The organism is Pseudoroseicyclus aestuarii, assembly GCF_003217255.1.
In the GTDB taxonomy this organism is placed as follows: domain Bacteria; phylum Pseudomonadota; class Alphaproteobacteria; order Rhodobacterales; family Rhodobacteraceae; genus Pseudoroseicyclus; species Pseudoroseicyclus aestuarii.
Map to the genome: position 1 here is coordinate 56,607 of NZ_QJTE01000006.1, position 47,742 is coordinate 104,348.

Consider the following 47,742-nt stretch of genomic DNA (forward strand, 5'->3'; position numbering starts at 1 on the left):
TGGGCGCGCTGCGTGCGCAATCCGTCGCGGCGCCGGTGCTGGGCTGGCGCTACTACGGCCCCGTCGAGGGACGTGTGGTAAAGGTCGACCGCTCCGCCAGCGACGCCGTGCGGCTGACGCTCGACCGCGTGCGGCTGGAGGACGTGGTGCCGGCGCGAACCCCCGCCCGCATTCGCCTGTCGCTGCACGGCCCGCCCGGCGGGCCGCATCCCGAGCCGGGGCTGCGGGTGATGACGACAGGGCACCTCTCGCCCCCCTCGGGCCCGGTGGAGCCGGGCGGCTTCGATTTCCGCCGCTACGCCTGGTTCCAGAGGCTCGGCGCGGTGGGCTATACCCGGGCGCCGGTGCTGCTGGCGGCGGATGAGGCGGCCCGGGAGGGGCTTGGCCTGCACCGGCTGCGAGCGCACCTGTCGGCGGCGGTGCGGTCCCGGATCGGCGGCGATGCAGGCGGTTTTGCCGCCGCGGTGACGACCGGCGACCGCAGCGGCCTGTCGCGCGGCGCGACGGAGGCGCTGCGCGACGCCAACCTCTTCCACCTCGTCTCGATTTCGGGGATGCACATGGGCATGCTCGCCGGTTTCGTCTTCGCCGCCCTGCGCGGCGGGCTGGCGCTGATCCCGCCGCTGGCGCTGCGCCTGCCGGCCAAGAAGATCGCCGCCGGGTTGGCACTGGCGGCGGCGGGTTTCTACCTCGCCCTCGCCGGGCGGGCGGTGGCGACGGAGCGCGCGTTTGTCATGGTCGCGGTGATGCTGGGCGCGGTGCTGCTGGACCGGCGCGCGATCAGCCTGCGCGCGCTGGCGACGGCGGCGCTGATCGTCCTCGCGCTGCGGCCCGAGACATTGCTTTCGGCCGGATTCCAGATGTCCTTCGCCGCGGTCGTGGCGCTGATCGCGGTCTTCTCGGTCCTGCCGTATCGGCTGATCCAAGGCCGCTGGGCCTTTCTCGCGCCGGTGCTGGGCCTGGCACTGTCCTCGGTCGTGGCGGGGATGGCGACGGCGCCCTTTGCGGCGGCGCATTTCAACCGCGTCGCGCATTACGGTCTGCTCGCCAACCTCCTCGCCGTGCCGGCCATGGCCTCTCTCGTCATGCCGGGGGCGGTCTTGGCTGCCCTCCTGTCGCCGCTGGGGCTGGCTGCGCCGGCCTTGGGCCTGATGGCGCTGGGATCGGGCTGGATCCTCTGGGTGGCACAGGCGATCGCGGGGCTGGGGGGCGCGACGTCGGCGGTGGCCACGCCGCCGCCGCCCGTGCTGCCGCTGATCGTCGCGAGCGGGCTCTTCCTCGCGCTCTGGCGCGGGCACCTGCGCGCCAGCGGCCTTCTGCCCCTGGCCCTGGCCGCCGGCCTTTGGCTGCGGGCAGAGCGGCCGGCCCTGCTGATCGCCGAAAGCGGCGCGCTGATCGGGTTGATGACGCCAGAGGGGCGGGCCCTGTCGAAGCCCGGCGGGGACGGCTATGCCGCCGGTGCCTGGCTGCTGCACGACGGCTCGACCCTCGCGCAGGAGGAGGCGCATCGCGCCCTCGCATTGCCGCGCGACGGGAAGATCGCCCGCGCACAGCTGGGCGAGGCGCTGGTGATGCAGGTCTCGGGCAAGACGGCGCTGGCCGGGATCGACGGCTGCGGCGGCGCCGACCTGCTCGTGCTCGATCAACGGGACGACGCGCCGCGCCCCTGCCGCGTTCTCGACGCAGGCAGGCTCAGACGGACGGGCGCGGTTGCCGTCAGCGCCCGAGACGGCATGATGGTCATCGAGACCTCGGCCGAGCGGGCGGGGCAGAGGCCCTGGACGACAGGGTGAGGCGCCCGCTGCGGGCCGCGGGTCCTGTCGTCCAGGGCAGCGCACCGCGATGCGACGCGGTGCACGAGCAGGAAATGGCCCGAAGCAGTCCGTCTGGCGCGTCAGTAGCTGCGGATCAGCCCGACGAGACGGCCCTGAACCTTGACCTTGTCCTGCGGGTAGCTGCGCGTCTCGTAGGCCGGGTTCGCCGCCTCGAGCGCGATCATCCCGCCCTGGCGGCGGAACCGCTTGAGCGTGGCTTCCTGATCCTCGATCAGCGCGACGACGATATCGCCGGCATCGGCGGTCTCGGTCTCGCGGACGACGACGACGTCGCCGTCGTTGATGCCCGCCTCGATCATCGAGTCCCCCCGCACCTCGAGCGCGAAGTAGCTGCCGCTGCCCAGCATGCTTTGCGGTACCGCGATCTCGTGGCTGACCTCGGCGATGGCCGAGATCGGGACACCGGCGGCGATCCGCCCCATGACCGGCAGCATCGAGGCGGCGATGACGGCCGGCGGCAGCGCCGGCTCGTCGGCCTTGGGGGCTGCGACGGCGGCCTTGCGCCCGGCCATGCTGTCGGGAAGCTTCACGATCTCGAGCGCGCGGGCGCGATGGGCCAGCCGGCGGATGAACCCACGCTCTTCGAGCGCCGTGATAAGCCGGTGGATACCGGACTTGGAGCGCAGGTCGAGCGCGTCCTTCATCTCGTCGAAGCTGGGGGGCACACCATCGCGCTGCACGCGCGCATGGATGAATTCCAGCAGATCGAGCTGCTTCTTGGTGAGCATCGGGACCCTTTCATCCTCCGGCGCAACGGCGCGCCGCTGAAGATGTTCTAGTCACGTTCTCGTTTTGTGTCAACCTGTTCAGGACCGGAGCGCGATGACCTGAGCCATCTCGCCGGGCGCACTGGCGCCGGCGCCCGGGGGCTGGACGATCAGCGCGTCCGACTGCGCCAGAACCGACAGAAGGGCGCTGTCCTGGCGCGGCAGTGGCTGCACTTGGCCGCCCTCGATGCGCGCGCGCAGGTAGTGCTCGCGCGGGCCGTTGGCAGGGAGCGCCTCTGCCAGCGGCATGGTCTGGCGCGGCGCGGGGGCGGCGGGCAGGCCGAGCATGGCGCGCAGCACCGGCACGAGGAAGACATGGCCGCAGACCATGGCCGAGACCGGGTTGCCGGGCAGGCCGATCATCGCCGCGCCCTGCATGCGGCCGGCCATCAGCGGCTTGCCGGGGCGCATCGCGACCTTGTGGAAGGCCAGGTCCACGCCTGCCGCGCCGGCGGCCTGCGCGACGAGGTCGTGATCCCCGACCGAGGCGCCGCCGATGGTGACGATCAGGTCGGCGCCCTGCGCCAGCGCAAAGCTCTGCGCCAGCCCCTCAAGGCTGTCGTCGGCGATGGGCAGCAGCCGCGGGTGGCCCCCGGCCTGCGCGATCAGCGCATGCAGGCCATAGCTGTTGGAGGCGGTGATCTGCCCCGGCGCCAGCGGGCGGCCCGGCGGCACCAGCTCGTCCCCCGTGGCGAGGATCGCCACATCGGGGCGCCGGATGACGGGCAGCACCGCATGCCCCATGGCAGCGGCCAGCGCGATATCGGCGGGGGCGAGGATGCGCGGCGCCTCGAGCGCATCGCCCAGTGAAAAATCGTTGCCGGCGGGGCGGATGTGGCGCCCCTGCGGGATCGCGCCGGTCAGCGTGACGCTGTCACCGTGGGCCTCGACATCCTCCTGCAGCAGCACGCGGTCCGCGCCCTGCGGGACCGGCGCGCCGGTAAAGATGCGCACCGCTTCGCCCGCGCCGAGGCTGCCGGCGAAGGGATGCCCGGCGGCGGACTGGCCGATGACCCGAAGCTGCGCGCCCTGTTGGGCATCCGCGTCCCTCAGCGCGTAGCCGTCCATGGCCGAGGCATCGAAGGGCGGCTGCGCATGGCGCGCGGCGAGGGGGCGGGCCAGCACGCGGCCAAGCGCCTTGGTCAGCGGCACCTCCTCGACCGGGAGGGGCGAGACGAGCGAAAAGAGCTGGTCCAGGGCCTGCGAGACGGGGATCACGGGGCCGGCGCCTCGTAGCGACCGGATTTGCCGCCTTCTTTCAGCGCGAGGCGGATGCCGCCGATCTCCATCCCCTTTTCCGCTGCCTTGAGCATGTCGTAGATCGTCAGCGCGGCGGTCGAGACGGCGGTCAGCGCCTCCATCTCGACCCCGGTGCGGCCCGTGGTCTTGACGGTGGCGCGCAGGCGCAGGCCGGGCAGGGACGCGTCCGGCGTGATGTCGAGGGCGACCTTGGCGATGGGCAGCGGGTGGCACAGCGGGATGAGGTCGGCGGTGCGCTTGGCGCCCATGATCCCGGCGAGGCGCGCGGTGCCGATGACATCGCCCTTGTCCGCGCGACCTTCCGTCGCAAGATCAAGGGTTTGCGCCGTCATCTTCACCCAGCCCTCGGCCACGGCGAGGCGCGCCGTCTCGGTCTTCTCCGAGACATCGACCATATGCGCATGGCCCGCCGCGTCGAAGTGGCTGAGGCTCACGAGGCTGCCGCCGGCGCCGGGGCGAGGATGGCACGCGTGGCGGCCGTGACATCCTCCTGCCGCATCAGGCTTTCGCCGATCAGGAAGGCGCGGGCGCCGTATTCGGCAAGATCGGCGAGATCGGCGGGCGTGAAGAGCCCGCTTTCGGCCACCACGACGCGATCCGCGGGCACCTGCGGCGCCAGCCGCCGGGTCGTGCCGAGGTCGGTCTCGAAGCTGCGCAGGTCGCGGTTGTTGATGCCGATCATCGGGCAGGGCAGTTCGAGCGCGCGCTCAAGCTCCGCGTCGTCGTGCACCTCGATCAGCGCGTCCATGCCCCACTGCGCGGCGGCATCGGCGATCTCGGCGGCCTGCGCGTCCGAAAGGGTCGCCATGATGATCAGGATGCAATCGGCGCCAAGCGCGCGGCTTTCGACGACCTGCCAGGGGTCGTAGAGAAAATCCTTGCGCAGCACCGGCAGGTCCACCGCCCCGCGGGCGGCGACGAGGAAATCCTCGTGCCCCTGAAAGCTCGGCCCGTCGGTCAGCACCGAAAGGCAGGCAGCGCCGCCTGCGGCATAGGCGCGGGCGAGGGCGGGCGGATCGAAATCGGGACGGATCAGCCCCTTGGAGGGGCTCGCCTTCTTCACCTCGGCGATCAGCCCGTAGCCGGGCTGGGCGGCGAGGGCGCGGGCGAAGCCGCGCGGGGCATCCGCCGCGCGGGCGCGGTCTTCCATCTCGGAGAGGGGCGCCTGCGCCTTGCGGGCGGCGATCTCCTCCAGCTTATAGGCCTTGATGCGGTCGAGAATATGCATGGCGAGGTATCTAGTCCGCTGCGTCAGGGTTGGAAAGCGTCCCGGTCCAATCGATGCGCCCTTCGCCCTGTGTCGTAAGCCAGTCGTTGACCCGGCTGAAGGGGCGCGAGCCGAAGAAGCCGCGATAGGCCGAGAGGGGCGAGGGATGCGCGCTCTCGATCACGAGGCTGCCGGGGCAGGTAATCTGGCCGCGGAATGTCTGCGCCGGTCCGCCCCAGAGGATATAGGCCCGCGGCCGATCCGAAAGCCGCGCCAGCACGTCGCGCACCAGCGCGTCCCAGCCCAGCCGGGCATGGCCCTTGGCCGCGCCTTCCGGCACCGTCAGCGCGGTGTTCAGCAGCAGGACGCCCTGCGCAGCAAGGTCGGGCAGGTCGGTGCGGCTGCGGGGCGTGCCAAGATCGGCCTCCATCTCCTTGAAAATATTACCAAGACTGTCGAGGCGCCCGGGAAAGTCCCGCGGGATCGAGAAGGCGAGGCCGTCTGCCTTGCCCGGCGTGTGATAGGGGTCCTGGCCCAGGATCACCACGCGCACCGCCTCGGGCGGGGCGGCGGCGAGGGCGGCGAAGACGCGCGGCGCCGGCGGATGGATCACGCGGGTCTCGGCAGCCAGCGCCGCGCGCAGGGCGGGCCAGCGAGTGTCCCAGAAAGGCAGCCCGTCCCAGCCGGGCGGCGCCGGGCGCGCGGGCAGGTCCATGCGCGTCAGCTCGCCGGGCTGATCCGGGCCAGCGTCTCGGCCGCGCGGGCGGCGGCGCCGCTGTCGATGGCCTGCGCCGCGATCTCGGCCCCTTCGGGCAGGCTGGTGGCCTTGCCGGCGACCAGCAGCGCGGCGGCGGCGTTCAGCAGCACCGCGTCGCGGTAGCCCGAAGGCTCGCCCGCCAGCAACGCGCGCATCGCCGCCCCGTTCTCTTCGGGGCCGCCGCCGATGATCGCCTCGAAGGGATGGGCCTTGAGGCCCGCGTCATGGGGCGAGACCTTGAACTCGCTGATCAGCCCGTCCTTCAGCTGGACGACATGGCTGGGGGCGGAAATACTCAGCTCGTCGCTGCCGTCGCCGCCATGCACCAGCCATGCGGCTTCGGTCCCCAGCGCCTGCAGCGTCTCGGCCATTGGCCGGCAGAGCGCGGCCGAGAAGGAGCCGGTCAGCTGCCGCTTCACCCCGGCGGGGTTGGTCAGGGGCCCGAGGATGTTGAAGATCGTGCGGGTGCCCAGCTCGGCCCGGATCGGGCCGACGTGGCGCATCGCGGGATGATGCATCGCCGCCATCATGAAGCCGATGCCGGCCTCGGCGAGGCAGCGCTCCACCACGTCGGGGCCGACCATGGTCTCGATCCCCAGAACGCCCAGCACATCGGCGGCGCCCGAGGCGGAAGAGAGCTTGCGGTTGCCGTGCTTGGCCACCGGCACCCCGGCGCCCGCCACCACGAGGGCCGCGGCGGTCGAGATGTTCAGCGTCTGCATGCCGTCGCCGCCGGTCCCGACGATGTCGATCGCGCCCTCGGGGGCGGTCACGCGCAGGCAGCGCTCGCGCATGGTGGCGGCGGCACCGGCGATCTCGTCGATGCTCTCGCCGCGCATCCGCAGTGTCATCAGGAAACCGCCGACCTGCCCCGGACTGGCCGTGCCATCAAAGAGGATGCCAAAGGCCTCAGCGGCCTCGCTGCGGGTCAGGGTGCCCTCGGCGGCGCGGCCGATCAGCGGGCGAAGGCGATTGTCGCTCATGCCGGGGTCTCCTGCAGGACGCGGTTCAGGAAATTCTGCAGCAGGCGGTGCCCGTGGTCCGAGGCGATGCTCTCGGGGTGGAACTGCACGCCCTCGATGGGCCGCGTCCTGTGGCGCAGGCCCATGATCGTGCCATCCGCCAGCCATGCGGTGACCTCGAGCTCGGGCGGCAGGCTTTCGCGATCGACGATCAGCGAGTGGTAGCGGGTGGCGGTGAAGGGGCTGGGCAGCCCCTCGAAGACGCCCTGGCCGTCGTGAAAGATCTCGGCCGTCTTGCCGTGCACGATCTCGCTGGCGCGCATCACGGTGCCGCCGAAGACCTGCCCGATGGCCTGATGCCCGAGGCAGACGCCGAAGAGCGGCGTCTCGGTCTCGGCGGCGGCCTCGGTCAGGGCCATGCAGATGCCGGCCTCGTTCGGGGTGCAGGGCCCGGGCGAGAGCACGATGCCCGCCGGGTTCAACGCCATCGCCTGCTGCACATTCAGCGCATCGTTGCGGCGCACCTCGACCTCGGCCCCGAGTTCCCCGAGGTAATGCACCAGGTTGAAGGTGAAGCTGTCGTAGTTGTCGATCAGAAGCAGCATGCCGGTCCAATTCGGGGGCTGCCGTCCAGCGCGCCCCTTGCTAGTGTCAGCCCCTAGATGGGCCGGGCCGGCGGGGCACGTCAAGCGGCTCCGGGGCACGGCGGAGAGTGGAGCGATCTTATGGCGCGCGGTTTTCTGGCAGGGGCGATCTCTGGGCTGGTCCTCGGGGGAGTGGTGCTGGCCGTCGCGTCCCTTTCGACGGAGCTGCCGGCCGGCGTCGTGCCGCCCGCGCCGCCGCAGCAGCAGGTCCCCGAGGCCGGCGCCGGGGCCGAGGCCGACGCTCCGCCAGAGGCACCGCGGCCCGTCGCGCAGGACCCGGTGAGCACCGGCACGGTGCCGCGCGCCGATGTGCCGGCGGGGCAGGGCGGCACGCCGCAGGCGCAGACCGATCCCGCCGCCGTGCCCAGTGCCGGTGCGGGTCAGCCGGTGGTGCCCGAGCAGGCCGCGCCGCCGCTGCCCGACATGCCGCAGGAGCCGCAGGCCGAGGAGCCCGTGCTGCCGAGCCCGCAGTCGCGGGTGCCGCAGGAGCCTGGGCCCGAGCGCGCCGCCACGGTCACGACCGCCCCCACCCGTCCCGCCGCCGCGCCCGCGGGGTCCGAGGGCGTGGCCGAGGCGGAGGAGGATACCGTCACCGAGATCGAGCCAGAGATCATCGCTCCGCAGGAGGCGCCCAAGAGCGACTTCGAGCCGGAGCAGATCGAGCCTGAGCAGGTCGAGCCTGAGCAGACCGGACAGGGCGATGATGCGCCTCCCCGCGTGATCCGGCCCGATGCCGAGGGCAGCCTGCCGGATGGCGCGCAGGGGGTCCGGGTGCGGCGGCCCGGCAGCCTCGACGCCCCCTTGGCGGAGGATGCCGCCCCCGCTGCGGCGGAGGCGACCGACGAGAACGCGCCCGCGCTGCAGCGCCATGCCGCGCCGGCCCCGCAGGCTGGCGGCGACCTGCCGCTGATGGCCCTCGTACTGATCGACGACGGCAGCCTCGAAAACGCCGTGGAGGCGCTCGTGGCGGTGCCGATGCCCGTCAGCATCGCCATCGACCCGGCCCGTCCGGGCGCGGCGCAGCGGATGCAGGACTGGCGCGCGGCCGGGTTCGAGGTGGCGGTGCTGGCGACCCTGCCGACCGGCGCCCGTCCGGAGGACGTGGAGGTCACCTACGAGGCCGCCTTCACGGCCCTTCCGCAGACCGTCGCCGTCCTCGATGCCGGCGGCGGCGGTCTCAGCGCCGACAGCGCGGTCACGGCGCAGGCGCTTCAGTGGATGGCCGACAGCGGGCGCGGGCTGGTGACCGTGGTGCAGGGGCTGGCGACGCCGCTGCGGCTGGCGCGCGAGGCTGGCGTGCCCGCCGCCGAGGTCTACCGCGACCTCGACGGGCAGGGGCAAAACGCCCAGGCGGTGGAACGCTTCCTCGACCAGGCGGCCTTCCGGGCCGGCCAGCAGGGGCCGCTGACTGTGCTGGGGCGCGTGCGGCCCGAAACCATCACGGCGCTGGAGGCCTGGGCCGCCGGCAGCCGGGCAGGGGAGGTCGCGCTGGTGCCGGTCTCGGCGCTGCTGCAGCGGCAGCAGGACTGAGGGCCGGGGCCGCTGGGTGCGCCACTGCACGATAGCTGCGCTTTGCCTGCGGCGCCGCTCGCGGCCTAGTTGACCGGGAAACAGAATCGAGGATCCATGTCATGACCACTTCGCCTTCCGCCCTGGCCCCCTGGGCGCCGAAGCTCCTGAGCGTTCTGCGCATCGTCGCCGGCCTGATGTTCATGGCCCACGGCACGCAGAAGCTGCTCGGCTTCCCGGCCAGCGAGATGATGCCCGAGGCCTTCTCCTTCATGTGGTGGGGCGGCCTGCTGGAGCTGGTCGGCGGCGCGCTCTTCGCGCTTGGCCTGTTCACCACCCCCGTCGGGATCCTGATCTCGGGCGAGATGGCGGTTGCCTACTGGATGTTCCACGCCCCCTCGCACTGGGTGCCGGCGGCGAACGGCGGCGACGCCTCCATCCTCTACTGCTTCGTCTTCCTCTACATCGCGGCCGCTGGCCCCGGTCCCTGGAGCCTCGACGCCGCCCGCAAGCGGGCCTGACGCTAGAGGTCGCGCCCCATGTAAAGGACGCCCGGAACCGGGTTGTCGTAATAGGGCGCGATGTCCGTGAAACCGAGGCGGCGGTAGGAGGCTACCGCCGCCTCGAGCCTCGGCAGGGTGTCGAGGACCATGCGGCGATAGCCCAGCCCGCGCCCCGCCTCGAGCAGCGCCTGCGTCAGCCGGGCCCCGAGGCCGAGGCCGCGCGCAGTTGGCCTGACCCAGAGCCGCTTCATCTCGCAGGTCCCGCCACCGCGATCCTTGAGCGCGACGCAGCCAAGCGCCTCGCCGGTGTCACCCCGCGCGATCAGCATTGCGCCGCCGGGCGGCGCGTAGAGTGCCGGCAGATCGGCCAGCTCCGTCTCGACGTCCTGAAAGCTGAGATCCAGCGCCAGCCAGTCGATATACTCGAGGATCAGCACCCGCGCCACCGCCCAGTCCGCAGGACCGGCAGCAGGCGCGATGATCTCAGCCATTGCCACCGTCGCGGAACAGCCGCGCGTCCTGCGCCGCGCGCAGCAGCGCGCCGGACTTGTGCACGGTTTCCATGAACTCCCCCTCGGGGTCGCTGTCGTAGACCACGCCGCCGCCGGCCTGCACGTAAAGCGTGCCGTCCTTGACCACGCCGGTGCGCAGCGCGATGCACATGTCCATGTCGCCGCGCGCGCTGAAATAGCCAAGGCCGCCGCCGTAGACGCCGCGCTTCTCCGGCTCAAGCTCGTCGATGATCTCCATCGCGCGGACCTTGGGCGCGCCCGAGACGGTGCCCGCAGGCATCCCGGCGAAGAAGGCCGAAAGGGCGTCCTGATCCTCGGCCAGCTCTCCGACCACGTTCGAGACGATGTGCATGACGTGGGAATAGCGCTCGATCACGAAGCTTTCGGTCGGGCGCACGGTGCCGATCTTTGCCACCCGGCCGACGTCGTTGCGGCCCAGATCGAGAAGCATCAGATGCTCGGCCCGCTCCTTCTCGTCGGCCAGCAGGCTGGCCTCGTTGGCGCGATCCTCCTCGGGCGTGGCGCCGCGCGGGCGGGTGCCGGCGATCGGGCGCACCGTGACCTCGCCGTCCATCACGCGGACGAGGATCTCGGGACTGGCGCCGACGACCTGGTAGCCGCCGAAGTTGAAATAGAACATGAAGGGCGAGGGGTTCGTCCGCCGCAGCGAGCGGTAGAGCGCGAAGGGCGGCTCTGCGAAGGGCACGGCCCAGCGCTGCGAGGGGACGACCTGGAAGATGTCGCCTGCGCGGATGTATTCCTTCGCCGTCTCGACCGCCGCCTTATAGCCCTCGCGGGTGAAGTTCGACACCGGCTCTCCGACCGGCTCGGCCTCGCCGGCGAGGCTACGGGCATCCAGCGGCACGGGCCGGTCGAGGGCGCGGATCGCGTCCGTCACCCGCTCCGCCGCCTGGGCATAGGCCGCGCGCGCCGACAGGCCGCTGTCGGCCCAGGCCGGCGCCACGAGGATCACGTCGCCCTTCACCCCGTCGAGCACCGCCACCACCGAGGGGCGCAGCATCACGGCATCCGGCAGGCCCAGCACGTCCGGCGGGCAGTTCGGCAGCCGTTCGACCAGGCGGATCATGTCGTAGCCCAGGTAGCCGAAGAGGCCCGCCGAGGCGGCGGGAAGCTCCTCCGGCAGGTCGATCTCGCTTTCCGCCAGCAGCGCGCGCAGCACCTCGAGCGGCGGGCCTTCGGCCGGCTCGAAGGCGTCGTCATCCCAGCGGGCGGCGCGGTTGATGCGGCTCGTCTCGCCCCGGCATTCCCAGATCAGGTCCGGGTTCATGCCGACGATGGAATAGCGGCCCCGGATCTCGCCCCCGGTCACCGATTCAAGCATGAAGGCATGCTTTCCAGCGCCCGAGAGCTTGAGCATCAGCGACACCGGCGTGTCGAGGTCGGCGGCGAGGCGGGTCCAGACGATCTGGTTGCGCCCCGCCTCAAAGCCGTCGCGGAAGCCGTCGAAGTCGGGAAGCAGGGCCATGGTGCCTCAGCGGAACTGGGTGTTGACGGATTGCAGCGCGGCTTCGTCCAGCCGCACCTCGGTGCCGGATTGCACGGCGCCCGCGTAGGCGGCGTAGAGGTCCTGCGCCATGCCGGCGGCAAGGCGCTGGCCGACGGTCTGCCGCTCGGCCTCGACGGCCGGGTCGGCGGGATCGGGATCGGCCCGGCCGTCAAGCCGCAGTACCACAGCGCCCGCGCCTTCGACCTGACCGGGATCGAGGGGCAGGGCGCGCACTTCGCCCTCTTCCATCTCGAAGAGGGTCTGCACGAAGGCCTGCGGCACTCCCTCGACGAAGTCGCGGCGCGTCAGGCGCGGCTGCTCCTCGGGCTCGAGGCCGGCCTCGGCAAAGCTCTGGCCGCCGGCGATGCCCTCGGCCCGCGCCTCGGCATCGGCCAGCACCGCCGCCCGCGTCGCGGCGGCCAGCGCATCGGCGATCACCGCGTCGCGCACCTCCTCCAGCGGCTGCAGCGCCGGCGGGTCGATGGCATCGAGGCGCAGGGCGAAGATGCCGCCGTCCTCCAGCTCCATCAGCTCGGGGTAGGCGCCTTCCTGCAGGGCAGCAGCGGCCTCGCGGAAGGGGGCATAGGCGGCGATCGCATCGTCCTCTTCGCCGCCCGTCATCTCGGGCGTCCAGTTGATGGTGCCCAGCTCCATGTCGGTCTGCTCGGCCAGGTCCTCGACGCTGGCGCCGCCGGCGAGCAGATCCTCGATCCGGGTCTGCTGGTCCTCGATGACGCGGCGGGCGCGGGCGGCGGCCAGCTCGTCGCGCAGCTCGGGCTCGGCCTCCTCGAAGGGAACCTCCTGCGCGGCGAGAACGGCGTTCATGCGGAACAGCGCCGGGCCGACATTGGTCTCGAAGGGGCCGACGACGGCGCCGGGCTCGGCAGCAAAGACCGCCTCGCCGGCCGCGCCCAGATCCTCCTCCGAGACATCGCCCATGTCGGTGTCGATCAGGTCGAGGCCGCGGTCCTCGACCGCCGTCTCGAAATCGCTGCTGCCCTCGTCGATGGCGGCCTTGGCTGCCGTCGCGGCCGCCTCGTCCGGATAGACCAGCCGCTCGACCAGGCGCCGCTCGGGCTGCACGTAATCGGCCAGCCGCTGCTCGTAGAGCTCGCGCAGCTGCGCCTCGTCGACGGTGACCTGGCCCTGGATCATCTCGGGCGAGAGCCAGGCATAGGTGATCTCGCGGCTCTCGGCGCTGGTATAGGCCTCGGGATCGGCCTCGTATTGCGCGGCGATGGCGGCCTCGTCCGGGGCCTCGGGCTCGATCCCCAGCGCGGCGGCGTCGAGCCGGGCGTAGGTCACGGCGCGGGTCTCCATCAGGTAGCCGACCAGCATCTCGGCGGCGGCATCGGGTTCGGGCACGCCGCCGACGACGGCGCCCTGCAGCAGGCCGCGCGCCAGCTCGTCGCGCAGGCCGGATTCGAACTCGGCTTCGGTCAGGCCGGCGTTGCGCAGCCGGCTGGCATAGGTCTCGCGGTCGAACTCACCGGACAGATCCTGGAAGGACTGCATGCCGATCAGCTCGTCGCGCACCCGCGCATCACCGGCGGAGATGCCCAGATCGCCCGCCTCGGCGGCCAGCGCCTTCTCGGTCACCAGCTGCCCCAGCACCGCCTGGTCGAGGCCAAGCTGCTGCGCCTGCGGAAAGCTCAGCTGGGTGCCCATCTGTTCGGAGAAGGCGCGGATCTGCTGGTTCAGCGCGGCGGTATATTCGCGCACGGTGATCTGCCGGTCACCGACCGTGCCGACGGTGCGCAGCGTGCCGGTCACGCCGGTGGCGCCGAAGCCGACAAGGCCGACGGCCAGCAGCGCCAGCACGACCCATACGAGGACCTTGTTCATCGTCCGCTTGGCCATCGCTCATCCCCCTGGCGCTGCATCGGCGCTTGCATAGGCGAGGGTCCGCCCGCCCGCAAGCCGCCCGCCCCTTCAGGGCCGCCAGGCGGCGAGGCGCGCGTGAAAGGCGGCGATGCCGGGCACGTCGAGATTGGCGAAGGCGATGCGCAGCTGCCGCGGCGCCTCGGCATCGTCCTCTGGCGCGAACATCGTGCCGGGCAGCGCCAGGATCCCGGCCTCCGTCACCAGTCGCCGGGCCAGCTCGGGGCTGGGCAGGTCGAAGGGATGGCGGAGATAGGCGAAATAGGCGCCGCAGCCCAGAAGTTGCCAGCCCTCGAGCGCCGCGGCCCCCTCGGCCATGGCGGCGCGGCGGGCCAGCACCTCGGCCCGCTCGCCGGCCAGCCATTGCCCAAGGGTCTGCATCCCCCAGAGCGCGGCGTGCTGGCCCAGCTGCGGCGGGCAGATGGCGACGGTGTCGAGAAAACGCTCCGCCTGCGCCAGCCGCGCCGGAGAGGCGGTGATCGCCCCGACCCTGTGCCCGGTCAGCCGGTAGGCCTTGGAAAAGGAATAGAGCTGGATCAGCGTCTCGTCCCAGCGCGGATCGGAGAAAAGATCATGCGCCGGCTCGCTGCGCCCGTCGAAATCGCGGTAGGTCTCGTCGAGGATCAGCGCGATCCCATGCGCCCGCGCCAGTTCGAAGAAGGCGCGGATCACCTGGGCGGGATACTCGGCGCCGGTGGGGTTGTTCGGGCTGACCAGCACGATCGCCCGGGTGCGCGGGGTGATCAGCACCTCCGCCGCCTCCGCCTGCGGCACCATGCCCGGCCCGCAGCGCAGCGGCACAGTACGGATGCCGCTCATGTCGTGCCACATGCGATGGTTGAAGTACCAGGGCACTGGCAGGATCACCTCGTCGCCCTCGCCGCAGAGAGCCGAGAGGGCGGCGCAATAGGCCTGGTTGCAGCCCGCGGTGATCGCTACCTGGTGCGGGCCGACGCTGCCTTGGTAGTCCCGGCTCCATGTGGCGGCGACCTCGGCGCGCAGCGCGGGCAGGCCCAGGACCGGCCCGTAGAGATGCACTTCCGGCATCTCGTTCACCAGCCGCGCCATCTCGGCGCGCAGCGCCTCGGGCGGCGGGTCGACCGGCGCCGCCTGGCTGACGTTGATCAGCGGCCTTTCGCCGAAGTCGACGCCATCGAGCCAGCGCCGCGCCTCCATCACCGGCGGATCGAAGGTGGCTTGGGTGCGGGGCAGGGACATCGGCGGCCTCATCGTCGGACCCGCCAAGCTAACCGCAAGGAAAAGGCGCCTGCAATCGGCGCCCTTTCATGTTTCTGAAAATACTCCGGGGAGCGCGAGGGGCTGGCCCCTCGCCCCGGCCCGCCGCAAGCGCGGCCGCTGACCGGATCAGTCCTTGCCGCGATAGGGCGGCGCATATTGCAGCGCCATGTCCCAGGGGAAGAAGATCCAGGTGTCCTGGCTGACCTCGGTGATGAAGGTGTCGACCTGGGTGTTGCCCTGCGGCTTGGCGTAGACGGTGGCGAAATGCGCCTTGGGGTAGAGGCTGCGCACCAGCTCCAGCGTCTTGCCCGTATCGACGAGGTCGTCGACCACGAGGATGCCGGTGCCGTCGCCCATCACATCGGCGTCGGGCGCCTTGATGACGCGGGCCTCGGACTGGTCCTGGTGGTCGTATGACTTGACGCTGATCGTGTCGACGGTGCGGATGTCCAGCTCGCGCGCGACGATCATCGCCGGCGCCATGCCGCCGCGGGTGATCGCCACGACGGCGCGCCAGCCGCCGTCATCGGGGCCGCGCCCGTCCAGGCGCCAGGCCAGGGCGCGGGCATCGCGGTGCAGCTGGTCCCAGCTGACGTGGAAGCCCTTCTCATGCGGCAGGATGTCGTTCATCGGTCAGCCTTTCGTGATGTCGGGGGCATCGGGGTTCTTCATCCCGATCACGTGGTAGCCGGCATCGACGTGATGCACCTCGCCGGTCACGGCGCTGCCCAGATCGCTCAGCAGGTAGAGCGCGGATTTGCCCACCTCCTCCTGGCTGACGGTGCGGCGCAGGGGCGAGTTGTACTCGTTCCACTTCATGATGTAGCGGAAATCGCCGATGCCGCTGGCGGCCAGCGTCTTGATCGTGCCGGCGCTGATCGCGTTCACGCGGATGCCGTCGCGGCCCAGGTCCTCGGCGAGGTAACGCACGCTGGCTTCGAGCGCGGCCTTGGCGACGCCCATCACGTTGTAATGCGGCATGACCTTCTCGGCGCCGTAGTAGGTCAGCGTCAGGCAGGACCCACCCTCGGTCATCATCGCCGAGGCGCGCTTGACCACCGAGGTGAAGGAGAAGACCGAGATATCCATCGAGGTCAGGAAGTTCTGGCGGCTGGTGTCGACATAGCGCCCGCGCAGCTCGTTCTTGTCGGAAAAGCCGATGGCATGGACGATGAAGTCCAGCTTGCCCCAGCGCTCTTCCAGCGCCGCGAAGAGCGCGTCGACCGAGGCCTCGTCGCCCACGTCGCAGGGCAGCACGAGGTCCGAGCCCAGCTCGGCGGCCAGCGGCCCCACGCGCTTGAGCAGCGCCTCGCCCTGGTAGGAGAAGGCCAGCTCGGCGCCCGCGCCGGCACACGCTTTCGCGATCCCCCAGGCAATGGACTTGTCGTTCGCGAGGCCCATAATCAGACCGCGTTTGCCTGTCATCAGACCGGATGTCATAGCGTCCCCTTACCGCTTGGCAGCTTTACGGTGGCGTACCCTCTAGGCGAAGGCTGCAGGCGCTTCAAGATGGCGTGTCCGGCGGTCCGGGGCTGCCGGCGCGGGAACGAGACAGAGAAGGCCCGGAGGGCAGGCACTATGAACGAGCGAACAGGCATTTTTTCCGGATCGGATCCAATCGAGATCGTGCAACGCTGGTTGTCCGAGGCGCGCGAGACGGAGCCGAACGATCCCGATGCCATGGCCCTTTCGACGGTCGACGAGAGCGGGCTGCCCGATGTCCGCATCGTCCTGCTCAAGCAGATCGACCAGGATGGCTTCGCCTTCTTCACCAATTACGGCAGCGCCAAGGGCCGCCAGATCGAGGCCACGGGCAAGGCTGCCTTCGTGCTGCACTGGAAGTCGCTGCGCCGCCAGGTGCGGGTGCGCGGGATGATCGAGCGCCTGCCCGCCGAGCGCGCGGATGCCTATTTTACTTCGCGCAGCGCCAACAGTCGCCTCGGCGCCTGGGCATCGGAACAGTCGCGCCCGGTCGCCTCTCGCGCGGTGCTCGAGGAGCGTGTCGAAGAGGCAAGGGCCCGGCACGGCGAGGACCCGTCGCGCCCGCCGTTCTGGGGCGGTTACCTGATCCGCCCGCTCGCCATAGAGCTCTGGGCTGATGGCGCCCATAGGTTGCATGACAGGTTCTTGTGGTCGCGCGACGCGATTCGTGACCTATGGGCAGTAGAACGCCTTTATCCTTAAGGTTATGGTGGAACTTAAAATCCGTGCTTGAAGCAGCGATCCTTCTATGGTCGTTCGCCCCAGTTTGTACCCATAGCCTCGCATAAGAAAGGCGCGTTCCGGTTTGTCAGAGCAAGACCTAGTCATCGACGGGCAGGTGAAGTGGTTCGATCCTGTCAAGGGCTTCGGCTTCGTGGTGGCTGACAGCGGCGGTCCCGACATTCTTCTGCACGCAAACGTCCTGCGCAATTTCGGCCAGAGCTCGATCGCCGACGGGGCGCGGGTCCAGCTCGCGGTGCAGGAGACCGCGCGCGGGATGCAGGCCGTCGCCGTGCTCTCGGTTGCGGCCTCCGAGGCGCAGGGCGCGGTCGGTCTGAGCGATCTCGACGACCTCGATCCGGACTACGTCGCATCCCGGCCGATGGAGCCGGCGCGCGTCAAATGGTTCGACAAGGGCAAGGGCTTCGGCTTTGCCAATGTCTTCCTGCTGCCCGAGGATGTCTTCATCCACATGGAGGTCCTGCGCCGCTCCGGCCTCGCCGACCTGCAGCCGGGCGAAGCCGTGGTGCTGCGGGTGATCGAGGGGCACCGGGGGCGGATGGCCGTCGACGTGATGTCCTGGGACAGCGCCGGGCGCAGCGGACGGCCCTGCCGTGTCGAGAGCAGCCCGCCCGTCACGGGCCAGCCCGAGTTCGAGAAGGAATGAGCCGATGATGCCCGCCTTTCGATGTGCCGCCGTTCTGGCGGGCCTGGCCCTGATGCCGGCTGCCTCGGCGACGGCGGCCGGATGCCGGGCCGACCGCGTCACCGTCAGCGGCGACTGGGGGCAGGCGCGCTTCGCGGTCGAGATCGCCGACGACGCCGAGGAGCGGGCCCGCGGGCTGATGTACCGCGAGGAGATGGCCCCCCTCGCCGGGATGCTCTTCGTCTACGAGGCGCCGCAGCCGGCCAGCTTCTGGATGCGCAACACGCTGATCCCGCTCGATATCCTTTTTGCCGATGCGCAGGGCCGGCTGATCACCGTGCACGACCGCGCGGTGCCGCTGGACGAGACGCCGATCCCCGGCGGCGATGCGGTGCAATACGTGCTCGAGATCAACGGCGGCATGGCCGACCGCCTTGGCATTACGCCGGGCGATGTGCTGCAGCATCCCGCCATCGGCCCGGATGCCGCCGCGCCCTGCGACTGAGCTGCCGGCTCGGGCGCTTGCACGGCTGGCGCGGCGCGCGTATGTCGGCCCGGTCGGGGCGTAGCGCAGCCTGGTAGCGCATCTGCTTTGGGAGCAGAGGGCCGGAGGTTCGAATCCTCTCGCCCCGACCAGCGGCCCGGCCCCGAAGGGCCAGCCCGCCCCGGTCAGCCCTTCTCCGTGTTTTCCATCACCTCTCCGCCCGCCGCCTCGAGCAGCGCGCGCATCGACCCTTTCAGCTGCGGGCTGTCGGGCCGCACCAGCTGCGCCGGCCCGCCGTCGCGCTGCGGCACGCGGATCAGGTTCTCGGCCGTCACGACATAGCCGCCCCGGCCCGAGGCCTCGACCGCGCGCAGGTTCGTCACCAGCCGGGGCAGGTCCTCTACCGTGCCGCCGAGATCTAGGATCAGCGCGGCCGCCAGCTCCGGCGGCGGCAGCGACTCGCAGCCCGCGCCCAGCGCGCCCGGCCGCGTGACCTGCGCCTGCGGGCCTGTGCAGCCGGCCCGCACCGCGTCCAGCAGGGTCGAGGGCAGATCGGTGAAATAGGCGCGCACCTGTCCCGGCTGCAGCGGCAGATCCGCCGGCTCGTCCGGTTGCACCGGCAGGCCCGGCGCGCAGCCCAGAAGCAGCGCGAGGCCGAGCGCGGCGAGAGGGAATCGGTATGGCATGATCAGGGCACCTCGCCGCGTCAGAAGGGTGGGCGCAGCATCGCATGCCGCGCGGCGGGGCGACAGGGGCAGGGGCGCAGACCGTCGCGATCCGCCCCGTGGGGACAGGTCTGTGGATAAGCCGGTGGACGGCACCGGCGACTCTGTGGACATCCCCGGTCAATCCGGAATCTGGCCGATGTTGTGGAAATACCCAATTGACCCACCACAAGTGGTGGCACACCTTCCGCCGCGCCGGTCACGATGGCCCCGGGCCGGGGCCTGCCGGCAACTGGCGGTGCCCGTTCGGGTGACCTCAGGGCGAGGCCGCGAAGGGCAGGACGGCGACATGCGGATCGATCGGTATTTCACCACCCCCGGCGGGTTGGCTCATGGCGGCGCCCGCCTGCGCGAGGCCCGCTGGGAGGGGGTGCGCCTTCAGGTGCCGCAGGACTGGAGCGCGCTCGAGGTCGAGATGCTGGCCCGCCACGGCCTCGTGCGCGAAGGGGTGCCGCTGCAGACCCTGCGGGTGCCCGAGGCCGGCGTGCCCGAATGGCTCTGGCGCAGCCGCCCCGCGCCCGGCACGGCGCGCGGCGCCGAGACTTCCCTGCGGCAGGTCGTGGGTCGGATCGCCGGGGCATGGACCTACCACGGCTGGAAGGGCGGCTACTTCACCGAGGAGGCCGATGCCCGGGCCTACCACGACGAGATGCGGCACATGCTGTCGGCGCGGATCGCGGGACCGGAGCGGGAGGATTGGGCGCGGCTCGGCCTCGACTGGGCCTATGGCACGCCCGCCGGGGCCGTGCCGGCGGCCAAGGGCAGGGCGCCTGTCGCCGCGGTGCGGATGCAAGAGTCCATCGACGGCTGGCACACCTGCCCCGCGGCGGGGCCGATCGGCGATGCCGCGTCCGGTGACGGCTTCCTCTTCACCGATGGCACCCCCTGCAGCCCGGCGGCGATCGATGTCGCCGGTTTCTGGCGGCAGGGGCGTTTCGAGGCCGAGGGATACCTGCATGCCGTCCGCCTCTGGACCCTGACGCTGGAGATCGGCGTCGCCACGGCCCAGCACGCCAGCCCGGCGCTGGCGCAGCGGGTGCAGGACCTGCGGCCTCTGGGCCTTGGTCTTGCCAATCTCTCGGGCCTGCTGATGCGCATGGGGCTGGCCTACGACAGCGATGCGGGCCGCGCGCTTTGCGCCGCGCTCACCGCGATCCTGACCGGCACCGCCTATGCCACAAGCGCCGAGATGGCCGCCGAGCGGGGCGCTTTTCCGGCCCATGCGCAGAATACCGAGGCAATGGCCCGTGTCATCGCCAACCACCGCCGCGCCGCCCATGGCGCCATGACCGGCTACGAGGGCCTCGCGGTGGCCCCGCAGCCGCTGGACGCGAAGGCCTGCCCCGACCGCCGCCTGGTCGCCATGGCCTGCGCCGCCTGGGACGAGGCGGCGGAGGCGGGCGCGGCCCATGGCTTTCGCAACGCGCAGGTCAGCCTGATCTCGCCGGGCGGGCCGATCGGCGCCTTCATGGCCTGCGACTGGGGCGGGATCGATCCGGCCCGCGCGCTGGTCGAGGACCGCCCGACCGAAGAGGGCGGCTTTGCCCGCCGTCTCGATCCGGCCGTCCCCGAGGGGCTGCGCAGCCTCGGCTACGCACCGGATGAGGTGGCGCGGATCACGGCCCATGCCGAGGGCCACGGCACCCTGCGCGGCGCGCCGGGCGTCACGCCCGAGGCGCTGGCCGCCCGCGGCTTTGGCCCGCGGCAGATGGCGGCGCTGGAAGAGGCCTTGCCCGGCGCCGCTGACCTGCGCCTCGTCTTCACGCGCTGGGTCCTAGGAGCGGAGTTCTGCGCCCGGACCCTGGGCGTGCCGGAGGAACGGCTGGCCGATCCTGCGCTCGACCTGCTCGCGCATCTTGGCTTCAGTCCGGCGCAGCGCGCGGCGGCCAATGCCCATGTCTTCGGCGCCGGGACGCTCGAGGGGGCGCCGGACCTCGATCCCGCGCATCTGCCCGTCTTCGACGGTCTCGTGCCCTGCGGTGCCGGGCGGCGTTACGTCTCGGGTCAGGGGCAGCTGGCGATGATGGCGGCGGCGCAGGCCTTCGTCTCGGGCGGGATCGCGCGGGCGCTGGTGCTGCCCGAGGGGCTGGGCGCCGCGGAGCTGCGCGCCTGGCAGGAGGCCGCGCGGCGGGCCGGCCTCAAGAGCCTCGCGATCCGCAGCGACCCCCGCCTCCCGCGGGAGGCGGCGCCGGAGCCGCAGCGCCCGGCGGCGCCCCTGCCGGTGTCTCCGGCGCTGCCCGCGATCAGCAGGCCGCGCCCCCGACGTCGCGGCGGCCTTCCTGCTGCGGCATCGCAGGGTCCGGCCCGGCCGCGCCGCGCGCCCGCCCTCGGCGCGGTTGCAGCCCCCGGCCCTTGCGCGCCCGGCGGCGCGGTTCAGCTGCTGCGCGATCTATGCGCGCAGGCCGCGGCGATGCGGATCGAGGACTTGGCGCCGCAGGACCTGCCGGGCGCGGGCTGCGCGCGCTGCGGCGGCCACGGTCCCTGCCACTGCGGCCGGGGCAGGGCGTAATCGCCCGCAGCCGCGCAGCCGATGGCGGTTGCGTGCGGCCCGGTGATGCTGTTCCCTAGGCCCGGACCAAGACGATGACTGACACCTAGGGAGGACGATCCATGACCCGCATGACCAAGACGCTTACCGGCGCCGCTGCCCTGGCCGCAGGCCTTGCCGCCGCCACCGCCGCCACCGCGCAGGAGCCGCAGTTCTTCCGCATCGGCACCGGCGGCACCGCCGGCACCTATTATCCGATCGGCGGTCTCATCGCGAACGCCATCTCCAGCCCGCCGGGCAGCCGCTCCTGCGACGAGGGCGGCAGCTGCGGCGTGCCGGGGCTGATCGCCACGGCGCTTTCGGCCAACGGCTCGGTCGCCAACGTCAACGCCATCGCCGGCGGCAGCCTGGAATCGGGCTTCTCGCAGTCCGATGTGGCCACCTGGGCGCAGACCGGCACCGGCATCTGGGAAGATCGCGAGGCGGTCGAGAGCCTGCGCGCCATCGCCAACCTCTACCCCGAGACCATCCACCTCGTTGCCGATGCCGACAGCGGCATCACGAGCGTCGCGGATCTCGAGGGCAAGACCGTTAGCATGGACGAACCCGGCTCGGGCACGCTGGTCGATGCGCGCATCATCCTCGAGGCCTACGGGCTGAGCGAAGAGGACGTCGAGGCCCAGTACCTCAAGCCCGATCAGGCCGCCGAGCGGATGCGCGACGGCGCGATGGACGCCTTCTTCTTCGTCGGCGGCTTCCCGGCGGGCGCTATCGCCGAGCTGGCCAGCCAGGACGACATCGTGCTGGTGCCGATCGATGGCGAGGAGGCTGCGGCCATCACCGATGAGTACAGCTTCTTCGCCAGCCAGGAGGTGCCGGGCGGCACCTACGAGGGCGTCGAGGAGCCGGTCGAGACCCTGTCGGTGGGTGCGCAGTGGATCACCAGCGCCGACCAGCCCGAGGAGCTGATCTACGAGATCACCGCTGCGCTGTGGAACGACAACACCCGCACGCTGCTGGACGCCGGTCACCAGAAGGGCCGCGAGATCACCGCCGAGACCGCGCTCGACGGGGTCGGCATCCCGCTGCACCCGGGCGCCGCGCGCTTCTACGAAGAGCAGGGCATGGACGTCTCGGGCATGACCGCCGAGTGATCTGTCGCCACTGACGTCAAGGGCGGCTCCTTCGGGGGCCGCCTTTTTTCATGCGCGGGGGACAGGGGCGGCGGCGGCGAAGGCGGCGCGGGCCGCCTTGCCGTCAGGCCGGCCCCTCCGGTAGGCTGGGCGCCAACGGAACGCAGAATCCGGCATCGCAGCGGGGCAGGGCCATGACATCATTCGAAACGCCGCGCCTCTTGGCGCTCCTGGCGGTCTGCGCCCTGCTTGGCGGCTGCGGCATCTTCCGCGGCGCGCCGAGCGAGACGGAGTGCATGACGCGGGCGATGTACTTCGAATCCAACCGCTCCAGCCGCGACGGCATGATTGCCGTCGGACACGTGGTGATGAACCGCGTCGCCTCGCCCGATTTTCCCGGTACCGTCTGCGGGGTCGTATCGCAGAAGAACCAGTTCGCGCCGGGCGTGATGCGCCGCGACATGACCGACCGGGGCCTGCCCCTCGCGCAGGAGGCGGCGGTGGCCGTCATGCGGGGCGAACGCCACCCGCTGGTCGCGAATGCGCAATATTTCCACGCCGCGAGCTACCGCGCGGGCTACAACAACATGCACTACACCGTGACCGCCGGCGGCAATGCTTTCTACGAGCGGCGTCGCCCCGAGCTCGTGACCCAGCCCGTGCCGCTGCCCCAGGTCGAGGGGCTGACCGGCCGTCGCTGGCTGCGCTAGGACAGCAGGGTGGCGGGGCCGGTCTGGAAGCTCTCGGCGCCCAGCTGCGCCGCCGAGACGCCGGCGAGATAGAGGGCGTCGCCCTCCTGCGCTCCTGCGGCGGCAAGATCGAGGCGCAGGGCCCAGCCCTTGTCCTCGGCATGGGCGAGGATGCGCGCGGGATCCGCGGCCAGGGCGGCAAGCTCGATCACGTCCAGCCCCGGCTCGAAGTCGTGGATGTAGTCCCTGCCGTCCCCCGGCGCGAAGACGAAGACGTCGCGCGCGCCGTCTGCGCCGTAGCTGCCGCCCCAGATATGGTCCGTTCCGGTACCGCCCTGCAGCCGGTCCTCGCCCGTCCCGCCGACGAGATGGTCGGCCCCCGCGCCGCCCAAAAGGGCGTCCTGCCCCTCCTGGCCGAACAGGCGGTCGACGCCTGACCCGCCCGTGATCCTGTCGCCGCCTCCCTTGCCGAAGATCCTGTCCTCGCCCGCGAGGCCGTTCAGGACGTCGCCCCAGCGCGATCCGTTCAGCACGTCGTCCGCCAGGGTGCCGCCGCCTCGCTCGCCCTGCAGGGGCAGGGCAGTGCCGCAGCCGCCGCTCTCGTCCGGGACGTAAACGCGCACGTAGTCGATGCGCAGCCCGTCGCTGAAATCGGTGCTGTCATCCGGGATCTCGGCCCAGCCGCCGACGGCGAGGTTGAGGATCAGGTACATGTCCTCGTCGATCACGGCCTCGGTCTCGCGCACCAGCTCGCCGTCGAAGTACCACTGCAGGTGGGTTTCGGTCCAATGCAGCCCGTATGTATGGAAGCCCGTGCCGGCGCCCGTCTCCAGCGCGAGCGAGGCGTCGGGATCGCCGCTTTCCCAGACGTTCTGATGCAGAGTGCCGGCCTCGCCGCCCAGCACCTCGGCCAGGTCAACCTCGGCGGACCAGTCACCGTCCGACGGCAGCAGCCAGAAGGCGCTCCAGAGGCCCCGCTCGTCCGGCACGTCGGCCCGCAGCTCGATAAAGCCGTGGCGCATGGAATGGCTCAGCTCGGAAGAGATCATGCCAGAGCCGTAGGGCTGTCCGCCGGACAGGGCCTGCTGCTCTGGCGTCAGGGGGGTGGCCCTGATCATCAGGCTGCCGTCCTGCACCGTGAAGGGGTTCGGCAAATCCTCTGCATCGGGGTCGATGTAGTGCTGAAGCTCGTTGTTGGCGGCGATGCTGCGCGTGTCATCGAGGTGCGGCGAGAAGGAGGTGGTCCAGACCCCGCCCTTGCCGAAGCCAGCCCAGAAGCGGGCCGGGTCGGGCGCGTCGAACTCGTCCCCGAAGGCGAGCGTGTAGGTGCGGCCGTCGACCACCCGCTGGGGCGGTGACGATTCCGGCGCATCGAGCCCCGTCGCCAGCGGCAGACCGTCCAGCGGTGTCTCGGGCCCGGCATAAGGGCGGCGCGGCAGGGGCGGGGCGGCGAGGCTTCGCGAAGGGAGGGTCATGTCGTCTGGTCCTTTCCGGCTGCCGCGCACCGCGGCGCCCAATACACCGAAGTCCGTGCCGGACGAAGCGCGGCGGCATGCCATGGCTAAGGCATCGTTTACGCACCGCGGCAGGTCAGATAATCGGCCCGGGCGCGCGAAGCGGGTTGTGACGGGGCGGCCCCCGCCGCTAAAGTCGCCGTCAGCCCAAATCTTGAGCGAGCGCCCCATGACCCAGGACGACACCCGCGCCGAGGCGCTGACCGAAGCCGAGATGAAGGCCCTCGAGGAGCGCTTCGATCCCGAGGTCCGGTTCCGGCCTCTGCTGCCGGTGCTTGGCTGGGCCAGCTCGGCCGCGCTTTTCGTGCTGGCCTGCTACCATTTCTACACCGCCGGCTATGGCATCCCGCCCGCGACCCTGCATCGCGGGACGCATCTGGCCTTCACGCTGGCGCTGATCTTTTTCTCCTTCGTGGCCTGGGGCCAGTCGCCCGAGCCGCGCAACCGGCTGCTGACGCCGCTGGGCCTGCCGCTGATCGATTGGGTGCTGGCGATCGCGGGCGCGGTCTCGGCGATGTACGTCCCCTGGATCTTCGACGACCTGGCCTTCCGTGTCGGGAACCCGCTGCCCATCGACGTGATCATGGGCACGATCCTGATCGTCGTCCTGCTCGAGGCGACGCGGCGGGCCATGGGCTGGCCGCTGCCGGTCATCGCCTCGCTTTTCATCGCCTATGCCTATTTTGGGCAGGCGATGCCGGGCGTGCTGCAGCACCCGGGCGCCAGCTGGTCGAACATCGTCAATCACCTCTACCTCACCAGCCAGGGCATCTACGGCACCGCGCTGGGGGTGATCGCGACCTATGTCTTCCACTTCGTGCTCTTCGGGGTGATGGCGACGCGGATCGGGCTGGGGCAGCTCTTTATCGACCTCGCCTCGGCCGTGGCGGGGCGCTTCGCGGGCGGGCCGGCCAAAGTCTCGGTCCTGTCCTCGGCCATGCTGGGCTCGATCTCGGGCAGCTCGATCGCCAATACGGTCACCACCGGCTCGCTGACGATCCCGGCCATGGTGCGGATCGGCTACCCCAAGCATTTTGCCGCCGCGGTCGAGGCCGCCAGCTCCACCGGCGGGCAGATCACGCCGCCGGTCATGGGGGCGGTCGCCTTTTTGATGATCGAATACCTCGGCGTGCCGCTGACGACGATCCTGACGGCGGCGCTCGTCCCGGCCTTCATGCACTTCTTCGGCGTCCTCGTGCAGGTGCACCTCGAGGCGCGGCGCCGCGGCCTGCGCGGCCTCAGGAAGGACGAGCTTCCCGTCGCCTGGGCGGTCTTCAAGGCCGGCTGGCTGACGACGCTGCCACTCTTCGTGCTGGTGGCGATCCTGCTTTCCGGGCGCACGCCCTACCTCGCGGCCTTCTACGGCATCCTGTCCTGCATCCTCGTGCTGATCGTGCAGAACCTGCTGCGCCACGACATTGCCACCGCCGCGCGGGAATCGGTGCGCGAGCTCTGGGACGGCTTCGTCGTGGGCGCGAAATACTCGCTCTCGGTGACCGCCGCCGCTGCGCTGGTGGGCGTGATCATCGGCGTCGTGACCCTGACCGGCATCGGCTTCAAGATCGCCTATCTCGTGACCTCTGTCGCGGCGGGCTGGGCGGCGGGGGTCTACGACTGGCTGTCGTTCCTGCCCTTCGAGATCATGAGCGTCGAGAGCCTGACGCTCCTGTTCACGCTGATCATGACGGCGGTGGTCTGCGTGTTGATGGGCTGCGGCATCCCCACGACGGCGAACTACCTGATCATGATCGCCGTGGCGGCGCCGATCCTCGGGCTGCTGGGCGTGCAGCCGCTCGTCGCGCATTTCTTCGTTTTCTACTACGGGGTGCTCGCGGACATCACGCCGCCGGTGGCGCTGGCGGCCTATGCCGCGGCGGGGATCGCCAATGCCAATGCCTTCAAGGCGGGGAACACGGCCTTCCGCCTCGGCATGGGCAAGGCGCTGGTGCCCTTCGTCTTCGCCTTCTCGCCCTCGCTGCTGATCGTGGTCGACGGCTTTACCTGGTCGCAGTTCTTCCTGTCGGTGACCGGCGCCATGGCGGGGATCTGGATGCTCTCGGCGGTCTTCTCGGGCTGGCTCTTCGCGCCGCTCAAGGCCTACGAGCGGGCGCTGCTCGCGGCCTCGGCGCTGCTGCTGGTGGCGCCGGCGGTCTGGCCGACGGTGATCGGCGTCGCGCTGGTGCTGCCGGTGGTGCTGCGGCAGCTGCCGATGCTGCGCCGCCCGGTCGCAGAGCGCGGCGTGGTCGAGGAGGGGGCGGAGGGCTAGTCCGCCCCGTCCAGCACCGCCTGCAGCAGGCCCGGGAAACGGGCCTCCAGATCCGCGCGCCGCAGCGTCAGCAGCCGCCCGCGCCCCTGCGGCACGCTGCGCAAGACGCCCGCCTCGCGCAGCACCTTGAACAGGTGCGAGCGGGTGGACTTGGCCCGCGCCGTCTCACCGGGCGTGCAGGCCTTCATTTCGAGCGGCCCGCCGGCAAGCTGGCGCACGATGGCCAGCCGGTCCGGATCGCTCAGCGCAAAAAGCACCTGCGTCAGCGCGATCTCGTCGCGCGCCGGATGGGGAAGCTCGGGGCCTGAGGTCATGGCCCAAGGATAGTTGAAGCCGCCGCCGAAGGCGACTAGGGGAGGGTTCGAAAATCATCGAACAATCCCTTATCCGAAAGAGACCCAAATGAGCCTCAGCGACACCGCGGGCAGCCGCGGCGCACCGGCGGGCTTCGGCCTCGTGCTTTTCGCCCTGCTGGTCATGATGGCCGGCGCCAGCGCCCCTTCGCCCTTCTACCCGGTGCTGCAGCAGGAGTTCGGCTTTTCCCCGGTCGCGATGACCGGCATCTTCGCGGTCTATGCCGTGACGCTGCTGATCACGTTGCTCTGCACCGGCTCTCTCTCGGATCATCTGGGGCGCAGGCCGGTGCTGTCGGGCGCCTTCGCGCTGCTCTCGGTCTCGATCCTGATCTTCTGGCAGGCCGGCGGGACCGGCACGCTGCTGCTGGCGCGGGCGCTGCAGGGCGTGGCGAGTGGGCTGCTGCTTTCCACGCTTTCCGCCGCCGCTGTGGATCTCGAGCCCAAGGGGCGTCCCGGCCTTGCCGCCATCGCGACCTCCGTCGTGCCGCTGGGCGGGCTGGCGCTTGGATCGCTCGCCGCCGGGTTGGTGCTGGATTTCGCCGGCCATCCCGAGGCGGATGTCTTCGGCTGCCTTGTCTTTCTGTACCTCGCGCTGGCGGGGCTGATCTGGTTCGCGGACGAAACCTCGCCCCGGCACGGCGGCGTCCTTGCCTCGCTGCGCCCGCATGTGGCGATCCCGGCACGGGCGCGGGGCGCCTTCTGGCGCAGCGCCCCGGCGGTCTTCGCCGGCTGGGCCACGGGCGGGCTCTACCTCTCGCTCGGGGCGCCGCTGGTCGAGCATGTCTTCGGCGTGGCGGACAAGCTGGTGCAGGCGGTCATCATCTCGATCCTCGCGGCGGCGGGGGCAGGGGCCTGCTTCGCCGCCCGCGGGGCAACGGCCCGGGCCGTCACGCTTTACGGCACCACGGCGCTGGCGCTGGGGACGGCGCTGACGCTGGTCGGCGTGGCGCTCGCCTCGCTGCCCTTCTACGCCGTGGCGGTCGCCATCGCGGGCACCGGCTTCGGCACCTGCTTTTACGGCGTGATGCGCTCGATCATCCCGCTGGCGCAGGAGGACGAGCGCGGGGGCCTTTTCGCCGCGCTCTTCACCCTCAGCTACACCGCCTTCGGCGTGCCGGTGGTTCTGGCCGGCCTTCTGGTGCCGCATGCCGGGCTGGGCGCGACCTTTCTTGGCTACGGCGGGGTGATTGTCCTCTTCGCGGCCGCCGCCGGCCTCTGGCGCCGCTTCGGCACCCGCGAATAGCGCGCTGGCGGTTGCGGCGGCGCGCGCGGTAACGGACGAAGACATTGCCCGGCCTGTTCGCTATGACGCCGGACCGGCGCCCGCCGCGCCGCCGCAACGAAGGGGAAGCGAGAATGCCAGAGGCACAGATGCCCGCGACCGTGCAGGAGCTGCTCGACCGGCTGTCGGATGCCGCGGACGGCGAGCGCACGGGGATGAAGGACATCCTGCGCACGCTCGGCCCCGCTTCCTTCCTGCCGGTGATGATGGTGCCGGCGCTCGCCGTGCTCTCGCCGCTCAGCGGGATCCCCGGCTTTTCCAGCGTCTGCGGCCTGTCGATCGCGCTGATCGCGGTGCAGATGCTGCTTCACCGGGACCACCTCTGGCTGCCGGACTGGATGCTGCGCCAGACCGTCCCCTCGGGGCGGGTGACCAGCGCGGTCGACTGGCTGCGGCGCCCGGCGCGCTGGCTCGACAAAATCTCGCGCGAGCGGCTGACCTTCCTCGTGAAGCGGCCCTTGTCCTGGATCACGCAGGCCGCCTGCCTGCTTTGCGGTCTTGCGATGCCGTTCCTCGAGTTGATCCCCTTCACCTCCTCGATCCTCGGCGGGGCGGTGACGCTGATGGGGCTGTCGCTGCTGGCGCGCGACGGGCTCTTTGCCTTCGTCGGCTTCTTCATCATGGCGATCCCGCCCTTCGCCGTTTTCTGGTTCGTGGGCAGCTAAGGCAGCGCTTGCGCATCGGCCGCGGCGCTGCAACGCTCTGCCGCAAAAGGGAGATCGTCATGCGTCACGCCGCCTTCGCCACCATCGCCGCCGTTCTTGCGGCCCCCGCCGGGGCCGACACCGCCGATGGCGCCGCGCTTCTTGCCCAGGATTGGGAGGCCGTGGTCGATCAGGCGCGCGGCGGCGAGGTGAACTTCTACCTCTGGGGCGGGGCCGAAACCTCGAACGGTTACGTCGACTGGATCGGCGAGAGGCTGGCCGCTGACTATGACATCACGCTCAACCGGGTGCCGCTGACGGACACCACCGAGGCGGTGAACATCGTCCTGGCCGAGCAGCAGGCCGGGCAGGACGAGAGCGGCGCCGTGGACCTCGTCTGGATCAACGGCGAGAATTTCCGCACCCTGCGACAGGGCGATCTGCTCTGGTGCGGCTATACCGAGGCGCTGCCGAACGGGGCTTATGTCGACTGGGAGGCGCCCGCCATCGCCAACGACTTCGGCGTGCCCATCGAGGGCTGCGAGGTGCCCTGGAGCCGGGTGCAGTTCGCCTTCGCCCATGACAGCGCCCGCACGCCTCAGCCGCCGCGCTCCATCCCCGCGCTGATCGACTGGGTCGAGGCCAATCCCGGCCGCTTCACCTATCCCGCGCCGCCCGATTTCACCGGCGAGGCCTTCGTGCGCCACGTCTTCTACCATGCCGCCGGCGGGCCCGAGGCGCTAATGGGGCCCTTCGATCAAGAGGTCTTCGACGAGGTGGCGCCCAAGGCCTGGGAGATCTTGAACGCGATGGAGCCCGACCTCTGGCGCGAGGGGGCGACCTACCCGACCTCGATCACCCAGCTTCAGGGCATGGTCGCCAACAGCGAAGTCGATCTCTACTTCACCTACGACCCGGCCGAGGTCGGGGCGGCGGCGGCCAATGGCACCTTCCCCGAGACGATGCGCAGCTATGGCCTGACCGGGGGCACGCTGGCGAACACGAACTACGTCGCGGTGCCCTACAACTCGCCGCACAAGGCCGCCGCGCTGGTCACGCTGAACATGCTGCTCTCGCCCGAGGCGCAGCTCGAGAAGGCGCAGCCGCAGGTCTGGGGCGCCGCCCCGGCGATCGAGGTGGAGCGGCTGGAGCCGGCCATGCAGGAGGCCTTCGCCGAAACGCCGCGCCCGGCGCAGGTCGTCGCCCCCGAGGATCAGGGCCCGCAGCTGCCAGAGCTTCAGCCGGCCTGGATCGAGGCCATTGCCGAGGGCTGGATCGACAACGTCGGAACCCGGTGAGGGCGCTGCCCCCCGCGCTTTTGCTGGCGCCGGCGCTGGTCGTGCTGGCGGTGCTCTTCGGCGGCGGGCTGGTACTGACACTGGCAGGCTCGCTGGGCGGCTGGGCCCCGGCGCTGGCGCAGGCGCGGCTGCCGGGGGCGGTGCTTTTCAGCCTCTGGATCGCCGGCGCCTCGACGGCGCTGGCGCTGGCGCTCGGCTGCGCGGCGGCGCTGCTGATCCGCGCGGGCGGGCGCGGCACCGGCCTCGCACGGGCGCTGTGCCAGCTGGTGCTGACGGTGCCGCATGCGGTGGGCGCCGTGGGCCTTCTCTACCTCGTCTCGCAATCGGGGCTCTTGGCGCGGGGCGCGGCGGCGCTGGGGCTGATCGGTGGTCCCGCCGATTTCCCGGCGCTGACGCAGGACCCGCTCGGGCTGGGGATCATCCTGCACTACACCTGGAAAGAGGCGCCCTTCGTCGCGCTTTTCGCGCTGGCCGCCCTGCAGGGCCGCGGGCCGGGGCTTGAGGAGGCTGCGCGCAGCCTCGGCGCCTCGCCCCTGCGGTCCTTTTGGCATGTCACCCTGCCGCTCCTGCGTCCGGCGCTGCTGCGGGCCGGGGCGATCGCCTTTGCCTTTGCCTTCGGCGCCTGGGAGGTGCCGCAGCTTCTGGGCGGCAGCCGTCTCTTGGCGCTGCCGCTGCTGGTCTGGCAACGATTTACCGCCGCCGATCTTGCCGCAAGGCCCGAGGCGCTGGCGCTGGCCGCGCTGACGGCGCTGATCTCGGCTGGTGTGGCGGCGCTTCTCCTCAGGGCGGCGCGGTGAGGCCGGTGCTGACAGCCGCGCTGGTGCTCGGGTTGCTGGCGCCGCTGGTGCCTCTGGCGCTCTGGTCCGTCGGGCGCGGCTGGTTCTATCCCGCCCTGCTGCCCGATTTCACCCTGGCGCCCTGGGAGCAGGTCCTCTCGGCGCGCAGCGGCGTGCCCGCCGCCCTTGCCGCCAGCGCCGGGATCGCCGCCGCCGCCGTCGCGCTTGCGCTGGTACTGGGCGTGCCGGCGGGGCGTGCGCTGGGGCTGACCCGTATTCGCGGCCGCGCCCTGATCGAGCTGGCGCTGCTGGCGCCTGCGCTGGTGCCGGGGCTGGCGGTGGCGCTGGGGCTGCACGGGATCTTCCTGCGGCTGGGGCTGACTGGCACCGCCGCCGGCGTCGTGCTGGCGCATCTGGTGCCGGTGCTGCCCTATGTCGTGCTGGTCATGGCCGGCGTCTTCGCCGGCTTCGACCCCCGGCTCGAGGATCAGGCCCGCAGCCTGGGCGCGAGCCCCCTGCAGGTCGCGCTGCACGTCACGCTGCCGGCGATCTGGCCGGGGCTGCTCGCCGCTGCCTTCTTCGGGTTTCTCGTGTCCTGGAGCCAGTACATCCTGACCCTCTCGATCGGCAGCGGGCGCGTCGTGACGCTGCCGCTGCTGCTTTACGCGCAGGCCAGCGCCGGGCGCAGCGATCTGGCCGGGGCGGTGGCGATGATCGGGCTGCTGCCGGGTCTCGCCGCGATGCTGGTGCTGCATCGCGGCCTGACCGGGCGGGCGCCGGGGGCGGCATGAGCGGGCTGCGGTTCGAGGATGTCACCCTGCGCTATCCCGGCGCCGAGGCGCCGGCGCTGGAGGGGCTGACCCTCGACGTGCCCGCAGGCCAGCGTACTGTCCTTCTCGGCCCCTCTGGCTGCGGCAAGACCACCGCGCTGCGCATCGCCGCCGGGCTCGAGCGGCAGGGGGCGGGGCGGGTGCTGCTGGACGGGGCGCCGCTGGATCGGCTGCCGCCGGAGCGGCGCGGCGTGGTGCTGGTGTTCCAGGACCAGATGCTGTTCCCGCACATGGACGTCGCGGCCAACATAGGCTTCGGCCTGCGGATGCGCCGCCGCCCCGCGCGCGAGATCGCGCAGGCGGTGGAGGCGGCGCTGGAACGCGTGCAACTGTCCGGCCTCGGCGCCCGCCCCATCGGCGCGCTTTCGGGCGGGCAGCGGCAGCGTGTCGCCCTGGCGCGCGCGCTGGTGCTGCGGCCCCGCGTGCTGCTGCTAGACGAGCCGCTCGCCAGCCTCGACGCGCATCTGCGGGGCGAGATGCAGGCGCTGATCCTCGATCTGCAGCAGCAGGAGGGGCTGACGCTGCTGGTGGTCACCCATGACCAGCAGGAGGCGGCGCTGCTGGGCCAGCGCGTGGGGCTGATGCTGAAGGGTCGCCTGCGCCAGCTCGGCCCGCCCGAGGCGCTCTGGCAGCGCCCCGTTGATGCCGAGGTTGCCCGCTTCTTCGGCGCGCGGCGGCTGGTCGAGGGGGTGTCCCGCGCGGGCGTCTTCGACTGCGCGCTGGGGCGGCTGGCCCTGCCCGAGGGCGCGCCCGAGGGGAAGGGCCACCTGATGATCCGGCCCGAGGGGGTGCGCCTTCTGCCCGGGGCGGGGGCCGACGGCCATGCGGCCCGCGTCGTGGCCCGGCAGTTCCTGGGCCGGCAAAGCCTTCTGACGCTGGATCTCGGCGGCACCTGCATCGAGGCGCTGGTGGCGCCAGAGGACGCGCCGGATATCGGCGCGGCGCTGCGGGTGGCGCTGCCGCCCGAGGCGCTCTGGCCGCTGCCCGCGCCCACCACGCAGAGGTGAGGCGGCCCCCCGTGACCTTCGGCGCGCGCCGCGCTAAGCGGGGAGGTGAAGGAGACCCGCCATGCTGAGTGCCGACCTGATCCTCGATGCGACGCTGCTGCCGGCCATGGGCGTCGCGCTGATCGCGGGGCTGATCTCGTTCCTCAGCCCCTGCGTGCTGCCGGTGGTGCCGCCCTACCTTGCCTACATGGGTGGCGTGACGGTCACCGACCTGTCGCAGCGCGCGGCGGCGCGGCGGCGGGTGCTGCTGGCGGCGGCCTTCTTCGTGCTGGGCCTCTCGACCGTGTTCCTGCTGCTGGGCGTCGCCGCCTCGGCTCTGGGGCGGGCGCTTCTGGCCTGGCAGGGCTGGCTCAATACGCTGGCCGGGATCACGGTGATGATCTTCGGGGCGCATTTCCTCGGCATCTTCCGGCTGCGCTTCCTCGACCGCGAGGCGCGGATCGAGGGCGGCGATCGCGGCGGCTCGGCCGCCGGGGCCTATGTGCTGGGGCTCGCCTTCGCCTTCGGCTGGACGCCCTGTCTCGGGCCGATCCTCGGCACGATCCTGAGCCTTGCCGCGACCGAGGCGGACCTCGGGCGCGGCACCGCGCTGCTGGCGGTCTATGCGCTGGGGCTGGGCCTGCCGTTCCTGGCCGTCGCGGCCTTCTTTCCGCAGCTGTCGGGGGCGATGGGCTGGATGAAGCGGCACATGGACCGGATCGAGCGCGTCTCGGGCCTGCTGCTCTGGACCGTGGGGCTGATGATGCTGACGGGGCAATTCAGCGCCTTTGCCTTCTGGCTGCTCGAGAGCTTTCCGGCGCTGGCGCGGCTGGGCTGAGGCGAGGGGGCGCTGCCCCCGCCTCGGCTGCGCCGAGCCTCCCCCGGGATATTTTCGAAAGAGAAGAAGAGGCGGATTAACCCTTCGCTAACCATCGCGCGCCGATGCTGCTGTGGATGGAGCAGGGGCGTCAGGATCGGGTGCGGCGGCGGCGGGTGTTCTACATCCCCGGCTTCGATCCGTTCCACCCGCGCCGCTACCGCGAGCTTTATCGGGCAGAGGCGGCGGCGCAGGCGGCAGTCTCGGGCCATGACATCCGGCTGGAGCCTGCGGAGTTTGGCGGTGGCTATGGCTGGCGGGTGACGGCCGTGATCGAGGGGGCCTGCACCACGGCGGAGGTGGAGGTGCTGGTCTGGTCCGACATCGTGCGCGCGCAGATGGGCGGCGGCATCGCGGCGACCTACGGGCAGATGCTGCGCACGGCCTGGGTCTATGCCGCCTCGCGCGCGCTTTGGCAGCTGTTCCGGCTGCGCAAGGGGCCGGTGATCGCGGCGCTCTACCCGGTGGCGATGCTGCTGGCGCAGGCGCTGCTGGCGCTGGGGCTGGCGGTGCTGGCCTGGGCGGTGCTCGCTGCGGCACTCGGCTCTTTGGCGGGGGCGCTTGCGGGTCTCTGCGCGGGCGTGGCCTTGCTGCGCTGGTTCAAGCGGCGGGACGGCAGGGTCTATGCCTATTACCTGATGCATGACTACGCTTTCGCCGCCCGCTGGCGCGGCGCCAACCCGCCGCAGCTCGAGGCGCGGCTTGGCGCTTTCGCGCAGCGCGTGAGGCAGGCGCTGGCCGAGGATCTCGACGAGGTGCTGGTGGTGGGCCATTCCTCTGGCGCGCATCTGGGCGTCTCGGTCCTGGCCGATGTCCTGCGGCAGGGCCCGCCGCCGCGCGCGGGGCCGGCCCTGTCCTTCCTGTCGCTGGGGCAGGTCGTGCCGATGATGAGCTTTCTGCCCGAGGCGCGGCGTCTTCGGCGCGACCTGGCCTTCCTGTCGGTCAGCGAGGGGCTTATCTGGGTCGACGTCACCGCGCCGGGCGACGGCTGCGCCTTCGCGCTTTGCGATCCGGTCGCGGTCAGCGGGGTGGCGCCGCCGGGGCAGCGCTGGCCGCTGGTGCTCTCGGCGGCCTTCCGGCAGACGCTGTCGCCCGCGCGCTGGCGGGCGTTGCGCTGGCGCTTCTTCCGGCTGCATTTCCAGTACCTCTGCGCCTTCGACGCGCTGGAGGGCAGGCCGGGGGAGTACGACTACTTCCGCGTGACCGCCGGGCCGCTGACGCTGGGGGCGCGTTTCGGCGGGCGGGCACCCTCGCCGGGGCGGATCGCGCGGCCGCTGTCGCCGCAGCGCGGGTGGTAGCCCTGCCGCCAAAGCCGGAGGCCCGGCCGGAGGGCCCCTTGCCGGCCTGGCGTTACCTGCGGCTGTTCCGGGCCGATCTCCTCTCGGCGCAGCCGGCACGGCTGTACCGGGCGAAGATGGCCGAGTTGCGCCTGCCGCTGCTGCGCAGTGTGCTGCTGAACGATCCGGACCTGGTCGACCTCGTGCTGCGGCAGCGGCCCGGGGACTTCGGCAAGTCGAGGCGCGTGACCCGGGGGCTGCGGCCGCTTCTGGGTCGCAGCGTCTTCGTCACCGGGGGCGAAGACTGGGCGCGCCAGCGGCGGCTGATCGACCCGGCTTTCGCCGGAGGCCGCCTGCGCGAAACCTTTCCCGCAATGCGCAGCGCGGCCGAGGCGGCCTGCGCCCGGCTGGAGGCGCGCTGTGGCACCCTGACGGAGATCGAGGCCGAGGCGAGCCATGCCGCCGCCGACGTGATCTTTCGCAGCCTCTTTTCCATGCCGATCGAGGCGCAGGCGGCGGGTGAGGTGTTCGAGGCCTTCCGCGCCCATCAGCGCCTGCAGCCGGTGCTGAGCCTCGGCGCGCTGCTGCCGCCATGGCTACCGCGGGTGCATGGGCGGCGAACCCGCGCCACCGCGCGGCAGATCCGCGGCCTGATCGCGGGGCTGGTGGCGCAGCGCTCTGCGGCGCTCGGGCGGGGCGAGGCGCCCGATGATCTGGCCAGCAAGATCATGACCGCGCGCGATGCCGAAGGGGAGGGGTTCAGCCCCGAGGAGATGATCGACCAGGTGGCGATCTTCTTCCTCGCGGGGCACGAGACCAGCGCCGCGGCGCTGGGCTGGGCGCTCTATCTGCTGGCGGCGCATCCCGACTGGCAGGACCGCGTGGCGGCAGAGGCGAGAGGCTGGGACGGCAGCTTTGCCGGGCTGTCGGGGCTGGGCGTCACACGCGACGTGCTGCGCGAGACGCTGCGCCTTTACCCGCCCGTGCCGATGATGGTGCGCGAGGCGGCGCGGCCCGAGCGGTTTCGCGGCCGGGCAGTGCCGCGGGGCGCGCAGATCGTCGTCTCGCCCTGGCACCTGCACCGGCACGAGCGGCTCTGGGAGGCGCCCGATGCCTTCGACCCCGGCCGCTGGAACAGCGCGGCGGGACGGCAGAGCGCGCGGCGCGCCTATCTGCCCTTCTCCGCGGGGCCGCGCGCCTGTCCGGGCGCGGGGTTCGCGATGACCGAGGGGGTCTTGCTGCTGGCGGTTCTCCTGCGCAAGCTGCGGCTGGCGCCGGGGCCTGTCCCGGTGCCCGTCGCGCATCTGACGGTGCGGGCGAAGGACGGGATCTGGCTGCAGCTGGAGCGGCGGGAGAAGGCATGAAGACTGGTATCCCGGCGCTGGAGCCGGTGGAGGACGCGGGCGCGCTGCCGCCGCGCGCCGATGTCGTGGTGATCGGCGGCGGCATCATCGGCTGCGTCGCGGCCTGGGAGCTGGCGCAGCGCGGGCTGAGCGTGGTGCTTTGCGAGAAGGGCCGCATCGGGGCCGAGCAATCGTCGCGCAACTGGGGCTTCGTGCGGCAGATGGGCCGCGACGCCGCCGAAATGCCGCTGGCCATCGAAAGCCTGCGGATCTGGCGCGGGCTGGCGGAGCAGGGGATCGAGACGGGCTTCCGCGAGGCGGGGACCGCCTGGCTCGCCCGGACGGAGGCCGAGGCCGCGGGCTACGACAAGGCCGAGGCGCTGGCCCGGGCGCATGACCTGCCGGTGCGCGTCCTGCGCGGCAGCGAGGTCTCCGAGGTGCTGCCCGGCGCCGCGCCGGGGTTCGCCCGCGGGCTCTGGCTGCCCAGTGACGGGCGGGCGGAGCCGGCCCTGGCCGCGCCGGCCTTCGCGCGGGCGGCACAGCGTCAGGGTGCGGTGATCGTCCAGACCTGCGCGGTGCGGGGGGTGGAGACGGCGGCCGGGCGCCTGTCGGCCGTGGTGACGGAGCGCGGGGTGATCGCCTGCGAGGCCGCGGTGCTGGCGGGCGGCGCCTGGTCGCGCCTCTTCCTGCGCAACGCCGCGATCCGCTTTCCGCAGCTCAAGCTGCTGGCGACGGTCGCGCGGATCGAGACCGCGGCGCAGCTTGGTGCCGCTTCGGTCGCGGCGGGGCCGGTGGCGCTGCGGCCCCGGCTCGACGGCGGCTACTCGCTCGCGCGGCGGGCCTGGAACGTGGTGCCGCTGGTGCCCGACAGCTTTGCCTTCTTCCGCGATTTTGCGCCCATGCTGGGCCGCGAATGGCGCGATCTGAAGCTGCGGGTGAACGGTGCCAGCTGGCAGGAGGCGCGGATGCCGCGCTCATGGGCGCTGGACGCGGCCTCGCCCTTCGAGAGGATGCGGGTGCTCGATCCGGCGCCGCATCAGCCCTACCTGCGTGCCGCGCTGAAGGAACTGGCGCGGGCGGTGCCTGCGGCGGCGGATGCGCGCATCACCCATGGCTGGGCCGGAGTGATAGACGCTACGCCAGACGGCGTGCCGGCGATCGGGCCTCTGGCGGGCCTGCCGGGGATGACGCTGGCCTCTGGCTTTTCGGGGCACGGCTTCGGCATCGGGCCGGGGGCGGGGCGGCTGGCCGCCGATCTTGTGACGGGCGCCGCGCCGTTGGTGGACCCGGCGCCCTTCGCCCCGGCGCGGCTGGGGCTTTAGCCCTCAGCCGGCGGCGTCGAGGGTGGGGCGCAGCCGCTCGAGGTCGTAGCCCGCGGCGCCTGCCTTGCCGATGATCTCGTCGGTGGGCATCTTGCCTGCCTGCGACAGCGCCCAGAGGATCGAGGAGCGGGTGCCGCTGGCGCAATAGGCCAGGACCGGGCCGGGCGCGGCCTCGATGGCCTGGGCCTGCTCGTCGATGCGCCCCTCGCCGAGGGTGTCGTGGGTCACGGGGTTGTCGACGAAATGCACCCCCGCCGCCTCGGCGACCTCGCGCAGGCGGATCGACTTCAGCTCTGGCGGATTTTCGGCGTCGGGGCGGTTGCAGATGATCGTGGTGTAGCCGGCCTCCTTGATGGCGGCGACTTCCTCGGGGCGGATCTGCGGGCTCACGGCATAGCCGGATGTGATCTGTCTGATATCCATGGGCTGAAGATAGGGCGCCGCGGGGCGGGCGTCCAGCGCGCCATGACCTCAGGTCAGGACGACGCCGACCACCACCAGCATCAGGCCCATGAAGGAGGTGAAGAGCGCGCCGATATTGATCGGAAGCACCCGCAGCAGCCTGGCCCGAAACTCGTCGTCGGGCAGGTCGGCGCGGCGCAGGCGCATCACCTTGAGCCCGCTCCAGATGATCGTGCACAGCCCGACCAGCGTCACCGCCGCTCCGATCCAGATCAAGGCCTGCATGTCGTCCCTCCTGCCGTGTCGCGCCGCAGGTAAAGCCGCGCCCGCTCTGGCGCAAGGGCGGTTGCGGCAGGGCGCGGCTGCGGCTATGGCCGGCCCCCAGCAGCACATCGGTACAATGCAGGAGACAGGCGATGAGCGATTCTGGCGTGAATGCCGGCGGCGGTTTCGGCGGCGAGGGAGACGCGGGCGCCGAGCTGCGCCAGTTCATCGAGCGTTTCGAAAGGCTCGATGCGGAAAAGGCCGATATTGCCGACCAGATGAAGGAGGTCATGGCCGAGGCCAAGGGCCGCGGCTACGACACCAAGGTCCTGCGCAAGGTTATCGCCCTGCGCAAGCGCGACGCCGACGATATTGCCGAGGAAGAGGCGATCATGGACATGTACAAGGCCGCCCTGGGCATGTGACCTCGGCCCGCGCCCGGTCCCGCACCGGGCGCGGTCGCCCCTAGGGGTCAGGGCCGGATCAGCGCGACCCCCTCCATCTGCGCGATGCGCGCGAGATCGGCCTCGTAGGCCTGCGTCATCGCGGCGAGGGTGCCGTCGCAGCAGCCGGGCAGGTCGATCTCCTGCTTCACCGCCTTCGGGATCGCGAATTTTCCCAGAAACACGCCGATCACGTGGCGCCGCTGCGCCGCGCTGAGGGCGTGCGCTTCGACATAGGCGGAATAGCGCTCCAGCGCCGGTGCGGGCAGGATCTCGGCAAGCAGGTCGTGGCGGCCCGAGGGCGCGTCCTGCGCGCCGGCGACCGTCTCGAGCACCTCCTGCCAGACCAGCGGCATGTCCTCGCTGCACCAGAGGGTCAGCCGCGCCTCGGGCAGGGCCTTGCGGATGCGGGCGGCCAGCCCCGACCACGCGATTTCCTGCGGTGCGACGCCGTCCATGAAGACATCGAGGTGCCTGGCCCGGGTCCGGGCGAAGGTCGCGGCGACGAAGGCCGCCGGGTGTCGCAGCGTCAGGCACAGGTGCAGCGCGTCTTGCGGAAACAGCGCCCGCAGTGCCGCCAGCCGCCGCTCGAGGGCAGGGTAGAGCGCGCCGCCCCGGAAGATGCCCGGCGGCAGGGCGAGGAAGGCCGGATCGCTGAGCACGAGGCGCTGCGGCTCCTCCCGGGTGTCGAGGATCTGCCGCAGCGCCAGGCCGCGGGCGGTGCCGGGCACTTCCTGCCCCGAGGCGATGGCGCCCAGCGTCTCGCGCAGGAGGCGCCGGTAGCGGGCCGGCTGCGGCACCGCCGTGCCGAGCGCGGCCAGCGCCGCCCTGTCCTTCTGGAGGGAGGTCACCAGCCGCTCGCCGTCGGCGCAATTGGCCCCGATATGAAAACACAGATCCATCGCGCGCAGTCTGCGGCGCGGCGGGTAAGGATCGCGTGTACGAGGGCGGCGGCCCCTGCGGGCCATGGGCCGGACCTTGCCGGGACCGCGCGAGGGGCCTGCCGCGCCCCTGTCCGGGCGATCGGCGCGCCGTTCACCGCCGGTTGCATGAACTGCGTGACCTGCAACTGCTGGTGCCGTCCCGTTTCGCCGCACTGGCTACTTGCCATAGGGGCAGGTTAACGCTTACCAAATCGAAGCCAGGGAAGCTGCGGTGACGGGACTCCATGACGATCGCGAGAATTGGCGTGGGCGCGTTCGGCGACCGGTTCATCCCACGGCAGCCCGGAAGGGCGGGGCAGGCGATCGGTGTGCGGTTGCTCGCCACGCTTACAGCGGCCCGTCGCATCGGCCGCAGCCCGCTTCCGGCCCGCTTCGACTGCAGGCGCCCCCTCGGCGCCACGGCAGAGCGGGGCCCGGACCTCGGCACCTTCAGCTGCACCCTCTGACGACATGCGGAACGCCTTCGTCACCCTTGTCACGAACGACGACTTCGCGCGCGGGGCCGGCGCCCTGCTGCATACCATCGACGCCACCGGCACGGCGGCCGATCGCGTCGTGATGCACACGGATGCCGTGTCGGAGGCCGCGCTATCCCCGCTTGCCTGGGCCGGGGCGCGGCTGGTCCGCGTCGATCTCCTGCCGATGTCGGCGGGCTTCAACGCGGCCCATGCGCGGGACCGGATTCACGGCGCCGCGCCCTTCCGCAAGGGCGACAAGCCGGTCTTCCACACGCCGCTCGACAATTTCGTCAAGCTGCGGCTCTGGCAGCTCGACTACGACCGGGTGGTGTTCCTCGATGCCGACACGCTGGTCCTTCGCAACATCGACCGCCTGTTCGACTACCCCGAATTCAGCGCCGCGCCCAATGTCTACGAGAGCCTCGCGGATTTTCACCGGCTGAACTCGGGCGTCTTCACGGCCCGTCCCGACAGTCGGACCTTCGAGCGGATGCTGGCGCATCTGGACAGGCCGGATGCGTTCTGGCGCAGGACGGACCAGACCTTTTTGCAGGACTTCTTCCCCGACTGGCACGGCCTGCCGGTGACCATGAACATGCTGCAATACGCCTGGATCAACATGCCCGAGCTGTGGTCCTGGCCCGAGATATGCGTGCTGCACTACCAGTACGAGAAACCCTGGGTCGATCATGCGAAGGCCGATCGCCTGAGGCCCCTGATCGATCTGTGGCACGCCTGCGCGGCAGGCCGGGTTCCCGATGTCTGCAGCTTGCCCGCGCCATGCGCGTCGTCCTGAGCGGGGCCACCGGCCTCGTCGGCCATCCGATCGCCGCCCATCTCGTGGCGGCGGGGCATGCGGTCACGACGCTGGGGCGCCGCGCCTCGCCGCTTGGGCTGCCGCATCTGGACTGGGACCTCGGGGGCAGGTGTCCCGACCTCGGTTTCGCCGATGCGCTGGTCCATGCGGCCTTCGCGCATGTTCCCGGTCGCTATCGCGGCGGCGAAGGCGGTGACCCCGCGGGCTTCATCCGGCGCAACGGGGACGGAACGCGGCACCTCTTCGACGCGGCGCGCGGCAGCAGGATCGTCTTCCTGTCGTCCCGCGCGGTCTATGGCAGCCGGCCGCCGGGCACGTGCCTGACCGAAGACATGATCCCGCAGCCCGATACGCTCTACGGCACCCTCAAGCGCGATATCGAGGCCGAGGTCATCGCGCGGGGCGGCATCGCGCTGCGGGCAACCGGAGTCTACGGCCCGCCGCCGCCGGGGCGGGACCACAAGTGGAGCGCGCTCTTCGCCGATTTTCGGGCCGGGCGCCCCATTGCCCCCCGCGTGGCGACGGAGGTGCATGCAGAGGACGTGGCTGCCGCCGTCGCGGTCGCCCTGCGCCATCCCGGGCCGGATGTCCTGAACCTGTCGGATATCACGCTCGACCGCCGCGATCTTCTGGCGGCCTACGCCAGCGTGACGGGGCATTCCGGCCATCTTCCGCGGCGCGCCGATGCCGGGGCGGTCTGCGCGATGGAGACGGGCAAATTGCGCAGCCTCGGCTGGAGCCCCCGCGGCATCGCCGGGCTGCACCCCGCCCTTCGGGCAATGACAGCGCTATAGGTCATCGGCGCAGACCCCGCATTGCCGGGGGCCCCGCCATACCGGACAGGCGCGGCCTCCCTCACCGATCTTAGGCACTGGAGAATCCCGCGCTTCTCCTGCCTCGGTGCGTTCGGCCCTGCGATCGGGCACCAGTCAGCAAAGAGGCTGGACGCTTAAAGGTGCAACAGCATGGGATGGATCGGTGGTGCCCCCAGAGGGCACCCATGGACTTTGTTTTAACTTAACTTTTTCGATCTTCGTTGGGTTGGTCCCCCATCTGGTCCCCCACGATGAAGTTGCTAACTTCTTCAACGCTGACGAAGCTAGAGGAGCCTCGCTTATAGATCTTTACCTTCCCCTGCTCGGCCCATCGATAAAGCGTCGCCCGGCTGATGCCGAAAGCTTCTGGCGCTTGGCCTGGGCGAATGAAGAGTGGCTGAACTCGCGCAACTGCCATTTAGGCCTCCTGTGTCTCGAGTTGAATTGTGTTGATCGATTGCTTTGCCGCCTTCGCGCAGCCATGCCGCCCGCACCACGCATGCGCGATGCAGCCGCAGGCGATGCGGTCTGCCATGCTGATGCCGCCGCTCATGCCGGCACCTCCGCTGCGTCGGTGACGGTGCCAGCCCACTGGTCGGCGCAGGCCTCGGCCAGGCCCTCGAAGGTCCGGCTGCGGATCTTCCAGCGGTCCGGGCCCGGCGGGGCGCGGTGGATCGCGCTCCAAGCCTTGTGCTCGGGCGTGCCGGCCTTCGGCGGTGTCAGCTTCTCCGTCGCTGCCAGCCGCGGCAGACCGCGCAGGTAGAAGCCGGTGGCCTTGAAGGCCGGCTCGCCGAACCACCAGGGCTGGACGATCTGCGGCTTCGGCAGGTCCTCGGGCAGGCGGGCGCGGCCGTGCGGGTTCATCACCGGGTTCTCGATCGCGACGCGCGGGATCGGGGCCTGCCAGCAAGCGGTGAAGAGCCCGGCGCCCTCGTCCAGCAGCCGCCACATGATCGCACGGCGCGCCTCTGACGAGAGGGTCGGTCAGTCCGCGCGCTCCTGGGCGGTCGCATCAGCGGGCGGGCTCTTCGGCGGCTCGTGCAGCCAGCGCACGCCGCTGTTGCAGAGCCGGGTGCAGGGCGGATGCATCACGGCCAGCATGTCCCAGCCGAGGGGCAGGTAGTCACGGATATCGCCGGTGAGGTGCCGGTTGCTGCCGTCCTCGGCCGGCAGAAGGTCGCAGGACCAGACGTCGTGCCCGCGCGCGGCCATGGCCCGGCGCATGACGCCGCTGGTCTCGCAGCCGACGAGGATGCGGAGCGGGCCGTCAGCCGAAAAGGTGTGAGAGGTGTCCAGCATCGCTCACATCCCCAGCGCGACTTTGTACATGTCGAGGATGGCCTCTTCCTCGGCGACGTCGTCCGGGTCGCGCTTGCGCAGGGCGATGAGCCTGCGCAGGGCCTTGGTGTCGTAGCCGCGGCCCTTGGCCTCGGCCATGACCTCCTTCATCTGGTCCGCGATGTCCTGCTTCTCGGCCGCGAGGCGCTCGGTGCGCTCGACGAACTGCCGCAACTCCTGCGCGGCTGCGGCCAGCAGCTTGCCGGTGACGGCCTCGTCCTCGGGGCTCTGCTTCATCGGGGTGCGATTGGCCTGCCGCGCCCCGGCGGCTTGGCTCGAGGCATCACCGGGGGCGGAGCCGGAGACGCAATGCGGATCGGCAGGCGTGGCGCGCGCGGCGTCAACGGCGGCAGGCTCCGCGCTGTTCGCCGGACCAAGCTTCGTGTCCCTTTGAGGCTGATCGGTTGGGAGGGTCACAGGCAGCTCCAGCAGACGCGGGCGGAGAGGAAGATCGCGGCGCCGATGAGCAGCTCGAGGACGGCGAGGATCAGCACGACGCCGAGCCAGCGGCCCTCGGCGAAACGCGGGTCGCGGTCCTGGACGCCGGAGCGCTGCGCAGCGCGGCTCATGATGCCTCTCCGGGCTTTGCGCGATGCGCCTGTGCCTGCGCCTTCTGGTCCTGCGCCTCGGTCGGCTCTTCCGCCTGCGCCTGGGCCGCCTCCTGCGCCTGCAGGTCGACCTGGGCCCAGTCACGGGCTGCGACGGCGATGAGGCCGCGGGGACCTTCGGTGACATGCAGCGCCAGCGCCTCGCCCTTGGCGGGCGGGTTGAGCCCGACGAGGCGCAGCACGCTGGCATGCAGGAAGATGTCCCGGTCCGGGGCGCCGAAGGCCCGGGCGAAGCCGATGCCGCGGCGGGCGTCGTACCAGGTCACCCGCGCCGCCTCGACGGGCAGGGCCGCGGCATCGACCTCGCGGCCGATCTCCTCGAGGAGGGCGGGCGGCACGGGCGTGGCGGCTGGTGCCGGCCCAAAGCTCAGGATCTCGCTGACCTTGGTGCCCTTGTCGGTCTCCGCGAGCTGGACGGTCAAACGGGTGCCGGGGGCGATGCCGGAGCGGCCGGCCCAGTCGAGGGTGCTGGCATGCAGCAGGGCCTCTGCGCCGAGATCGAAGCTGACGAAGCCGTAGCCCTTGGCGCGGTCGAACCACAGGACAGTGACCTCCTCGCCCTGGGGCGCGGGGGCAGGCGGCGCTGCCTCGGCAGCAGCAGCGACATTCGTCTGGAAATAAGAGGCGTGGATCATGCAGCCTCCTCCGTCTCCGCAGCGGCGGCACCGCTCAAGGCAGCGGCTGCCTCGGCAATGGTCTGACCCGGCACGGCGGCCGGCGGCGCAATGGTCTGCAGGCCGGGATGGATCATCCGGTCCAGCAGCGCCTGGGCCGAGTCCCGGACCGCGTCGCTGGCCGGTGTGAGGTGCTGCAGCACCGACAGCGCCCAGGCCCGCTGCAGGGCGCGGCGCTCTGGCTCGGCCGCAGGCGCGGCGGCGGCATAGCCACCGGCAGCGGCGCGGGCGGCGAAGCGCCAGCGCAGGGCGGCAGCCGCGTAGCTCATGTCCGAGAGGGTGATGCCGTGCAGGGCGATGATGGGCAGCGCAGGCAGGCCGCTGGTGTCGGTGTGCCATGTGCCGCCGCTGCGCAGCACCTCGGCGCGCAGCCGTTCGACGAGCGCCTGTGGCGCGAGAGCATCGAGATCGTCGCAGAGGGCTGCAAGCGCCGTGGGTGCGGGGTCTGCCGCGCCCGTCACCGCAGGCCTCCCTCGATGACGCGCAGGGCGATGCGTCCGGCGCCGTCACCGGTCTGGCGCAGCGGCGTACCGCGGGCCGTCATCAGCGCGAGGCGTGCCAGCTGCGCCAGCAGCGGCCGGTCGGCATAGCTGCTGGGATCGGCCGCGATGGCGGCGGCGTCGGTCAGGACGCGCGGGGCCTCAGGAAGGTGTTGCATCGGACGCTCCATCGAATAGGTCGATAGCGGCGTCGCACATAGCGAACATTGGGTCAAGCTTAAGTGTCGCAAATAGCGACACTTGGCGCTAGTAGCGAAAAACCTTAACGGCTGCGCCGGTGCATGCTAACAGAACATAATGCGAACCGGGAGACGAACGTGAGCGAGGGGAATCGTGCAGAAGAGGCACAACTGATCGAATTGCTTATGCAGCTGAGCCCGGAGGATCGCGCCGAGTGGCTCGATTTTAGTCGGGCCTTTCACCTCTATCGAGGGCGAGAGCGTGGCGAAGCACGGCTTCTCGGTCGCTCGGGCTAAGGCGGCGCATGAGCTTGATGTGCTCAACAATGTCTGGATCGACACTGCCGTCATCAATCAGATCGGCAGGCCATACGCCAAATGCTTCGGCAAATTTGGATAGGCGCAGGTTGTTGACCGTCTTCTTTCCGTTCTCGATCTCGCTGACGTAGCTGCGAGACATACCCACTTTGTCAGCGAGAACATCGACGGTCCAGCCGCGCTCCTGGCGCATCTCTTTGATCTTCAGCCGCATAGGTCGATGATACACGACCTCCGACTGCGACGCCCGTCGCAAGTCGCGAACGAAGCCGTTGCGTATAAATTCGCTATGTGCGACAAAGCTGAACATGACAACCCTTCCGGAATATCTGAGAGATCACGGTATCAGTCAGATCGCGTTCGCGCGGAAAGTAGCTGCTTCTCGCAGCTATGTGAGTGAAATCTCCAATGGAATAAAGGCGCCCAGCTGGCAGATGGCGCTGCGCATCGAAGCCGCCACCAGTGGCGCGATTCCGGCGACCAGCTGGCCGAAATTTCAGCCTATTGCGGAACACACCGCTGCTCCACATCAGAAGGGGGCCGCCTGATTCCTTTCCACCCCACATATCACGCCGCTCTGATCTCATGCTCCAGAGATGCACGCGGCGCGTCTTCCCGAAAAGCGAAAGCAACGCGGAGGGTTTCGCAATGAGCCGCAACCATCCTGCCGGCTCCGTCCAGGATGCCGTGTCACGCGCCTATACCGCCGCCGGCGGTCTCGAGGCAGCCTCGGACATGCTGGGGCTCACCGCCTCGACCCTCTCCGAGGCGACCGCCAAGAGCGCCAAGCGCCCGCACGGGCTGGGGGTCAATCACCTCGACCGCCTGGCACGCATGTCGCCCGAGGCGGCGCGGGTGCTGGCCGAGCACTTCGCCGCGCATGCCGGCGGTGTGTTCCATCCCAGCGGGGCAGGCGCTGCCGGTGCCGATAACCTGCTGGCGCAGATTGGCGTCAGCTCCAAGGAGTTCGGCGAGGCGATCAGCGCAGGCATGTCCGCGATCCAGAGCGGCGATCCGCAGGCCATCAACCGCGCGATCCTCGAGCATGACGAGGCCGGCTCGGCCATCGCCGATCAGCGCGCGCTCCTGGTCAAACTGCGCGAGGCCGGTAACTCGGCCTTTGGAAGTTTGCCCTACAAAGTTCCTGCGGGCGCTCGGTGATGCGGCGCTCGTGGCCCCTCTCTCTGCGCCCTAGCGTGTCCTGTCGCCGGCGCAGCCTGGACGCGGTGCAGGCGTTCCGCCGCCCGCGTCCGTTTTTCATCTCAAACGACGGCTCGACAGCGATCCACGCGCTCCGTCTGGGCGCCAATTTACGTGAGCGTGGCGCCCGCCTGCGCATGCAGTTGCTGGCGCACTACGCGCTCGAGCCTGCTCTGTGCGAGGACGGCGGGCAACGGGTCGCGCTCAACGCCGAGAGCGAGACGGGGCCGATGCGCTTCTTCTCCGGTCCGATGCGGGCAGAGCTGACCGCGCAGCTGCGCGCCGTCCCCGATCTTTGGGAGGCCCTGTCATGAGCATGCACCACCGCCTGCCTCGCGATCCTGACTGGCCGCAGCTCTGCGCGCGCTATACTGGCAGCGGCTTGCTGCAGCGGGACGTGGCGCTGATCGACGCGGCGCAGGTGCTGCGCGGCAGCCTCGCCTATCTCGCCACCCCCTACATGCGCCAAAGCACCGACGATGGCGGCCGCTGGTGCCCGAGCTTGTCGAGCTTGGCAGCAGATGCCGCCGCAGGCTGGACCAGCCGCTTCGCTTGCGCGGGCGTCACCGCCGTCTCGCCGGTCGTGCAGGCGGACGCGATGCTGCAGCGCGATCCTTGGAGCGACGCCCTCGTTCCGCTGGACGAGACCTTCTGGTCGACGTGGTGCCGGCCGCTGCTGGCGCGCTGCGACGCGGTGGTGATCCCGCCGCTGCCGGGCTGGGACTGCAGCGCCGGCGTCTGGGCCGGGGCCTGCGCCGCCGTCACCCGGCAGATGCGCGTGATCCTGATCGGCGCAGAGCCGGAGGAGCCGCAGAGCGCGGCGCCGGACTTTGCTCCGGACCCACAGCATCCCGTCCCCAGTCACCAGCCGGAAGGAGGAACGCCATGAGCATGGCCTTTGCCATCGACCAGAGCGAGGCGGAGGCTGTCCCGGTCGTCGCCGGATCGCGCAGCGAGCCGCAGGATGTGCAGGCGATGCGCAACCTCTGGGTCGCGGTGATCGAGCAGCATTACCGGACCGCGCTCTCGCCCTTCAAGTCGGACCAGGTGGAGCGCCGCCG

The 47,742-nt window shown here is 71.2% G+C and carries 53 protein-coding genes, 1 tRNA gene and 1 pseudogene (1 of these 55 cut by a window edge); 28 read left to right on the forward strand and 27 right to left on the reverse strand.

What is annotated here, in order from left to right; translation table 11 throughout:
- Window positions 1-1,793, forward strand: partial view of a ComEC/Rec2 family competence protein gene (locus DFP88_RS14330; protein WP_110815441.1) — the 3' portion only. Its footprint begins 256 nt before the window's first position; 1,793 of the gene's 2,049 nt are visible here — the last part of the coding sequence; the start codon falls outside the window, past its left edge; its stop codon occupies window positions 1,791-1,793.
- Between the two features lie 101 nt (window positions 1,794-1,894).
- On the opposite strand, the gene lexA is transcribed toward DFP88_RS14330, so the two are convergent.
- The 7 genes from lexA to DFP88_RS14365 all read right to left on the reverse strand — a co-directional run bounded on the left by lexA (window position 1,895) and on the right by DFP88_RS14365 (window position 7,393).
- Window positions 1,895-2,563 carry a transcriptional repressor LexA gene (gene lexA / locus DFP88_RS14335; RefSeq protein WP_110815390.1) on the reverse strand — a complete coding sequence of 223 codons (669 nt, stop codon included), beginning with the start codon at window positions 2,561-2,563 and terminating at the stop codon, window positions 1,895-1,897.
- 78 nt (window positions 2,564-2,641) lie between these two features.
- Window positions 2,642-3,820 carry a molybdopterin molybdotransferase MoeA gene (locus DFP88_RS14340; RefSeq protein WP_110815391.1) on the reverse strand — a complete coding sequence of 393 codons (1,179 nt, stop codon included), beginning with the start codon at window positions 3,818-3,820 and terminating at the stop codon, window positions 2,642-2,644.
- Window positions 3,817-4,296: a cyclic pyranopterin monophosphate synthase MoaC gene (moaC, locus tag DFP88_RS14345; protein WP_110815392.1), complete on the reverse strand. Its 480-nt coding sequence runs from the start codon at window positions 4,294-4,296 to the stop codon at window positions 3,817-3,819. The genes DFP88_RS14340 and moaC overlap by 4 nt, the downstream gene beginning before the upstream one ends.
- Window positions 4,293-5,090 (reverse strand): indole-3-glycerol phosphate synthase TrpC, encoded by a 798-nt coding sequence (gene trpC / locus DFP88_RS14350; RefSeq protein WP_110815393.1) that lies wholly within the window; start codon window positions 5,088-5,090, stop codon window positions 4,293-4,295. The genes moaC and trpC overlap by 4 nt, the downstream gene beginning before the upstream one ends.
- Window positions 5,091-5,100: 10 nt before the next feature.
- Window positions 5,101-5,784 (reverse strand): uracil-DNA glycosylase, encoded by a 684-nt coding sequence (locus DFP88_RS14355; protein ID WP_110815394.1) that lies wholly within the window; start codon window positions 5,782-5,784, stop codon window positions 5,101-5,103.
- A 5-nt stretch (window positions 5,785-5,789) separates the two neighbouring features.
- Complete coding sequence (gene trpD, locus DFP88_RS14360; protein ID WP_110815395.1) at window positions 5,790-6,809, reverse strand: anthranilate phosphoribosyltransferase; 1,020 nt, start codon at window positions 6,807-6,809, stop codon at window positions 5,790-5,792.
- Window positions 6,806-7,393 (reverse strand): anthranilate synthase component II, encoded by a 588-nt coding sequence (locus DFP88_RS14365; protein ID WP_110815396.1) that lies wholly within the window; start codon window positions 7,391-7,393, stop codon window positions 6,806-6,808. The genes trpD and DFP88_RS14365 overlap by 4 nt, the downstream gene beginning before the upstream one ends.
- A gap of 120 nt (window positions 7,394-7,513) precedes the next feature.
- Between DFP88_RS14365 and DFP88_RS14370 the strand changes: the two genes are divergently transcribed.
- Together DFP88_RS14370 and DFP88_RS14375 are read left to right on the forward strand one after the other, a co-directional pair.
- Window positions 7,514-8,962, forward strand: a complete 1,449-nt coding sequence (locus DFP88_RS14370) for a divergent polysaccharide deacetylase family protein (RefSeq protein WP_110815397.1) — start codon at window positions 7,514-7,516, stop codon at window positions 8,960-8,962.
- 101 nt (window positions 8,963-9,063) lie between these two features.
- On the forward strand, window positions 9,064-9,462 hold the full coding sequence (locus DFP88_RS14375) for a DoxX family protein (RefSeq protein WP_110815398.1): 399 nt from the start codon (window positions 9,064-9,066) through the stop codon (window positions 9,460-9,462).
- A gap of 2 nt (window positions 9,463-9,464) precedes the next feature.
- On the opposite strand, the gene DFP88_RS14380 is transcribed toward DFP88_RS14375, so the two are convergent.
- From DFP88_RS14380 to fabI, 6 genes are all read right to left on the reverse strand, one after another.
- Window positions 9,465-9,935: a GNAT family N-acetyltransferase gene (locus tag DFP88_RS14380; RefSeq protein ID WP_110815399.1), complete on the reverse strand. Its 471-nt coding sequence runs from the start codon at window positions 9,933-9,935 to the stop codon at window positions 9,465-9,467.
- Entirely contained in the window at window positions 9,928-11,442 is a 1,515-nt protein-coding gene (gene trpE, locus DFP88_RS14385; protein WP_110815400.1) for an anthranilate synthase component I, read from the reverse strand. The genes DFP88_RS14380 and trpE overlap by 8 nt, the downstream gene beginning before the upstream one ends.
- Window positions 11,443-11,448: 6 nt before the next feature.
- Window positions 11,449-13,323 (reverse strand): SurA N-terminal domain-containing protein, encoded by a 1,875-nt coding sequence (locus DFP88_RS14390; protein WP_110815401.1) that lies wholly within the window; start codon window positions 13,321-13,323, stop codon window positions 11,449-11,451.
- Window positions 13,324-13,395: 72 nt separating this feature from the next.
- A complete protein-coding gene (locus DFP88_RS14395) occupies window positions 13,396-14,562 on the reverse strand; it encodes an aminotransferase (RefSeq protein WP_425450841.1) in 1,167 nt (388 codons plus the stop codon).
- A 147-nt stretch (window positions 14,563-14,709) separates the two neighbouring features.
- Window positions 14,710-15,213 (reverse strand): xanthine phosphoribosyltransferase, encoded by a 504-nt coding sequence (gene gpt, locus DFP88_RS14400; RefSeq protein WP_110815403.1) that lies wholly within the window; start codon window positions 15,211-15,213, stop codon window positions 14,710-14,712.
- A 3-nt stretch (window positions 15,214-15,216) separates the two neighbouring features.
- Entirely contained in the window at window positions 15,217-16,023 is an 807-nt protein-coding gene (gene fabI, locus DFP88_RS14405) for an enoyl-ACP reductase FabI (RefSeq protein ID WP_110815404.1), read from the reverse strand.
- Window positions 16,024-16,161: 138 nt separating this feature from the next.
- On the opposite strand from fabI, the gene pdxH reads away from it, so the two are divergent.
- From pdxH to DFP88_RS14425, 4 genes are all read left to right on the forward strand, one after another.
- The gene (pdxH, locus tag DFP88_RS14410; protein WP_110815405.1) at window positions 16,162-16,767 is read left to right on the forward strand and encodes a pyridoxamine 5'-phosphate oxidase; all 606 of its coding nucleotides are present in this window, start codon (window positions 16,162-16,164) and stop codon (window positions 16,765-16,767) included.
- Window positions 16,768-16,870: 103 nt separating this feature from the next.
- A complete protein-coding gene (locus DFP88_RS14415; RefSeq protein ID WP_110815406.1) occupies window positions 16,871-17,452 on the forward strand; it encodes a cold-shock protein in 582 nt (193 codons plus the stop codon).
- Window positions 17,453-17,456: 4 nt separating this feature from the next.
- The gene (locus tag DFP88_RS14420; RefSeq protein WP_425450842.1) at window positions 17,457-17,936 is read left to right on the forward strand and encodes a DUF192 domain-containing protein; all 480 of its coding nucleotides are present in this window, start codon (window positions 17,457-17,459) and stop codon (window positions 17,934-17,936) included.
- Between the two features lie 54 nt (window positions 17,937-17,990).
- Window positions 17,991-18,067 (forward strand) — tRNA-Pro (locus DFP88_RS14425).
- A 33-nt stretch (window positions 18,068-18,100) separates the two neighbouring features.
- On the opposite strand, the gene DFP88_RS14430 is transcribed toward DFP88_RS14425, so the two are convergent.
- Entirely contained in the window at window positions 18,101-18,601 is a 501-nt protein-coding gene (locus DFP88_RS14430; RefSeq protein ID WP_110815407.1) for a hypothetical protein, read from the reverse strand.
- Window positions 18,602-18,929: 328 nt separating this feature from the next.
- Between DFP88_RS14430 and DFP88_RS14435 the strand changes: the two genes are divergently transcribed.
- The 3 genes from DFP88_RS14435 to DFP88_RS14445 all read left to right on the forward strand — a co-directional run bounded on the left by DFP88_RS14435 (window position 18,930) and on the right by DFP88_RS14445 (window position 22,971).
- On the forward strand, window positions 18,930-21,149 hold the full coding sequence (locus DFP88_RS14435) for a vitamin B12-dependent ribonucleotide reductase (protein WP_181418662.1): 2,220 nt from the start codon (window positions 18,930-18,932) through the stop codon (window positions 21,147-21,149).
- 101 nt (window positions 21,150-21,250) lie between these two features.
- A complete protein-coding gene (locus DFP88_RS14440; protein WP_110815409.1) occupies window positions 21,251-22,282 on the forward strand; it encodes a TAXI family TRAP transporter solute-binding subunit in 1,032 nt (343 codons plus the stop codon).
- Between the two features lie 173 nt (window positions 22,283-22,455).
- Window positions 22,456-22,971, forward strand: coding sequence for a cell wall hydrolase (locus DFP88_RS14445; protein ID WP_110815410.1), 516 nt, complete (start codon window positions 22,456-22,458; stop codon window positions 22,969-22,971).
- Here the strand turns inward: DFP88_RS14445 and DFP88_RS14450 are convergent.
- On the reverse strand, window positions 22,968-24,425 hold the full coding sequence (locus tag DFP88_RS14450; RefSeq protein WP_181418663.1) for a family 16 glycosylhydrolase: 1,458 nt from the start codon (window positions 24,423-24,425) through the stop codon (window positions 22,968-22,970). The genes DFP88_RS14445 and DFP88_RS14450 overlap by 4 nt on opposite strands.
- Before the next feature lie 208 nt (window positions 24,426-24,633).
- Here DFP88_RS14450 and DFP88_RS14455 point away from each other — a divergent pair, with 208 nt between their 5' ends.
- Entirely contained in the window at window positions 24,634-26,730 is a 2,097-nt protein-coding gene (locus DFP88_RS14455; protein WP_110815412.1) for a TRAP transporter permease, read from the forward strand.
- Here the strand turns inward: DFP88_RS14455 and DFP88_RS14460 are convergent.
- Window positions 26,727-27,044 (reverse strand): ArsR/SmtB family transcription factor, encoded by a 318-nt coding sequence (locus DFP88_RS14460; RefSeq protein WP_110815413.1) that lies wholly within the window; start codon window positions 27,042-27,044, stop codon window positions 26,727-26,729. The genes DFP88_RS14455 and DFP88_RS14460 overlap by 4 nt on opposite strands.
- Before the next feature lie 88 nt (window positions 27,045-27,132).
- On the opposite strand from DFP88_RS14460, the gene DFP88_RS14465 reads away from it, so the two are divergent.
- From DFP88_RS14465 to DFP88_RS14510, 10 genes are all read left to right on the forward strand, one after another.
- Window positions 27,133-28,329 (forward strand): MFS transporter, encoded by a 1,197-nt coding sequence (locus tag DFP88_RS14465; RefSeq protein ID WP_110815414.1) that lies wholly within the window; start codon window positions 27,133-27,135, stop codon window positions 28,327-28,329.
- A gap of 113 nt (window positions 28,330-28,442) precedes the next feature.
- The gene (locus DFP88_RS14470) at window positions 28,443-29,033 is read left to right on the forward strand and encodes an exopolysaccharide biosynthesis protein (RefSeq protein ID WP_110815415.1); all 591 of its coding nucleotides are present in this window, start codon (window positions 28,443-28,445) and stop codon (window positions 29,031-29,033) included.
- 59 nt (window positions 29,034-29,092) lie between these two features.
- The gene (locus tag DFP88_RS14475; RefSeq protein ID WP_110815416.1) at window positions 29,093-30,310 is read left to right on the forward strand and encodes an ABC transporter substrate-binding protein; all 1,218 of its coding nucleotides are present in this window, start codon (window positions 29,093-29,095) and stop codon (window positions 30,308-30,310) included.
- Window positions 30,307-31,107, forward strand: coding sequence for an ABC transporter permease subunit (locus DFP88_RS14480; protein WP_110815417.1), 801 nt, complete (start codon window positions 30,307-30,309; stop codon window positions 31,105-31,107). The genes DFP88_RS14475 and DFP88_RS14480 overlap by 4 nt, the downstream gene beginning before the upstream one ends.
- A complete protein-coding gene (locus tag DFP88_RS14485) occupies window positions 31,104-31,877 on the forward strand; it encodes an ABC transporter permease (RefSeq protein WP_110815418.1) in 774 nt (257 codons plus the stop codon). The genes DFP88_RS14480 and DFP88_RS14485 overlap by 4 nt, the downstream gene beginning before the upstream one ends.
- Entirely contained in the window at window positions 31,874-32,923 is a 1,050-nt protein-coding gene (locus DFP88_RS14490) for an ABC transporter ATP-binding protein (RefSeq protein ID WP_110815419.1), read from the forward strand. Before DFP88_RS14485 ends, DFP88_RS14490 begins: the two co-directional genes overlap by 4 nt.
- Window positions 32,924-32,984: 61 nt before the next feature.
- Window positions 32,985-33,740, forward strand: coding sequence for a cytochrome c biogenesis CcdA family protein (locus DFP88_RS14495; protein WP_110815420.1), 756 nt, complete (start codon window positions 32,985-32,987; stop codon window positions 33,738-33,740).
- A gap of 104 nt (window positions 33,741-33,844) precedes the next feature.
- Complete coding sequence (locus DFP88_RS14500; protein WP_245904829.1) at window positions 33,845-35,077, forward strand: hypothetical protein; 1,233 nt, start codon at window positions 33,845-33,847, stop codon at window positions 35,075-35,077.
- 38 nt (window positions 35,078-35,115) lie between these two features.
- Window positions 35,116-36,420, forward strand: coding sequence for a cytochrome P450 (locus DFP88_RS14505; RefSeq protein ID WP_245904830.1), 1,305 nt, complete (start codon window positions 35,116-35,118; stop codon window positions 36,418-36,420).
- Window positions 36,417-37,721 (forward strand): NAD(P)/FAD-dependent oxidoreductase, encoded by a 1,305-nt coding sequence (locus tag DFP88_RS14510; RefSeq protein WP_110815421.1) that lies wholly within the window; start codon window positions 36,417-36,419, stop codon window positions 37,719-37,721. The genes DFP88_RS14505 and DFP88_RS14510 overlap by 4 nt, the downstream gene beginning before the upstream one ends.
- Window positions 37,722-37,724: 3 nt before the next feature.
- Here DFP88_RS14510 and DFP88_RS14515 read toward each other — a convergent pair whose 3' ends face one another.
- Both DFP88_RS14515 and DFP88_RS14520 read right to left on the reverse strand, forming a co-directional pair.
- A complete protein-coding gene (locus DFP88_RS14515) occupies window positions 37,725-38,144 on the reverse strand; it encodes a protein tyrosine phosphatase family protein (protein ID WP_110815422.1) in 420 nt (139 codons plus the stop codon).
- A 48-nt stretch (window positions 38,145-38,192) separates the two neighbouring features.
- Window positions 38,193-38,408 carry a hypothetical protein gene (locus DFP88_RS14520; RefSeq protein ID WP_110815423.1) on the reverse strand — a complete coding sequence of 72 codons (216 nt, stop codon included), beginning with the start codon at window positions 38,406-38,408 and terminating at the stop codon, window positions 38,193-38,195.
- A gap of 131 nt (window positions 38,409-38,539) precedes the next feature.
- On the opposite strand from DFP88_RS14520, the gene DFP88_RS14525 reads away from it, so the two are divergent.
- Complete coding sequence (locus DFP88_RS14525) at window positions 38,540-38,812, forward strand: DUF2312 domain-containing protein (RefSeq protein WP_110815424.1); 273 nt, start codon at window positions 38,540-38,542, stop codon at window positions 38,810-38,812.
- A gap of 47 nt (window positions 38,813-38,859) precedes the next feature.
- On the opposite strand, the gene DFP88_RS14530 is transcribed toward DFP88_RS14525, so the two are convergent.
- The gene (locus DFP88_RS14530) at window positions 38,860-39,732 is read right to left on the reverse strand and encodes a hypothetical protein (protein ID WP_110815425.1); all 873 of its coding nucleotides are present in this window, start codon (window positions 39,730-39,732) and stop codon (window positions 38,860-38,862) included.
- Between the two features lie 492 nt (window positions 39,733-40,224).
- On the opposite strand from DFP88_RS14530, the gene DFP88_RS14540 reads away from it, so the two are divergent.
- Window positions 40,225-41,028: a glycosyltransferase gene (locus DFP88_RS14540; protein WP_110815427.1), complete on the forward strand. Its 804-nt coding sequence runs from the start codon at window positions 40,225-40,227 to the stop codon at window positions 41,026-41,028.
- Entirely contained in the window at window positions 41,013-41,843 is an 831-nt protein-coding gene (locus tag DFP88_RS14545; RefSeq protein WP_110815428.1) for an NAD-dependent epimerase/dehydratase family protein, read from the forward strand. The genes DFP88_RS14540 and DFP88_RS14545 overlap by 16 nt, the downstream gene beginning before the upstream one ends.
- Before the next feature lie 439 nt (window positions 41,844-42,282).
- Here DFP88_RS14545 and DFP88_RS17490 read toward each other — a convergent pair whose 3' ends face one another.
- From DFP88_RS17490 to DFP88_RS14580, 8 genes and pseudogenes are all read right to left on the reverse strand, one after another.
- On the reverse strand, window positions 42,283-42,417 hold the full coding sequence (locus DFP88_RS17490; protein ID WP_281268199.1) for a hypothetical protein: 135 nt from the start codon (window positions 42,415-42,417) through the stop codon (window positions 42,283-42,285).
- Window positions 42,414-43,163, reverse strand: a pseudogene (locus tag DFP88_RS14555) (hypothetical protein). The gene DFP88_RS17490 and the pseudogene DFP88_RS14555 overlap by 4 nt, the downstream one beginning before the upstream one ends.
- A 3-nt stretch (window positions 43,164-43,166) precedes the next feature.
- Window positions 43,167-43,439: a DUF2312 domain-containing protein gene (locus DFP88_RS14560; RefSeq protein ID WP_110815430.1), complete on the reverse strand. Its 273-nt coding sequence runs from the start codon at window positions 43,437-43,439 to the stop codon at window positions 43,167-43,169.
- A gap of 176 nt (window positions 43,440-43,615) precedes the next feature.
- On the reverse strand, window positions 43,616-43,771 hold the full coding sequence (locus tag DFP88_RS17100) for a hypothetical protein (RefSeq protein WP_181418664.1): 156 nt from the start codon (window positions 43,769-43,771) through the stop codon (window positions 43,616-43,618).
- A complete protein-coding gene (locus DFP88_RS14565) occupies window positions 43,768-44,445 on the reverse strand; it encodes a cold-shock protein (protein ID WP_110815431.1) in 678 nt (225 codons plus the stop codon). Before DFP88_RS14565 ends, DFP88_RS17100 begins: the two co-directional genes overlap by 4 nt.
- Window positions 44,442-44,945, reverse strand: a complete 504-nt coding sequence (locus DFP88_RS14570) for a hypothetical protein (RefSeq protein WP_110815432.1) — start codon at window positions 44,943-44,945, stop codon at window positions 44,442-44,444. Before DFP88_RS14570 ends, DFP88_RS14565 begins: the two co-directional genes overlap by 4 nt.
- A complete protein-coding gene (locus tag DFP88_RS14575; RefSeq protein WP_110815433.1) occupies window positions 44,942-45,142 on the reverse strand; it encodes a hypothetical protein in 201 nt (66 codons plus the stop codon). Before DFP88_RS14575 ends, DFP88_RS14570 begins: the two co-directional genes overlap by 4 nt.
- 247 nt (window positions 45,143-45,389) lie before the next feature.
- On the reverse strand, window positions 45,390-45,791 hold the full coding sequence (locus tag DFP88_RS14580; RefSeq protein WP_110815434.1) for a helix-turn-helix domain-containing protein: 402 nt from the start codon (window positions 45,789-45,791) through the stop codon (window positions 45,390-45,392).
- Between DFP88_RS14580 and DFP88_RS16915 the strand changes: the two genes are divergently transcribed.
- From DFP88_RS16915 to DFP88_RS14595, 4 genes are all read left to right on the forward strand, one after another.
- On the forward strand, window positions 45,790-46,029 hold the full coding sequence (locus DFP88_RS16915) for a helix-turn-helix transcriptional regulator (protein ID WP_146227519.1): 240 nt from the start codon (window positions 45,790-45,792) through the stop codon (window positions 46,027-46,029). The two genes, DFP88_RS14580 and DFP88_RS16915, sit on opposite strands and share 2 nt — an antisense overlap.
- A gap of 100 nt (window positions 46,030-46,129) precedes the next feature.
- Window positions 46,130-46,642: a hypothetical protein gene (locus DFP88_RS14585; protein ID WP_110815435.1), complete on the forward strand. Its 513-nt coding sequence runs from the start codon at window positions 46,130-46,132 to the stop codon at window positions 46,640-46,642.
- Window positions 46,643-46,707: 65 nt separating this feature from the next.
- Window positions 46,708-46,995 (forward strand): hypothetical protein, encoded by a 288-nt coding sequence (locus tag DFP88_RS14590; RefSeq protein ID WP_146227520.1) that lies wholly within the window; start codon window positions 46,708-46,710, stop codon window positions 46,993-46,995.
- Complete coding sequence (locus DFP88_RS14595) at window positions 46,992-47,570, forward strand: DUF1937 family protein (RefSeq protein ID WP_110815437.1); 579 nt, start codon at window positions 46,992-46,994, stop codon at window positions 47,568-47,570. The genes DFP88_RS14590 and DFP88_RS14595 overlap by 4 nt, the downstream gene beginning before the upstream one ends.
- Window positions 47,571-47,742: the final 172 nt, after the last annotated feature.

What these genes read in the sequence shown, in the direction of transcription:
- lexA (WP_110815390.1), bottom strand. Translation starts at nt 2,563, where the DNA reads ATGCTCACCAAGAAGCAGCTCGATCTGCTGGAATTCATCCATGCGCGC.
- trpC (WP_110815393.1), bottom strand. Translation starts at nt 5,090, where the DNA reads ATGCATATTCTCGACCGCATCAAGGCCTATAAGCTGGAGGAGATCGCC.
- DFP88_RS14355 (WP_110815394.1), bottom strand. Translation starts at nt 5,784, where the DNA reads ATGGACCTGCCCGCGCGCCCGGCGCCGCCCGGCTGGGACGGGCTGCCT.
- trpD (WP_110815395.1), bottom strand. Translation starts at nt 6,809, where the DNA reads ATGAGCGACAATCGCCTTCGCCCGCTGATCGGCCGCGCCGCCGAGGGC.
- DFP88_RS14365 (WP_110815396.1), bottom strand. Translation starts at nt 7,393, where the DNA reads ATGCTGCTTCTGATCGACAACTACGACAGCTTCACCTTCAACCTGGTG.
- DFP88_RS14370 (WP_110815397.1), top strand. Translation starts at nt 7,514, where the DNA reads ATGGCGCGCGGTTTTCTGGCAGGGGCGATCTCTGGGCTGGTCCTCGGG.
- DFP88_RS14375 (WP_110815398.1), top strand. Translation starts at nt 9,064, where the DNA reads ATGACCACTTCGCCTTCCGCCCTGGCCCCCTGGGCGCCGAAGCTCCTG.
- DFP88_RS14380 (WP_110815399.1), bottom strand. Translation starts at nt 9,935, where the DNA reads ATGGCTGAGATCATCGCGCCTGCTGCCGGTCCTGCGGACTGGGCGGTG.
- trpE (WP_110815400.1), bottom strand. Translation starts at nt 11,442, where the DNA reads ATGGCCCTGCTTCCCGACTTCGACGGCTTCCGCGACGGCTTTGAGGCG.
- DFP88_RS14390 (WP_110815401.1), bottom strand. Translation starts at nt 13,323, where the DNA reads ATGGCCAAGCGGACGATGAACAAGGTCCTCGTATGGGTCGTGCTGGCG.
- DFP88_RS14395 (WP_425450841.1), bottom strand. Translation starts at nt 14,562, where the DNA reads ATGTCCCTGCCCCGCACCCAAGCCACCTTCGATCCGCCGGTGATGGAG.
- gpt (WP_110815403.1), bottom strand. Translation starts at nt 15,213, where the DNA reads ATGAACGACATCCTGCCGCATGAGAAGGGCTTCCACGTCAGCTGGGAC.
- fabI (WP_110815404.1), bottom strand. Translation starts at nt 16,023, where the DNA reads ATGACATCCGGTCTGATGACAGGCAAACGCGGTCTGATTATGGGCCTC.
- pdxH (WP_110815405.1), top strand. Translation starts at nt 16,162, where the DNA reads ATGAACGAGCGAACAGGCATTTTTTCCGGATCGGATCCAATCGAGATC.
- DFP88_RS14420 (WP_425450842.1), top strand. Translation starts at nt 17,457, where the DNA reads ATGATGCCCGCCTTTCGATGTGCCGCCGTTCTGGCGGGCCTGGCCCTG.
- DFP88_RS14430 (WP_110815407.1), bottom strand. Translation starts at nt 18,601, where the DNA reads ATGCCATACCGATTCCCTCTCGCCGCGCTCGGCCTCGCGCTGCTTCTG.
- DFP88_RS14435 (WP_181418662.1), top strand. Translation starts at nt 18,930, where the DNA reads ATGCGGATCGATCGGTATTTCACCACCCCCGGCGGGTTGGCTCATGGC.
- DFP88_RS14440 (WP_110815409.1), top strand. Translation starts at nt 21,251, where the DNA reads ATGACCCGCATGACCAAGACGCTTACCGGCGCCGCTGCCCTGGCCGCA.
- DFP88_RS14445 (WP_110815410.1), top strand. Translation starts at nt 22,456, where the DNA reads ATGACATCATTCGAAACGCCGCGCCTCTTGGCGCTCCTGGCGGTCTGC.
- DFP88_RS14450 (WP_181418663.1), bottom strand. Translation starts at nt 24,425, where the DNA reads ATGACCCTCCCTTCGCGAAGCCTCGCCGCCCCGCCCCTGCCGCGCCGC.
- DFP88_RS14455 (WP_110815412.1), top strand. Translation starts at nt 24,634, where the DNA reads ATGACCCAGGACGACACCCGCGCCGAGGCGCTGACCGAAGCCGAGATG.
- DFP88_RS14460 (WP_110815413.1), bottom strand. Translation starts at nt 27,044, where the DNA reads ATGACCTCAGGCCCCGAGCTTCCCCATCCGGCGCGCGACGAGATCGCG.
- DFP88_RS14465 (WP_110815414.1), top strand. Translation starts at nt 27,133, where the DNA reads ATGAGCCTCAGCGACACCGCGGGCAGCCGCGGCGCACCGGCGGGCTTC.
- DFP88_RS14470 (WP_110815415.1), top strand. Translation starts at nt 28,443, where the DNA reads ATGCCAGAGGCACAGATGCCCGCGACCGTGCAGGAGCTGCTCGACCGG.
- DFP88_RS14475 (WP_110815416.1), top strand. Translation starts at nt 29,093, where the DNA reads ATGCGTCACGCCGCCTTCGCCACCATCGCCGCCGTTCTTGCGGCCCCC.
- DFP88_RS14490 (WP_110815419.1), top strand. Translation starts at nt 31,874, where the DNA reads ATGAGCGGGCTGCGGTTCGAGGATGTCACCCTGCGCTATCCCGGCGCC.
- DFP88_RS14495 (WP_110815420.1), top strand. Translation starts at nt 32,985, where the DNA reads ATGCTGAGTGCCGACCTGATCCTCGATGCGACGCTGCTGCCGGCCATG.
- DFP88_RS14500 (WP_245904829.1), top strand. Translation starts at nt 33,845, where the DNA reads ATGCTGCTGTGGATGGAGCAGGGGCGTCAGGATCGGGTGCGGCGGCGG.
- DFP88_RS14510 (WP_110815421.1), top strand. Translation starts at nt 36,417, where the DNA reads ATGAAGACTGGTATCCCGGCGCTGGAGCCGGTGGAGGACGCGGGCGCG.
- DFP88_RS14515 (WP_110815422.1), bottom strand. Translation starts at nt 38,144, where the DNA reads ATGGATATCAGACAGATCACATCCGGCTATGCCGTGAGCCCGCAGATC.
- DFP88_RS14520 (WP_110815423.1), bottom strand. Translation starts at nt 38,408, where the DNA reads ATGCAGGCCTTGATCTGGATCGGAGCGGCGGTGACGCTGGTCGGGCTG.
- DFP88_RS14525 (WP_110815424.1), top strand. Translation starts at nt 38,540, where the DNA reads ATGAGCGATTCTGGCGTGAATGCCGGCGGCGGTTTCGGCGGCGAGGGA.
- DFP88_RS14530 (WP_110815425.1), bottom strand. Translation starts at nt 39,732, where the DNA reads ATGGATCTGTGTTTTCATATCGGGGCCAATTGCGCCGACGGCGAGCGG.
- DFP88_RS14540 (WP_110815427.1), top strand. Translation starts at nt 40,225, where the DNA reads ATGCGGAACGCCTTCGTCACCCTTGTCACGAACGACGACTTCGCGCGC.
- DFP88_RS14545 (WP_110815428.1), top strand. Translation starts at nt 41,013, where the DNA reads ATGCGCGTCGTCCTGAGCGGGGCCACCGGCCTCGTCGGCCATCCGATC.
- DFP88_RS17490 (WP_281268199.1), bottom strand. Translation starts at nt 42,417, where the DNA reads ATGAGCGGCGGCATCAGCATGGCAGACCGCATCGCCTGCGGCTGCATC.
- DFP88_RS14560 (WP_110815430.1), bottom strand. Translation starts at nt 43,439, where the DNA reads ATGAAGCAGAGCCCCGAGGACGAGGCCGTCACCGGCAAGCTGCTGGCC.
- DFP88_RS17100 (WP_181418664.1), bottom strand. Translation starts at nt 43,771, where the DNA reads ATGAGCCGCGCTGCGCAGCGCTCCGGCGTCCAGGACCGCGACCCGCGT.
- DFP88_RS14565 (WP_110815431.1), bottom strand. Translation starts at nt 44,445, where the DNA reads ATGATCCACGCCTCTTATTTCCAGACGAATGTCGCTGCTGCTGCCGAG.
- DFP88_RS14575 (WP_110815433.1), bottom strand. Translation starts at nt 45,142, where the DNA reads ATGCAACACCTTCCTGAGGCCCCGCGCGTCCTGACCGACGCCGCCGCC.
- DFP88_RS16915 (WP_146227519.1), top strand. Translation starts at nt 45,790, where the DNA reads ATGACAACCCTTCCGGAATATCTGAGAGATCACGGTATCAGTCAGATC.
- DFP88_RS14580 (WP_110815434.1), bottom strand. Translation starts at nt 45,791, where the DNA reads ATGTTCAGCTTTGTCGCACATAGCGAATTTATACGCAACGGCTTCGTT.
- DFP88_RS14585 (WP_110815435.1), top strand. Translation starts at nt 46,130, where the DNA reads ATGAGCCGCAACCATCCTGCCGGCTCCGTCCAGGATGCCGTGTCACGC.
- DFP88_RS14595 (WP_110815437.1), top strand. Translation starts at nt 46,992, where the DNA reads ATGAGCATGCACCACCGCCTGCCTCGCGATCCTGACTGGCCGCAGCTC.